Origin of the sequence: Psychrobacter piscatorii (genome assembly GCF_904846415.1) — a bacterium.
Lineage (GTDB): Bacteria > Pseudomonadota > Gammaproteobacteria > Pseudomonadales > Moraxellaceae > Psychrobacter > Psychrobacter piscatorii.
This window is the reverse complement of sequence record NZ_CAJHAR010000007.1, coordinates 1-57,671: the sequence shown is the minus strand read 5'-3', so window position 1 is coordinate 57,671 and position 57,671 is coordinate 1. Positions and strand designations below refer to the sequence as shown.

Below are 57,671 nucleotides of genomic sequence, written 5' to 3'. Positions count from 1 at the left end.
TCGGCACGGATTTTATTCAGTGCCTTTTGCGACAAGCTTAATAACTCATTACCTTGAAAGCGTACTGAGCCTTTGGCATGACCATTTTTTGCCAATAGTCCCATAATGGCAAAGGCAGTCTGCGACTTGCCAGAGCCTGATTCGCCAACAATACCTAAAGTTTCACCCTCATGCAGATCAAAATTTAACCCATTGACCGCTGTCACCAAACCATCTTCAGTCTTAAACTGAACGGACAAATCCTTCACTTCCAATAAGGTATTGGGAGGCGTAATGAGACTGTTATTAGAACCATCATTAAGATTGTTATTAATGGTGTTACTGAAATCTTTAGTTACCACGATGTTACTCTCCTAGCGGTCTTTAGGGTCAAACGCATCGCGTAGACCATCGCCAATAAAGTTAAAGCAAAATAGCGTAATGACCAAAAAAGCCGACGGAATCAAAATCTGCCAAGGCGCTACTTGCATAGTGCGAGAGCCTTCTTGCAGTAGTGCGCCCCAGCTGGTCATCGGCTCTTGCACACCCAATCCCAAAAAGCTCAAAAATGATTCAAACAAAATCATAGTCGGTACCAGTAGTGAGGCATAGATAACGACCACGCCAAGCACATTGGGCACGATATGACGCAGGATAATATTAAAGCCTGAGACACCGCCAACGTGCGCCGCTTCAATGAACTCTTTGCTCTTGAGGCTGAGCGTCTGACCACGAACAATCCGAGCCACATCCAACCAAGACACCAGTCCAATAGCGACAAAGATTAAGATTAGGTTACGCCCAAAGATCGTGACCAATAAAATCACAAAAAACATAAACGGAAAGGCGCTTAGAATCTCTAAAAACCGCATCATAATCATATCGACTTTGCCACCAAGATAGCCTGACGTCGCGCCATAAACGGTACCGAAAAGCACGGCAACCGTCGCGCCAGCAATGCCAACCATCAAGGAGATACGACCACCGACGGCAGTACGCACCAGTAAGTCTCGGCCGAGAGAGTCCGTACCAAAGTAATGCTTATTTTCGATAGACGGCGCGGCTTGCATGAAGTTCCAGTCGGTTTCGGCATAACCAAAAGGGGCAAACAAAGGGACAAATAGGACAAAAGCGCCAATCAGTAATAGAATAAAAAAGCTGGCAACGGCTGCCTTGTTTTGATAAAAACGTCGCCACGCATCTTGCCAAAGACTGCGACCTTTAATCTCTTTCGCTGGCGACAGGATAATGTCGGTGGGCTGGTCTACAATAAGGCTCATAGTTGTCCTTGTAATAATCTACTTAAATAATAATTCACCACATTTAATACTGAATCTTTGGGTCAATCATGGCGTATAAAATATCAACAATGGCATTGAACGTGATGGTCAGCACACCCACCAAAATCGTCAAACTCAGCACCACACCATAATCACGGTTGAGTGCGCCATTCACAAATAACTGACCAATACCCGGCAAACCAAAAATGGTCTCAATCACAATAGAACCGGTAATAATGCCGACAAAGGCAGGACCCAAATACGAAATCACAGGCAGCATCGCCGGTCTAAGCGCGTGCTTCATGACAATTTGGCGCATCGGTAAGCCTTTGGCTCTCGCCGTACGAATATATTGACTGTTCATCACCTCAATCATCGACCCGCGCATAATCCGCGCGATACTGGCGGTATAGGCCAGCGCCAAGGCAGTAACGGGTAATATAAGGTTTTGCAGTGCGCCATCGTTCCACCCACCTGCTGGTAGCCAATGCAAAATAATCGCAAAGATAAGTACCAGTAATGGCGCTTTAACAAAGCTTGGAATCACAACCCCAGTCATCGCAAACGCCATCAGCACATAATCGAGCCATGAGTTTTGCTTCAGCGCTGCCAATACCCCAAATATCAGCCCCAAAACCAATGCGAGGATAAACGCATAAATCCCAAGCTCCATAGACACTGGAAATGACTGCGACAATAGCTCATTGACCGTATAGTCTTTATATTTAAAAGAAGGACCGAAATCGCCGACAGCAAGCTGCCCCAAATAATGGACATACTGTAACCATAAAGGATCATTGAGATTGTATTTGGCTTCGATATTGGCCAGTACGGCTGGTGATAAGGTACGCTCGCCTGAGAAAGGATTGCCTGGCGCTAAGCGCATCATAAAAAAGGAGACAGTGATCAAAACAAATAAGGTCGGGATGGCCTCTAAAATACGCCGAAAAATCAGTTTTAACATAAGACCTCTTTATGGAAGTGCCCCTTCATAAGCTTGATTAAAGCCGGAAGGATACAACAGATATAACATGCAGTAATTGCTTACTAACAGTAGCAGCGCGTGCGATAAGCCCGCCGAAGCGGTCTACATCGCACTCACCTATTAAAATCCTGATTTATCAGTGTTTGGCGATGGACAAGTCTTTTGCCTGCCAGTTGTCTAAGGCATCTTTTGTAGAAAAGCCAATGACATAAGGCTTAATGAGACGAGGGCTGACATAGTGATAGACATTTAATAAAGGCATGTCTTTATCTAGCTCAGCCTCAGCTTTGTTGTATAAATCAACACGCTGCTCGGGCGTCACACCTGGTTTTAGCGTTTGTGCCATGAGACTGTCAAAGTTGGCATTGGAGTATTTGCCGTGGTTATTACTATTACCTGTTTTTACGATATTTAAGAAGGTTGAGGCTTCGTTGTAATCACCACACCAGCCCGCACGAGCGATTTGATAGTTACCATTACGGCGCGTATCGAGGTAAGTTTTCCATTCTTTATTGATCAAACTGACATCGACAAAGCCAAGCGATTGTTTCCATAGCGAGGCGACGGCGAGCGCCGTTTTCTTATGCAGGTCATTGGTGTTGTATAGCAGCTCAAATTTTAGTGGATTGCTCTCGCTATAGCCTGCTTCATTCAGCAGTTTTTTGGCTTCTGCAAGACGCTTCTCTTTATCCCACGTTGACCACTCTGGCGTATTTTTTACATCACCATTGGTCGCAGTTGGTGTCAGCTGATAGGCTGCTGTCTGTCCTTGACCGATGACTTTATCGACCACCGTGTCACGATCTAATGCCAAGGCGAGCGCACGGCGCACTTTGACATCATCAAATGGTGGTTTGACGTTATTAAACTCGTAATAGTAGGTACATAGATAAGGAGAGACAGTGAGCTCATCACCGAGCTGCTCTTTGAGAGACGCAAACTGCTCAGTCGGAATTTCATTGTAGGTCATGTCAATCTCACCTGCCTGATAGCGCGCCACATCAGTGGTACTAGAAGGAATCGCGAGCATCGTGACAGTATCAATTTTGGTATTGGCGTCATCGTAATAAGCAAGGTTACGCGTTAGGACGATTTGATCGTTGACTTGCCATTTGCTGACTTTGTATGGACCGTTGACCACGATGTTGGCAGGGTCAGTCCATTTATCCCCAAACGCTTCGACATTCTTTTGGTTGACGGGCTTGACTGAGTTATGGATCATCATATCTGGAAAATAAGGGACAGGCTCTGATAAAGTCACCTGTAAGGTCTTGTCATCTATGGCTTTGACACCAAGCGTGTCTATGCCCGCTTTGCCCTCAACGATTTGCTCAGCGCCCACGATTTTGGCATCGACTAAATAGCTCGAATAAGGGGAGGCAGTGTTTGGATCGACCAGACGACGCAGGCTATAAACGAAGTCCTCTGCTGTTACAGGATCACCATTTGACCAATTGGCATCACGCAGTTTAAACGTCCATACTTTATTGTCAGGACTCTCCCAACTGGTCGCCATACCCGGAATGGTCTTACCATCTGCATCAGTATTGGTTAGACCTTCAAACATCTGTCGATCAATACCAGCTTCAGGAACCCCTGATACTTTGTGTGGATCCAGCGACTCTGGCTCGGCGGCATTATTGACAACCAATTCTTGCTTATCAGCCAATACATTCGGGTCAATATTTGAAGATTGAGTGGTTGTGCCATCGTTTGCAGACTTATCACTACAGCCAGTTACGAACATAGTCAGCGCTATACAAGTAGGCAAAAGTGCATATTTAAAAAGGTGGTTAGAGGCAGGTATCATATAACATCCTAGCGAATAGGTGGCTGGGCAGATTTACTCAGTTTTAGTAAGTCCATTTAATTTATCCGTATACTGATACTATCCACTTCATCAATCGCTATCACAATAGTCACGGTAGGCAATGATTATCAAAGGTAAGAACTACCTTATCTCTCCTGAAACCATTGTTTTTCATAGGTTTAAAAGTTATCCCTTCCGTTCTGTTTTCACAGTCTACTTTTATACCGTTCATCGCTTGATTCAACCACTAAGATATAACCATTGAATCAAAATTGACACTTAACACTGCTAATATGCATAAATATGGATAATATTCGGTAATATATTGGATAACCATTAGTAATGAAAAACAATATAAATGTCAACAATTTTTGGTGCGCTCTAGTAGCATATTGACGTGACAGGAGCATGAAAAAATCATTTTTTCTAGACAAAAATCAAATAGAATCTCGATTGTATTATGCATTTTTTGGTCATAATTTTACCGTTCATCAGCAATATAATACCGCTTATAAACTTATCACTTAGACAATTTATTTGATATTTTTTCTCAGTATTTATTATTGTCAGTGCTGGTGTTCAAAGGCTGCTAGATAAAAATTCTAGAAAAATGTTGTAAATTTTACTTATAATATTGTTTTCAATAACTAATCATTGTCTATAAAATTGATGTAAAAATAACGGTATAGCGGCAATGCTAAGACAGTCTGGATATCCGAACTTATTTTCTATATTGCAGTCTTCTGATTATTTTATTTTCTCTCTATTTATTTTTGTAAGACTTAGACAAAATCATGCTGGAAATGCTAAATGGCAGAATATGTATATGCCAATATCTGTCAAGGTAATGACTGAGCATTCAATCTACCTGAAACAAAACCATACATAACGTCATCATCTATTTACTAGACGACCAGTCTATTGTTATCTATAGTATGATCCATACTGATTATATTTAAACCAGATCACACAGTACGATAGCTACACCATAATATGATGGTCTGGGTCCCACACACATAACAACAAATAATTAAGGATAATTTATGCGCGTTGCTACTTATGATCACTTTGGCAAACCCTCCACCGTACTGAGCGTGGGCGAGCGTCCTATACCGCAGCCTGCTGCCAACGAAGTACGTATCAAAACCATCCTCTCCCCCATTCATAACCACGACATGCTGACTGTCAGTGGGCAATACGGCTACAAGCCAGAAATGCCAGCAGTTGGCGGTAGCGAAGCGTTAGGAATTGTTGATGCGGTCGGTGATGAGGTCACAGACTTAAGCGTCGGTCAGCGCGTGGCCTGTGCCAGTGTGCACGAAACATGGGCAGAGTATTTCGTCGCCCCTGCCAACATGGTATTTGTCATCCCTGACAGCATCGAAGACGAACTGGCCGCGCAGCTGATCGCTATGCCGTTGTCTGCGTTAATGCTGCTAGAGTTCTTAGAAGTGGATAGCGGACAATGGATCATCCATAACGCGGCTAATGGCGCAGTCGGTAAAACGCTAGCCATGCTAGCAGCGGCACGTGGTGTGAATACGATTAATCTCGTGCGTAGCAAAGACTCGCTAGAAGAGCTGACCGCGCTAGATATCAAAAACAATGTCGTGACTGCTGATGATGACTGGCAGGACCAAGTCCGCGCTATCATTGGTGAGGACAAGATCACCGCTGCTGTGGACTCCGTCGGTGGTGAATCAAGCAACGAGCTGCTATCGCTATTGGGTAGTAATGGCACGTTGGTCTCGTTTGGTATTATGTCAGGCAAACCAATGCAGCTAGACGCTGGCAGCCTGATCTTTAAGCAAGCGATTGTCAAAGGATTCTGGGGCAGCAAGACTAGCCAAGAAATGGATCTAGACAACAAACAACGTCTGATTGATGAGCTGCTAGAGCGCGCGACCAACGGCAATCTGAAATTACCGATTGAAGCTGTTTATGGGCTTGATGAGATTACCAAAGCCGTCTCAGGTGATGTGCAATCTGGCAAAAAAGGTAAGGTACTATTAAAACCTTAGTACCTTTAAAGTACCGTTAAAATTTAGTTCACACACTTATCTTTTAATGATTATTATCATTAGAGGTATGACAAAATAAGAAGAAGCCCATTTGTATTTATCCTAAAGTACAGTGGGCTTTTTTTGCTTTAGTGGCTTTGCAGTCATCAGATAATTAAGCATGCGATAGTTAAGCCATGACTTATGAACATAAACAATAAAACGTAATAGGGATATCACCATGTCAAACGAGAAAACGTTCAGAGCCTTAGTCGTCGAAGAAACCAGCGACGGCGAATTCAAAAAAAGCATTCAAGAACGCAATGTCAGTGACTTACCAGAGAACGACTTGCTCATCGAAGTGCATTATTCATCATTGAACTTCAAAGATGCCATGTCAGCCACAGGTAATAAAAGAATCACCAAACAATACCCACACACTCCCGGTATCGATGCAGCAGGCGTCGTCGTCAGTGACAAATCAGGAACATTTAGCGTAGGACAAGAAGTGTTGGTATTCGGCTATGATCTCGGTATGAATACGGATGGCGGTCTGGGTCAAATGATCTCTATACCAGCAGATTGGGCGCTGGCCTGTCCAGAAACACTAACGCTAAAAGAAGCGATGACCTATGGTACTGGCGGCTTGACCGCAGCGCTCAGTGTGCAAAAATTAGAGAAAATGGGCGCAAAACCAAGTGATGGTCCAGTCGCTGTGACTGGTGCAACGGGCGGCGTGGGTAGCATCAGTATCGCTATCCTCGCACAGCTCGGCTATGAAGTGATTGCCTTCTCAGGTAAACCAGAACAGAGTGAGCATTTAAAAGAGCTGGGCGCGAGTGAAGTACGTCATCGCGATACGATCAATGAAATCGGTAGCAAACCTATCGGCCGTGAGCTATGGGCCAATGCCATTGATACCATCGGCGGCGAGTATTTATCTAACTTACTCAAACAAACCAAAGCAGGCGGCGCAGTGACCAGTTGCGGCCTAGCGGGCGGTGCTGAGTTTTCGATGACGGTCATGCCGTTTATCACCAGAGCGGTATCACTACTGGGTATCGACTCGGTCTATATTCCGCTGGCAGATAAAGAAGCCATTTGGAAACGTGTTGCCACTGATATGAAACTGCCTAATCTTGAGAGCTATGGCGAAGAGATTACGCTTGAGCAAACGCCAGAATACCTAGATCGCTTCATGTCGAGCAAAGTGGTTGGGCGCTATGTGGTGAATGTGAAGGGCTAACTCTTTAGCTTAGCAGTCAAATATTATAAAAAAGCAGCATCTCTTTTGAGGTGCTGCTTTTCTTCGGGAAAAAGTAGGTAGTTAAAAATTATATTCGCCTGCTATTACAAGCTTTCAAAGATGCTCATGTAGTAAGAATCAATAAGGTGGAAATAAGTTTAGTTCACATCTGCTGGACCAAAAAAGTAATCATACACTACTCTATTTAGAAACAACTTATTTATGCTTAGTACTTCAACCAGTTTATCTTCTATAGGTTGGCCAAAAATAGCAATGTTCGGGATCTTACCAGATTCTTCAATTTCTTTAAAATCATCTATATTATTATTTAAACTCTGATATGTAGAAGGTGATGGGAGCGCTCCTAGTCTGGCCTGTGTAAAGAAAGATGGAAAGATAATACCGTCAAACCCTTTCTTGTAAGCTTCCAGGCTTAGAAGTCTCAAAATTTCGTAAGAATGCTTGCCAGCATAGAACAACATTATAAGAGAAATATTTAAGCTCTCAAACTCAGTAACGTTTTCTAAAATTTCTGTGCTTAAATCTAACATCTTTAAATTTTTCAAAGGTCTAATTGTAGCGACGTACAATTCATCAGTTACGCTTACTCTACACTCATGAATACAAACCTCCAAATCTTGTGAAGCATAGAATATCTTGAAGCCTTCTGAATCCAGTCTACCTTTTCCTGGAAAGGGTGAGCTATCATACTCACCTATATTACTAGGTTCACTTGGTGCAACTCTCAATCTGTAGAATATTTTTGAAGTATCAAGTTCAAGAATAGGGTATTCGTTGATTATTCTCTTTATTACCTCCATTCTCTTATCTTTATTTTGAAAGTCTTCCAAGGGCGTGATATAGCCAAGAGTCCATAACCTAGGTCCATAATGAAAAAAACCCACCTTTAGATATTTTTCAAATAACCTTATATCTTGATTAATGTCGTCTGTACAAACGATGCTTGTTTCTTGATACTCATTGAACTTGATGCGGGGTGCACTTCCATAATCACCTTTAACACCACTTCCCATTACAAAAAATTGATGAGCTAAATCCTCTAAAATGCTTTTTGTCAGTTTGTAACCTTTAGTATCTTCACAATTTGTACATCTCATATCTTTTTTAATACCAAGTTTTTGTGCCGAGATTTTTAAACCTTGATTAGAAAAACAACTTGAACATAGAATAAAGGACTCTTTCATGTTTACACCAATAGTATCGATTATTTTTTAATTCTACCCTATATATGATTTGAAAAAATCGAGTTAATTATATCCATTAGCAAAAAAAGCACCCAACTAAGTTGAGTGCTTTTTTATTACTATACAAATCTAATCAGATTTTTAGTTTGCTCTGATTAAAAGTTATTCCCACTCAATCGTCGCAGGTGGCTTGCTAGACACATCATAGGTCACACGTGAGACGTCAGCGATTTCATTCATGATGCGGTTTGATACCGTTTCAATCAAATCATACGGCAGATGCGCAAAGCGAGCCGTCATAAAGTCCACGGTCTCAACCGCACGTAGCGCGATTACCCACGCATAGCGGCGGCCATCGCCGACCACGCCGACTGATTTGATTGGCTGGAATACCGCAAAGGCTTGCGCCGTTTTGTCATACCAGCCTGAACGCTCAAGCTCTTGCATAAAGATAGCATCTGCCAAACGCAAGACATCGGCGTATTCTTTTTTCACTTCGCCCAAGATACGCACGCCAAGACCTGGACCTGGGAACGGATGACGATAGATCATTTTGGCTGGTAAGCCTAAAGTAATACCAAGCTTGCGTACTTCATCTTTGAACAAATCACGTAACGGCTCGATCAGTTTGAATGCCAAGTCATCTGGCAAGCCGCCGACGTTATGATGGCTCTTAATGACGTGTGCTTTACCTTGATGTGATTTGGCAGACTCGATCACGTCTGGGTAAATCGTACCCTGTGCTAAGAACTCAACGACTTTACCATCGCTTTGCTCGCTCACTTGACGCGCACTATCAGCGAATACGTCAATGAAAGTTTTGCCAATGATTTTGCGTTTTTTCTCTGGATCAGACTCGCCTGCTAGCGCATCCAAGAATAAATCTTCAGCATCAACACGGATAACTTTCACACCCATGTTTTCGGCAAAAACTTGCATGACCTGATCGCCTTCATGCAGACGCAAAAGACCATTATCCACGAACACACAGGTCAGCTGATCGCCAATGGCTTTGTGCAATAACGCTGCAACGACTGAGCTGTCCACGCCGCCTGACAGACCGAGCAATACTTGCTTGTCACCGATTTGCTCTTTGAGCTGCGCGATACGCATATCAGCGATATTATCTGGCGTCCACTCACCAGCACAATCGCAAATCTGATGAACGAAACGACCTAGCAGCGCTTGACCTTGTAGGGTGTGCGTCACTTCTGGGTGGAACTGTAGACCGTAGTATTGCTTATCATCATTGGCCATAATCGCAATCGGGCAGCTTGGCGTACTAGCAACGATGTCAAAACCTTCAGGTGCTTCGATGACTTTGTCACCATGACTCATCCAAACGTTTAGCTTGGCAGCCGCGCCGTCAGTCTTGCTGTCTTCGATACCGTCAGTCAGCTGCGAGTGACCATTTACTTCGATGGTCGCTGCACCAAACTCATGAATATCACTGGCATGAACCTGCCCACCAAAACGATCTGCCATCGCTTGCATACCGTAGCAAATACCCAATACTGGCACGCCTAGGTCAAACACTGCGTCGTTAATACGTGGGCTGTTGTCTGCGTGAACGCTCTCAGGGCCACCCGATAAGATGACGCCTTTTGCGCCAAAATCGATGATGCGCTGAGTGTCGATGTCATAAGGGAACATCTCACAAAACACCCCAGAATCGCGCACACGGCGGGCGATTAACTGACTGTATTGCGAGCCAAAATCGAGGATTAAAATGCGGTCTTGCTTGATAGTTGGCGTCGATGATGCGGTCGTCATAAGGTGAGTATCCATCAATAAAAAATTGGTGCCCTATTTTAACAAGTTTCGGGGCAATGATGGCGATTGACGTGCGGTTTATTCGCAACTATTTTATTGGTGACTTACATTTAGAATGGGTAATCGTACTGCTGCATACCAAATATGGCATCTCATGATCGTTATATGGTATAAAAAGTATAGTACGGTGACATGGACGTTGATATCGTGCAAGTGTACGATATGCGTGCAATATGGAAGGGACTTTACATTATGTTCGCGTTTGATCTAAACCTCAAACTGCTGGCCTATCACGCCATGCAGCTGAGTATCGCCTTTATACTGTCGCTGCCCATTGCGCTCAATCGTGAGTTTCAAGACAATGGCGCAGGCCTGCGTACTTTTCCTTTGGTTACCATTGCCTCATGCGCCTTTATGCTGGTAGGGATGGATATCTATGACAGCCCCGACGCCCAAGCGCGCATTATGTATGGCATCATCACTGGCATGGGCTTTATTGGCGGCGGCGCGATTGTCAAAAACAAAGATGGCGCAGAAGGCACCGCGACGGCCGCAGGACTTTGGAATACTGGCGCTATTGGTATCTCAGTAGCTTACGCTCGCTACGAAATTGCCATCATTTTATCCGTGGTGGGATTTTTAATATTGCAATTTTCCACACCATTTAAAACCAAAGCCAAGCATAAGGACAAATCTTAATTCTTTCTACTCTTCGATTTGCATCCATCTACTTTAGCTTCAGACAGGCTATCATCTGCTAACCACCCTTTTTTCAGTAATCTTGACTTCAATTTACCACGCTGCTCTCTTTTGATTGCTTTCCTGCACGCATTTTAGTGCTATTAAATATCATTTATTTTATACCCCTTACTGTTAAGTATTTTTACACAGCTCAGTATCCATAAGGTCTGAAATCCCTTACGAAAACTACGTTTTTTTTGTTGAATAATTCGACTGTAACTTTTTGAAAGCAGACGTTAATTATCAGTCGAACTTTGTTACGTAATCATGTAGATTATAAATGTGGATGCCGAAAACACTAGTAAAACAGATGGACGGGTTTCTCGTTTTTACACGAAAAATCGCAATTATTTTGGGTGCTTATAGGTTTATCGTTCATCTTGGATTGGCGTAATAACATCAGGACAGCAAGAGCGCCAATCCAGTCATGTTTATTTGATTACTGAGTCACGTATTACCGTTGTTCATTCAGCATAAATTCAGACATAGGCGGTCAATTGTTAGGTTTTTCGGTTAAAAACGACTCGATTTCAATAGAACTACTGTCTTTATAAATAGCCAATCGAATCCACTGTAAAGCCCCTAGGGCGTTTTTTAAAAAAGGATAAAAAATTATGAAAATGGAATTCTCATCACGTTCAGCGCTAAAGATCAGTACTCTCGCTCTAGCAGTCGCCGCAGCGTCTTTTAGCACTACCGCCGTGATGGCAGCTGATGGCAGCACAATGGCTCTGGCCTATGGCAATCAAGCTATGGCAGGTGGAACCAATGATACGGTTGCACTTGGTAGTCAAGCGAATGCCGGTATGAACTCTGCAACTGCGGTCGGTGGTCAAGCCAATGCAGCAGGTCTAGGCTCCACCTCGATTGGTTGGCAATCAAAAGCCACCGCTGAACGTGCTCAAGCATTCGGTCATTTAGCCAATGCTAGCGGTGTGCGTGCAACCGCCGTTGGTGAAGCGGCAATGGCAGGCGGAACGAATGATACCGTCGCTGTCGGTAACCAAGCAAACGCAGGTATGAACTCTGCTACCGCTGTCGGTGGTCAAGCCAATGCCGCAGGTCTGGGCTCCACCTCGATTGGTTGGCAATCAAAAGCCACTGCTGAGCGTGCTCAAGCATTCGGTCATCTAGCCAATGCTAGCGGCGTACGTGCAACCGCTGTCGGTGAAGCGGCAATGGCGGGTGGCACCAATGATACTGTTGCTGTCGGTAATCAAGCAAACGCAGGTATGAACTCTGCGACTGCTGTCGGTGGTCAAGCCAATTCGGCAGGTCTGGGTTCAACCTCTATCGGTTGGCAGTCAAAAGCCACGGGGGAACGCGCGCAAGCGTTTGGTCACCTAGCCAATGCCAGTGGTATGCGTGCAACGGCTGTTGGTGAAGCGGCAGCTGCACAGGGCGAAGCTTCTATTGCGATTGGTAATATTTCAATGGCTAGTGGCTTAAATAGTATCGCTATCGGTAACGGCGTAAAAGCGACTAATAAGCATCAGGTCGTCTTAGGTAACGCAGGCCAAGTGAAATCCAGTACCGCCTCACAGACAGGTCAAGTCAGTATTGTGACGATTGATGAAAATGGTACGCTAGGTACCATGCTCGTTGACTATTATAAGTCTGCTCAATAATACGAGAAAAACTACCGCTCATTCCATAAACAATAAAAACTCCGCCATCGCGGGGTTTTTGCTATCTATCTATAATAAAACTTACAAGTGAAGCATGGAGTAAATCTCTAAACGCGCACATCAGCCATTAACCAAAACTTCATATCTGCTTTATAACCGCTTTTATAGTGTGCTAAAGGCGCTTTGAATACGATGTAACCCTTCAGTCAACACTGATCTAGGACAAGCTACATTCAAACGCATTTTAAGATGCCCTTCCTCACCATATTTGATCCCAGCGTTTAGCTCTACCCTCGCCGCACGCAGCGCCTCATAGAGCACTTGGTCGTCTTGACTGTACGCTGAGCAATCCAGCCAAATCAGATAGGACGCTTCTGGACGCATGACCTTAATGTTTGGCAGATGCTCAGCGAAAAACTGCATGGTTAAATCAATATTAGCCTCAATATATGTCAGCGCCTGTGCCAACCATTCATCGCCTTGCTCATAGGCATTACGCATCGCTGTATACGCAAATAAATTCAGCTCATACTCGTCATTTAACTGCTGCTGTTGACTGATTTTTTGGAGTAAACCTTCATCTTTAGCAAAGATCATCGAGCCTTTGATACCGGCGATGTTAAAGGTTTTGGTCATCGAGGTCAGGCTGACTACGTTGTGCTCGTAACCTGTTGCTAGCGTCAAAAACGGCGTGAACGTGTGATCGCTCAAGGTTAAATCTTGATGAATCTCATCACTGACAATTGCCACATTATGCTTTTTGCAAATCGTCAGTAGCGCCTCGAGCTCTTCTCTCGTCCACACGCGCCCGCCCGGATTGTGCGGATTGCAGAGTAAATACAGCTTAATATCATGCTTTATTATTTTGGCTTCGATATCAGCCAAATCTAAATGATATTTACCCTTGCTCTCTTGTAATAAGGAGGTGATGAGCGTGCGCCCATTTTGCGTCACTTTACTCATAAATGGCGCATAGATAGGATCATTGACCAGTACCGCATCCCCGACCTCGGTAAAGACGTTCATCATCAGCGCTAGGCTTGGGACGACACCTGGGGAGAATAAGATATTTGATTGCTTAAGCGCCAACTCATAGCGACTGCCATGCCAGTCAATAATCGCGTCATACAGTACCTCGGTAGGCTTGGTATAGCCCAATATGCCATGCTGCACGGCTTGCTCAATCGCGTTTAAGATCGGCGGTGCAGCCTTAAAATCCATATCCGCCACCCACAGCGGAATCGTATCATCGCTATAGTGCCATTTGAGTGACCCCGTATTCTGTCTATCGATGACCTCATCAAAGTTATACAACACCCGCATTCCCCTTCATTTAAAATAATGGTTCAGGGTACAACAGGAATGGCGTCATCAACAATCGCTTTATGTAGGATATATAAAGCCGCTATCTGATTATCAACATCACGCCTATTTCGTCCCTTTTCAAACCTGATACTATGGGCTAATAGTGGTATACACTCAAAGCATCAATCAAGGAGACCGATGATGACGACACCAGACCAACAGCCCCGTAAGGATACGCAAGCATACGTCTTGACCAAATCCGATATCGATAACACGCCTGAGACTAAGCATGTCCACCAGTTCAATGAGCACGCCATTCGCCATACGGTGTCGCTCAGTGATATTGTCGGTCTGACCAAATTTGGCTTGCATCTGGTGCGGGTCGCGGCAGGCGATGAGACGACGACCCATCACTATCATGAAGAGTCCGATGAGTTCATTTATGTGCTGTCAGGCGAGCTATCGCTGCGCTACGGTGATGAGCATTATCAGCTGAGTGCTGGAGATTTCGTCGGCTTCCCTGCTCATGGCGCGGCGCACTCGATGCGCAATGATAGCGATGCCGATGCCACTTACCTAATGGGCGGCAGCCGACCACCGATTGACATTACCCTGTATCCAGAGATCAAGCGTAAGATGTATACGATCCATGGTAAAAAAGAGTATGTGGATATGGAAGATTTGGGTGAGATATAGTTCGCAACCTCTTAATAGAGCCTGAGATATCAGTAATTGCTACAAACAACACTGTTAAGGTAGGTTTTAATAATCATTAAGAGGCGAACTACTTTTCAATATATGATCAAAAACTATTTACCAGTAAACTCAGCCTCCCGTCTCTCAACCATCGCCATCACGCCCTCTTTGGCATCTTCTGAATGAAAGAGTGGCGGCAGATAGCTATGGATATTGGCCAGTGCCGTCGCTGCCCCATTGCGGCTCGCATCTTGTGCTGAGGACAGCGCGCCTCTAACGCCCAGCGGTGCAGCTTTACAGATCTCTTGTGCCAGTGTTAATGCACGCTCGTATTCAGTGCCATTTGCCACCACTTCACTGACCAAGTTCAGCCGATCAGCCGTTTGCGCATCGAATGCTTTGCCCGTCAGCAGATACGGCATGGCTTTTTGCCAGCCTGCCGCCGCGACAAACCGTACCGTCGCTCCGCCAAATGGCATGATGCCGCGCTGGACTTCCATTTGTGCAAAGTTGCAGTTATCACTGGCAATAACCACGTCACAATTGAGCATCAGCTCGATAGCCACGGTAAAGCAAGTCCCTTTTACCGCCACCACCACAGGTTTGGTACGTAAGCGTCCACTAATACCCCACGGATCAATTTGGTTGTCATCAAACTCAAACACACCGTCGTTTAGCTTGTCTTGTAGCTCGACCAGATCGAGCCCAGCGGTGAAGTGATCACCATACGCAAAGATAAGCGCACAGCGTAGATGCTCATCGTCTTCATACCGGGTCAATGCGTCAGATAGCTGGGTGATCATATGGCTGTCAAAGGCATTGCGTTTATTGGCGCGGTTTAGCCCAATCAGGCAAATAGTGCCGTCTGTGTCATAAGTAATGTGATTGTCTTGCGTAGTACTGTCCGTAGTCATGATGCCATCCTTGTTGGAGTCATTTTTTATCTATTGAGTGATTATATCGTCGAATCTTGATGGTTTATTTATAGCAGTTTGTCGATAAACCTGCTTTTAATCCACCTTCAATATAGACACCATATAGCGATAACACAAGCGATAGCAATGACTCGAATGGCGCGATAATAGATAAAAGTTGACCTCATTTACGATAAGTGCAACTATGATTCAGATTGGGTCAGGTATCATGGTATAGAGGACTTTATGGAGTTTTGGCACGGATTTTTGCTCATCACGAGCGTTCACTTGCTGGCCGCCGCCTCACCAGGCCCTGATTTTGTCTTGGTTTCACAGCAGACGTTAGCTAAGGGTCGACGTACTGGTTTGATTTGTAGTTTGGGGATTACTTTAGGGTTGTCAGTGCATATTATCTATTCGGTACTGGGACTAGCGACGGTCATTGCCCACTCACAGCCGCTATTGACCGCGATTAAATGGCTAGGTGGTGGCTATCTGATCTATCTAGGGTGGCAGGGCATTCAGGCAAAACCAAAAAAGCCAGTAGAAATAGCAGCATCCGTAACGCAAGAGAACACTTCTACTGATCATTTACAAGCAAAGCAAGACGCCTCTACTCATACTAAATCTATGAATACCGAATCTACCGTTGCCACATTGCGCCGTGGATTTTTCTGTAACGTCTTTAACCCAAAAGCGCCTGTCTATTTTGTGGCGATTTTTACCCTCGTCCTGTCGCCAAACATCCCACTTTGGCAATTGGCGATATACGGTGTCTGGATGATGGTGCTACAGATGGCATGGTTTAGCACCGTGGTGATGCTACTCTCTATCCCTGCAATTCACCGCCGCTTTCAGCGTTTTGAGCATTGGATTGACCGTGTATTGGGGTCGGCGATGATCGTATTGGGACTCAACCTAATCTTTCGTCACCGATAAGCGACCGATAAAGCACGGATAAACCATTAGAAACCTGCGAAATCTGCTACACTGTTTGCTTATATTCACCTATCGTAGCCCTACCTTATGACCCGTATCCCTGCAAACAGCAAACACAGAAACCGATCTCCTGCGACCGCCAAAAAACTCGGTCAGCTGCATCCGCGCAATCCGCACCAAGGTCGTTACGACTTTGCCGTATTGACTCGCGCCTTGCCTGAGCTTGCTGAGCACACCATCACCAATCCCAAAGGCGAGCCGACGATCAATTTCTCGGATCATCAAGCAGTTCGTGTGCTAAATAAAGCACTACTGGCAAACTATTACGGCGTTAAATTTTGGGATATTCCTGAAGGCTATCTGTGTCCGCCTATCCCTGGGCGTGCCGATTATATTCACTATATTGCGGACTTACTCGCGCAAACCACGCATGTGAATACCGACAACACACCGCCGACGGGTAAAGAGATTCACGCCCTAGATATCGGTACGGGTGCCAGTGCGATCTATCCGATCGTCGGTAGCCAAAGCTACGGCTGGCGATTTACCGCGAGCGACATTGATCCGATTTCGGTCAATACTGCTGCACTGATTTGTGACGCCAATCCAAAACTGAAAAGCGCGGTCAAAGTTAAACTGCAACCTGAGCCTAAATTTATCTTTAAAAATATCATTGGTCGTCAAGACTACTTCGACGTGGTGGTGTGTAACCCGCCGTTTCATGCGTCATTAGAAGAAGCGATGGAAGCCAACAGCCGCAAGCAGCACAACCTGCAACGTCATCGCGGTAAAAATGAAAGCGAGCAAATCAGCCGTCATTCAACCAAGTCAGGTAATGCCGCGCAAAACCTAAATTTTGGTGGTCAGCATAAAGAATTATGGAGTGAAGGTGGCGAGATTGCGTTCTTGACCAAGATGGCAAAAGAGAGCCAAAGCTTTGCCGAGCACGTTGGCTGGTTCACGACGTTGGTGTCAAAATCTGAAAACGTGAAACCTTTACAACTACTATTAAAGCAGTTAGATGTCGCGCAAATGCGCATTATCGAGATGAGCCAAGGTCAAAAAAGCACTCGTGTACTCGCTTGGCGCTTTGATACCGACGAAGAATAGTCGTTGAATACGTAACACGGTTAAGTTTCACGTGAAACAAAAAAGCACCGCTTTGATAGTCAAGGCGGTGCTTTTTGCATAAAGATTAAGTGAAACTCTAAATAGATTAGCTAAAAAACATGACTTTTATACCAATCGCAATCAGTACCACACCGCCCAATACTTCTGCTTTTTCTTCTAGCCATGTGCCTGATCGACGTCCCAAATAGACCCCAATCCAGCCAAACACAGCCGTTACTACCGCGATAATCAAGCAGGCTAGCCATGCATTCAAGGCCAATAAATTTAGCGTAAATCCGGCTGCCATCGCATCGATACTGGTGGCAATCGCTAGCGTAAACATCGTGCGATGATTGATGTGTCCATGATTAGTATGTGCATGATTGTTACTAGCGACTACTCCTGTTTTACCATCAGTGCTAATTGCATCATCGTTGACATCTAACTCATCACTATCTGCATCTGATTCGTCAGCAGCAAACACTTCGTAAAGCATTTTTCCACCTAGAGCAATTAATATAATACCACCAATCCAAGGCGCGGCCGCCGTCAACCAACCCAGCAGCGCGGCACCCAATAAATAACCAATGAGCGGCATTACGCCCTGAGCAATACCAAAGTACAGCGCAGCATAGATAGCCAAGTGCCGTACATACTGATTGCTGTATTTTTGAGCCTTAGCACCCAGTCCTATCGATACCGCAAACGCATCCATCGCTAGGGCGATAGCGAGTAATATCACTTCGATCATTTTATTTCCACAAATTATGATTGCTAGTCAATAGCAATTTATCTAAATAAGTTTCACGTGAAACAAAAATACCGCCTCGATGATCGAAACGGTATTTCATATGCTATGAATAGAACACTCAAATTTAGATGTCTAGATTTGACACCGTTAGGGCATTTTCTTCGATGAAGATACGGCGTGGTTCGACGTGATCACCCATCAAGCAGGTAAACATATGATCAGCGGCAATCGCATCTTCGATAGTGACACGTAGCATGCGGCGGTTTTCTGGATCCATCGTTGTATCCCACAGCTGATCGGCGTTCATCTCACCTAGACCTTTGTAGCGCTGGATAGCCAGACCACGACGTGCGTCGAGCATCATTTGTTGCCAGAGATAATCGAAGTCACGTACTGGGATATCTTTCGTTGTTCCTGCAGACGCTTCGCGGCGAATAAAGGCATCACTCTCAAGTAGTGTGTTCCACTCGCTTGATAGACGTAACAGCTTGCCATACTCACCTGAGTTGATAAAGCTAGCATCTAGCAAATAATGGTGCGCCAGTTGATGCACATATACCGTGACGCGTGGTAGCCATTGCGCCTTAGTAGATAGAGCCTCATTATCTGACGCTTCGCCTTCTGCAGTGCTTGCGGCTTCAGTACCGATGACAGGCGTCATACCCAATAGATCGGCAGCCGCTGCATCCATATTTTTTGGCTGCGGCGCATGGATATTGACCAATTCAATCTCAGGACTTAGATCACTACCGAAATGATCAAGCTTAGTCTGCATTGCTGCTTTCCAGTCCTGCATAGCAGACTCATCATAAGTCATATCAACGGATAGCTTTGGCGTATGCGTCAACGCATCCAAAATGACCGCTGGAAAGCGGATCTGCAAACGAGCTTTGATCAATTGCGTTTGGTTATAATCATTCAGCAGTGTCTCAAGCGCTTGCCCAGTAATGGCAGGCGCATCAGCACTGATATGTAGCTTAGTATTGTCAATCGTTGACGACAATAGATATGCTTTAAGCGCTTCGTCATCCTTTAGATATAGCTCTTGACGACCCTTTTTCACTTTGTATAGCGGTGGCTGTGCGATATAAATATAACCACGCTCAATCAATTCAGGCGTTTGACGGAAGAAGAAAGTCAGCAATAAAGTACGAATATGTGACCCATCAACATCGGCATCGGTCATGATGATGATTTTGTGATAGCGTACTTTATCTGGATTATACTCATCAGGGCCAATGCCACAGCCAAGTGCAGTAATCAGGTTACCCACTTCAGCAGAGGATAGCATCTTGTCAAAGCGCGCACGCTCAACGTTTAGAATTTTACCTTTTAGCGGCAAAATTGCTTGAGTCTTACGGCTACGACCTTGTTTAGCTGAGCCACCTGCAGAATCACCCTCCACGATATATAGCTCTGATAGTACTGGATCTTTTTCTTGGCAGTCAGCAAGTTTACCGGGCAGACCTGCAATATCCAGAGTCGTCTTGCGACGGGTCATTTCACGCGCTTTACGAGCGGCGTCACGCGCCCGGGCTGCTTCCATAATTTTATTAGCAATGGCTTTACCCGCCGTTGGATTCTCTAGCAGATAGTCATTGAATTTATCGTGCATCGCTGATTCGACAGCAGACTTGACTTCACTTGAGACTAGCTTGTCTTTGGTCTGGCTTGAGAATTTTGGATCAGGCACTTTCACCGAGACAATAGCCGTTAGACCTTCACGAGCGTCATCACCAGTCGCAGCGACCTTTTCTTTTTTGAATAAATTCTCGCGATCCATATAGCTATTTAGGCCACGTGTGAGTGCTGAGCGGAAACCTGATAGATGCGTACCGCCATCTTTTTGCGGAATATTATTGGTAAAGCACAGCACTTTTTCGTTGTAAGTATCGGTCCATTGCAGCGCAACCTCGACACTGATACCGTCGTCTTGTTGACTGGTAAAATGGAAGACTTCATTGATACCGTCTTTGCCTGCATTGATATAGCTGACAAATTCTAATAGGCCACCTTTGTGCTCAAACTCATGACGCTTATCAATGCGCTCATCGGTCAGAACGATACGCACACCAGAGTTCAAAAATGACAGCTCGCGTAGGCGTTTTGCCAAGATATCATATTCAAAAACCGTACCGGTGAATACGTCGCTACTTGGATAAAAGCGGATTTGCGTACCGGTTTGATCGGTCGCTTCCATCTGCTGAATATCAGCGTCAGGTACGCCATCAGTATAGGTCTGATGGTAATGATAGCCTTCACGCCAGATATTCATCTCAAGCTTTTTAGACAATGCGTTGACGACCGATACCCCAACACCATGCAGGCCACCTGATACTTTATAGCTATTATCATCGAACTTACCGCCTGCATGCAAGACAGTCATAATGACCTGAGCAGCAGATACACCCTCTTCTGGATGAATATCGACTGGCACGCCGCGACCATTATCCATCACACTGACAGACTCATCTTCGTGAATGATGATATCGATCTGATCACAGTGACCGGCCAGCGCCTCATCGATAGAGTTATCCACGACCTCAAAGACCATGTGATGCAAGCCTGTGCCATCGTCAGTGTCACCGATATACATACCAGGGCGCACGCGTACAGCCTCTAACCCACGCAGTACACGGATATCCTTAGAACTATAATCAGAGGGTAACCCTTCTGGCGCTACGACAGGTGCAATCGTTTCGGCAGCACTGTCTGACGTCAGTTGCTCGTGGTCAATAGGTAATGAATCACTCATGTACATTCCTTAATCTAGCCATTATCAGCCGTTTTTATCAGCGCACCCAGATGGTTACGCCTCATGATGGCATCTTAAAATTAACGTTTATTATTCATAATCTAGAGTGCATGTGAGCAGCTAAACCACTAACCACCGTTAGCCTCAAAAAAGGCCGCACAGAGATAAAATTGGCAAATTACTTATTAGTAATAGTCTTTGTTTTTCTAGCCATTGTTAAAACTATTGAAATAAATAAAATATTTAATTATCAACTACTTATAAAGAAACAAAAAATAGAAATCTTTTATATGATGCTATCAGATAAATTGCTGAGAACAGGACAAAAATAAAGGGTTATTTTAGCATTTTTTTGTCTGTAAGTCACTGTTTACTGGGAGTTTTACGACTTATGAGTCAATGTCTTAGCCTAATAGCTAGTATGAGTGATAGTCGCGACTGTGATGCTCAATAAAGGACGTATAAAAGGAGTTACAAGTAGGCAGGAAAATGCTTAAAGCGATGATAAGCGACTAAGAATTAATCAACAGGAATTAATCAACAGACAATATCTGGCCTTGTTTCACGTGAAACAACTTAGGTTTTGACCACAGCTCATCAACCAAAGGTACGATATCATCCGTCAAACTGGTCATGAACACCTGACAAGGTAGCAGCGATAACGTTGATAAAAGAATGCTTATTGCCCTGTCGTCTAGCTCTGCGGTAATGTCATCTAGTAGCACGACAGGGGTCGCTCTCGATGTTGGACCACTATCAAATGAAACGCTATCTTTATTATCATTGAGCAGTAATGGTAGTTGCGATAAGCGTAGCGCAGTTATGAGCAGCTTTTTTTCACCGCGAGACAATACATTTGCTGCCTGTTCTTTTAAAGTTGGTAATTTAGCATTTACCTCATGGTCTGAGGACGCTGTATTTGTATTTGTCGCCTGACTATCTACAACATCATCAGACCGTACAGCATTATCAGAGCGCCAATGTACGTGGATATCAGCGCGATGATTGCCTATGCGGGTATATCCTAACTGTAAATCCTGCTCTAATCGCTCATTAAGCTGTACATCAAGCGCGACATTAGTGTCATAGCCAGCGTTATAACTTAGGCTCAATTGCTCAGCATAAGATGGCAACAACTGCAGAACACTTTTGGCAAAATAAGGCTGCCACTCAGTAAATACTTGCTCACGATAATGATGTATCAATGCCGCATGATTACTCAGTCCTTTATCCCAAGACTTTAGCTCAGCTAACTGGACTTGAGTCAGATGACGAGTCTTTTTTAGTAAACTATTGCGCTGTTTTAGTAGGCGTTGATAGGCGACCCATTGTGGGTGAAAACCTTGTTTCATGTGAAACACTAACCAATCCAATAGCTGGCGACGACTGGCACTACCCTGCTCTAACATATCCATGGTTGAGGGATCTATCAGTAGCGTGGGTAGCTGCTCGGTCAATATACTTTGGTTGTAGACAGTAGCTTGATTAAGACGCAGAATGGTTGTCGCATCTGCTTGTTTTTGAATGGCTAGCGTACGACTGTCGTTGAGTCTAGCATATACGGTAGTGTTGTTTTGATGATGTTGAATATAACGTTTTGGCTGGTGATGGCGAAAGCTCTTGCCTCTCGATAATAAAAATATCGCTTCAAGCAAAGAGGTTTTGCCGCTACCATTTGCACCGATGATAACGTTGCAAACGGTAGACTGCAGATTAACTTGTGTGAGGTTGCGCAGATTTGATATTTGTAGACGTTCAATCATGATATCGATAGCCGCCCATTATTTTCAGCTTTCAAAGCAAGCAAAAGTTTATTAAAATTCAAGCTGTCCGAGTATATCCTTAAAAGATGCTAGCGCGGTTCAATGCTGTATGATGTGCAAAAAATCAGACTATATACGCATCGGCATGATGACATATTGATGAAACTCATCATTGAGTTGATTGACAAGTACAGATGCATTCGATTGGCTCATATGCATCTGCAAATCACCTTGTATCACCCCTAGCACGTCTTGTAGATACGCAGCATTGAACGATAACTCCATTGGCTCACCCTGATATCTGGCTTGTATCATCTCCACGGCTTCATCTTGCTCAGCATTGTTGGCACGCACCTCTACCATACCATCACTGGCAAAATTAAAGACCACACCGCGAGACTTCTCATTACTCAAAATCGCAACCCGGCGTAATACGTCAGTCATTTTTTCTTGACTAAATAACGCAAGCTTATCTGTATTGCTTGGCATGACGCGGCGATAATCAGGGAATTTGCCATCAATCAAACGGGCAGTAAACGTTACCATTAGGTTTTGACTGACTTGCCCTGCACTATCAACATCGCCAAATGGTAAGCTCACTTGCAAAAACTCACGACCAAAGCTCAGAGTAACTGCATTGTCTTGGTCGCCTAGCACCTTGCCAAGCTCAGTCGCCAAACGTTCAAGCTCAATTACTGCCTTACGTGGCAAGATAGCCTGCATGCTCAGATCAGCACTCACATCTATAACACTACGTGCCAAGGCCAGTCTATGTCCGTCAGTCGCAACGGTCGTCAGCTGCTGCTGTGAAACATCAAACAGCATACCCGTCAAATAATAACGTACATCCTGAATCGCCATCGCAAACTGAGTCTTGTGAATCAAATCTGTCAAGCGACTACGGCTGATGTTCAACGGCGTAATATTTTCAGGATTGCCCAAGCTCGGATAATCTTCACTTGGTAAGGTACCTAGCGTGAAACGGCTCTTGCCACTGGTAAGCAGACAACGCTCATTCGCTTGAGTCGCCAGATTGACTTGAGCTTGTGCAGGTAAAGACTTACAAATATCTTTTAGTTTTGTTGCAGGTAGCGTCGTTGTTCCTGCTTCAACACAAGCACCAGCAGGCAATTTCAAGGTCGATGTCAGCTCCACTTCTAAATCTGAGGCTGTCAAGATAAGCTCGGACTCTGATAACTGCAGCTTAATATTGCCCAATATCACCATATTATGGCGTTTATCAGCGGCTTTGGCGATCAAGTTGATAGCTTTTAGTAACGATTCTCGATTGATCGATAATTGCATGCTTAGTTACTCTTATTTGAATGATTTTTTTATAAAAACTTGACGTAATCGTCTAATAATACCCTGTCTACTGACTATAATCTACAGAGCATCTATCTGCTTATATTTTCAATATTATAAACGATATTTTCTCGCTAAAATACAGTGAAGACTTACTCTACTAACCTGCCTGTAACATCAACGCCAGCGTCTTATAATCCTTGTCAAACGCTGGATCTGCTGCTCGTAATTCATTTACTTTATCGCAAGCGTGCATCACTGTAGTGTGGTCTCGTCCGCCGAATGATTGACCAATCTCAGGGAAACTGTCACCTGTTAACTCGCGCGATAGAGCCATCGCTATTTGGCGAGGTCTGGCGATGCTTCGCGTACGTTTACGTCCCATAATATCCTTGACCGTTACATCATAGTATTCGGCGACTATTTTGCGGATATTATCCATATTTACGGCTTGTACACGCATGGCGACGATGTCTTTTAGCGCGTATTGCACCATCTCAAGAGTAATCTGTGCGCCTGTCAGATTAGCATTTGCAAAAACTTGATTGAGAGCACCTTCTAAGCGTCTGACATTGGATACCACGTTTTGAGCGATAAACAATGCACACTCTTTAGGCAGCACCATGCCATAAGAGGCGGCTTTTTTCTGCAAAATTTGCACACGGGTATCAATCTCAGGAGGATCAACTGCGACCGTCAATCCCCAAGAAAATCGCGACCTAAAGCGCTCATCAAATTCCGTCATTTGCGATGGATGACGATCAGAAGCCAAAATCAGCTGTTTGTCACCACTGGTAAAATCTGCAAACAACGTTAAAAACTCATTACTACTTTTGGTCTTTCCTGCTAAGACATGAATATCATCTACAATTAACAAATCTACTTTTTTTATTTTCTTTTTAAAATCTTCTATTTTATTATTTCTTAATGAATAAACTAATTGATTTATAAATTTTTCAGAAGTGAAATAATAAAAACTTTGATTATTTTTTAAATAGCGATGTGCTACAGAATGCATTAAATGTGTTTTTCCCAATCCAGAAGGTCCGTATATAAATAAAGGATTGTGCCGATTTTTTGATTGTTTTTTACCAAGCTCGTAACAAGCTTTGTAGGCCAGATTGTTCGACTTACCGGTGACAAATGTCTCGAAAGTAAAGTCAGGATTGAGATAGCTTAGTGATTTAGCATCAGCTGAATCGTTTAGTTCTTCCTGACGCATATTAGCGTCGATATCTGCTTTCGAATTATTATGATGGATAGATTCAAATTTATGCTCAGATGGGGTAGGGGAGGGCTTATCCTCCAAAAATAATGAGCCTGATTGTGACTGCTGACTATCGTCTACCTCACGTCCAGCATTATCAACACGGACAACAACCTCCTCAATGCTACCTTGACTGTGCTTAGCAACCAATTGCTGAATATCTTGAAGATGGTTCTTTTTGATATACGTGACAAAATAATCATTAGGCGCAAGAATAATTAGAGTTTGTGCTTCTTGGTGAGCTGACAAAGGTCGCAGCCACATGGTGAAAACGTTGTCTTTAACGTTATAGCGCAAATCGTTCAGACATTTATCCCAAATATTTGCTGTGTCTATCATGAAAAATACTAACCCTATAATTTGAAATAATAGTTAATTTTAATAGCCTGACCTTCTACATAAATGCTTAGTATCAACCGCAATTAACTGTCTTAAAAGTCACACTGAAAAGCTATGAGAAGCCACACACGAAGTAGGGGCTAATCTAACATAGATACCCTGTGGATAAAACCTTGTTTTTTGGGGATAAGACTGTGGATAGTTTTGTGGATAACTCGATAAGATGAGTTATCCATATTTAACCCACAGGTTATCCACAGCCTTACCCATAGTCTAGTATTTTGATAAATAAGGAGAAAAAGGAGTTAACCACAGATAAACAAGGTCCCAATAACAACAATACTTATATATATTAATTAATTATTATTATAGACGTCACACAAAACTGTGGATAACTTCAAAAATTATTCACTGTCAACTAAAAGAACTGGTTAAACAAAACTGGAGTCTTGAACAAATAATATCTAGTAATCTGATAGTAGAAACTAAATCTTCAAAGATAGGCTAAATTAGTTTATTGACCGAATCTATACTGGATGGTATAATCCTCCGTTATTACGAATTTAGTCCATTATTTTGATAGGTGAGTTATGAAACGTACATTCCAACCAAGCGTGATCAAGCGTAAACGTACTCACGGTTTCCGTGCTCGTATGGCAACTAAAAAAGGCCGTCAGGTCTTAGCTCGTCGCCGCGCTAAAGGACGTCATCGTCTAACTGTATAATCAGTAGATAGCGATAAGCATGGCTAATAGTGCTTGTTGTGCTCTTATTGTTTATAGATTGCAATAGTCAATCATCACAACTGACACTTAGCCATATATCAAAAGCGCCCGCATAGGCGCTTTTTTTGTTTCTATATTTTGCTATTATCTCTAATATCGCCATTCCCTATCATATTAGGTCATACCATGCCCAAATCTCTTTCAGCTACACCTACAGCCAATTTTACTAAAGAGCAGCGCCTACTGACACCAGCAGCTTTCCGTGAAGTGTTTGACGCACCCGAGCGTAAGATACATCAGGGTCACTTGATGGCGTTTGTGAGAGCCAGTGCCTATGACAAGCCACGTATCGGTATGGCAATTACTAAGCGTAAAGTACCTACTGCTGTCGCTCGAAATTTGATTAAACGACATATCCGTGAGCAGTTCCGTACAAAAGCTTTTAAATTAGAAAATAAAGATATTGTTTTTATAGTAAAAAAATCAATAAAGGGTATCGATAATAAAGAATTAAAAAATGAAATAAATAATATATTTAAAAAAATAGAAAAAAAATAAAATGAAAAATTTATTAAAATTAATAAATAAAATAATTTATGAATTTTTATTAAATGTAATAAAGTTTTATCAAAAAATAATTAGCCCTATAATACCTGCTCGCTGCCGTTACTATCCCACCTGTTCAAACTATGGTAAACAAGCTTTGGCGTGGCATGGTACTCGTGCAGGTAGTTGGTTGCTTTTAAAACGTCTTAGTAGATGTCATCCGCTTGGTGGACACGGCATTGACTTTGTTCCGCTCCCTTTGTCCTCTTATCATTATCAATATCTACCTTCTACAGCGAGTAGCGATAGTGGAGGATGGGGCATTTACCGAGATAGTCAGGGGTATGTGCCACGTCTTAACTACTTAATGAAGACAACATGAAAATCACAACTTCGGGCTTTAGACATCATCTTCAATGACTTACCCACAAGTTATCCACACTCTTGGTATCATTTGAAGCAGATTTTTAGTAAAATGATGCACATTTTATGTAAATGACTCTCAACGCGGTTATCGATCATGATGATAACTATGCAGTACAGTCATGACACATGCCCTAATTTTTCATTCCCTAATTTTTAATCTAGGAAAGGTTTATGCAAAAGATATTTCGGGTGATGATCATCATTGCGATGCTAATTACCGCTTATCTGCTGATTTTGGCATGGCGAGATGATTATGCCGATGCACCAGCTGTAGAAGCGGTGCCAGAAACTACAAGTTCAGTAGGTGCTGACATTCCTTCTACCACTGGTGCCGCAGGTGATATTCCGGTTCAGACACTACCTGTGGATAACACAGCTGTGACAGCTACGCCTGCAAAGGACACAGGATTAATCACGGTAACAACCGATCGCTATGACATCAAAATCAATCCAGAAGGCGGTGATATTGTCTATGCTGCGCTCAAGCAGTATGACGCGACGCTCGATAGCGATAAGCCTTTCGTATTGCTAGAAAATAATAGCAATCGTGTATACGTGGCTCAGTCTGGACTTATCGGCCAAAATGGTATTGATACGGCAGAAGGTCGAGCGACTTACAGTCACACCGCCAACAATTATGTGATGGAAGCAGGGCAACAAACATTGTCAGTACCGCTTACTTACAAAAAAGATGGCGTGACAATTACCAAGACATTTACCTTTACTGAAAACAAATATCCGATCGATATTAGTTACAAAATTCAAAATGCCTCTACCAACGCGTGGCAAGGCCAGATGTTTGCGCAGCTAAAACGTGACGATAGTAAAGATCCTGGTATGTCTGATAAAGGCGCGCTGAGCATGGCGACTTATCTTGGTGGTGCCTGGGGTACGCCAGATGATCCTTACAATAAACTAAAATTTAAAGACTTCAGCGATGGCGAGCTGACGACGACCAGTGATAAAGGCTGGGTTGGCATTGTGCAGCATTATTTTGTCTCTGCATGGACGCCTGAAAACTTTACAGGTAAGTTCTTCACCCGCGAGACTGGCAACGACTACTTTATTGGCTTTAACAGTCAGCCAGTCAATGTCGCACCAAACAAGCAAGTCACATTGGATGCCACACTGTATGCAGGTCCAAAAGTACAGTCTGAGCTAAAAGATGTGGCAGTTGGTCTGAATAAGACGGTTGATTACGGTTTACTGTGGCCAATATCGAAGGTCTTATTTGCTATCTTGGAAGGTGTGCATAAAGTTGTGGGTAACTGGGGTTGGTCAATCATCCTACTAACGATTTTAGTCAAAATTGCTTTGATGTGGTTCTCTAATAAGAGCTACTACTCAATGGCTAAGATGCGCGCTATTGCACCGAGACTAAAAACGCTAAAAGAAGAGCATGGCGACGACCGTATGAAAATGTCGCAAGAAATGATGGCCATCTACAAAGAAGAGAAAGTCAATCCGATGGCGGGTTGTTTGCCAATCTTGATGCAGATGCCAATTTTCTTAGCCTTATATTGGGTGCTCGTAGAGAGTGTCGAGCTGCGTCATGCGCCATGGATTCTGTGGATTCGCGATCTTTCAGCCATGGACCCATGGTTTATCTTGCCGTTGCTAATGGGTGCGTCAATGTTCATACAGCAGCAGTTGAATCCGCAGCCAGCAGATCCAATGCAAGCAAAAGTGATGAAGTTCTTGCCGATTATCTTTACCGCATTCATGCTATTCTTCCCAGCAGGTTTGGTATTGTATTGGACAGTAAACAACTTGTTCAGTATGACTCAGCAATATATTGTGAATAAGAAAGTCGAAGAAGAGCAGAAGCGCCGCACGGTAAAAATAGTTGACTAACTGACGCTCTATCAGCAGGACAATAATAAAAACCATCGCGCAAGCGGTGGTTTTTTTATGGACAATGGCTTTTGTTATCCACAGCTTATCAACATTAAAAATAAAACATCAATGATTAAGGGAGCTTTCAAAGTTTGTTTTGTCAGTGTGGGCGCAGACGTCTATAATGGGGTTTTTAGCTACTGAGAGTCATTGTGGATTCCTTAGAGATGGCCTTGGCCACACCTAATCATTCTGAAAAATCTAATACCTCTGGACTCGCCACTATTGCTGCGATTGCAACACCACTTGGACGCGGCGGTGTGGGCGTTATACGTCTATCAGGTAGCCGTGCTTATGCCATGGCTTGCGCGATCACGGGCAAATCAGCTTTTACGCCACGTATGGCCAGTTTTTGCCGTTTTTATCAGGCGGATGGTACTGTTATCGACGAAGGGCTAGTATTGTTCTTTAAAGGCCCGCATTCATTCACGGGTGAAGATGTGATTGAGCTGCAAGGGCACGGCGGCGTTATTCTACAGAACCAGTTGCTCGCGCGCGTGTTTGAGTTAGGCGCCAAACAAGCGAGTGCCGGAGAGTTTTCTTATCGTGCTTTTGATAACGATAAATTGGATTTGGTGCAGGCAGAGGCAATCGCTGATGCGATTGATGCGACCAGTGCGGCGGCGGCGAGTAGTGCCATCCGCTCTCTAAGTGGTGAGTTTTCCCAAAAGATTAATCAGCTATTAGAACAGTTGATTCATTTGCGCTTGCATGTTGAAGCTGCCATTGATTTCCCTGATGAAGAAGATGTCGATTTTTTATCTGACGGCGTGATACAGAGCAAACTTGAGCAAACGCAAGATAAAATACAGCAAGTATTAGCCACTGCAAAACAAGGTCAGCTCTTACGAGATGGTATCCATGTTGTGCTAGCAGGTAGGCCAAATGCCGGTAAATCAAGCCTGCTAAATCGTCTAGCGGGGCAAGAACGTGCTATCGTGACTGATGTAGCAGGCACCACGCGTGATACGCTGCAAGAGACGGTCGTGCTCAATGGTTTGACGCTACATCTTACCGATACGGCAGGCCTGCGTGATACAGAAGACACGGTAGAGCGTATCGGCATTGAACGTGCTCGCACCGCCATTACCCAAGCTGATATGCTGCTGATGGTTTACGATGTGACTCGCGATGTTGAAGAAGAAAGCACACCGTTGCAATTGGCTGAGCAGTTATTTGGCGAGCTGCCAGATGCCAAACGATTACTAATAATTGCCAATAAAAGTGATCTATTAAGCGATGATAGTAGTGAAAAATCGGCCTTTATGACACAAGCTGAAATCAAAGATAGAGGCTACGAACAAGTCAATGTTTCATGTGAAACAGGTGCTGGTATCGATAATTTAGTCGAAGCGTTATGTGCAAAGGTAGGTTTTCATCCGCCAGAAAATAGCCTCATCGCTCGTACGCGTCATATAGATGCCCTCAGACGGACTGCCAACTATTTAACAGAGGCGCATGAGCAGTTAACGGTGTTTCAAGCAGGTGAATTAGTCGCTGAAAGCTTGCGTCAAGCGCAGCAGAGCTTGGGTGAAATCACGGGCGAGTTTAGTGCTGATGATTTGCTCGGCAAGATATTTGGTAGTTTTTGTATTGGTAAATAACGGTTGAATAACCTTATCTATTACTCAATAAATTTGTTTATCTTATAAGTTTTGCTTTTATTCTTAGTCGTAAAATAAGGAATTGCTATGCACTGCCCGTATTGTAATGCATCAGAGACAAAAGTGATCGACTCACGTCTTGCTGCAGAAGGTGCGCAAGTGCGTCGCCGCCGTTCGTGCAATAGTTGCCAAGAGCGTTTTACAACGTTTGAGATGGTAGAAGTGGTGATGCCAAGGATTATCAAATCCAGCAACAAGATTGAGCCTTACGACAATGAAAAACTGCGCCGTTCTATCTTGTTGCCTTTGCAAAAGCGCCCCATCACTATCGATGAGCAAGAGGCAATGATTAGTCGAGTTGAAAAACGCGTCAGACAAATGGGTGAGCGTGAAATCAGTAGCAAAGTCTTGGGTGAAATCATCATGAGTGAACTAAAGGCGTTAGATGATGTCGCTTATGTGCGTTTTGCTAGTGTTTATCGTGATTTTCAAGACATCGATGCCTTTCATCAAGAGATTGCTAATATTCGTCCAAATGACAAATAAGCTGATACATCAATAAATATGTCTAACCATTGAACTGATTTGAGTTCAAAGCGCTTAGATTATTAAATAAAACTCTCCGTAATTATGACCAATCATTTATTAAGCCTACTGTTATGCCAACTATAAATCACTCTCAAGATGCGCAAGATCGCTACTTTATGATGCTTGCTATCGAACAAGCTAAGCTCGGTTTGTATACCACTAGGCCAAATCCAGTAGTAGGTTGTGTCATCGTCCAAGCTGAAAAAGTGGTCGGTCAAGGGTTTCATCCGAAAGCTGGTGAGCCACATGCAGAGGTATTTGCACTAAAACAAGCAGGCGATCGAGCAGTGGGCGCAACGGCTTATGTGACTCTAGAGCCCTGCAGCCATACAGGGCGCACACCGCCATGTGCGTTGGCACTCGTTGAAGCTAATGTGAAGCGTGTTGTGATTGCAGATCTAGACCCCAATCCGCAGGTCGCAGGTCGCGGGGTAAAGCTACTTAAGCAAGCTGGTATTGAAGTGACGGTTGGCATACTGACAGAGCAGGCAGAAGCATTAAATCGCGGATTTTTAAAAGCAATGCGGACTCAGATGCCCTATGTCAGACTAAAAATAGCGACTAGTCTAGATGGTCGCACCGCGATGGCATCTGGTGAGTCAAAATGGATTACATCAAATGCGGCTCGCGAAGATGTGCAAAAAATACGAGCACAAAGTGGGGCAATCATAACTGGTAGCGAGACAGTGATAACTGATAATCCGCAACTTAACGTGCGTTCAAATCAACTAGGTATACCACCTGAAAAAATACCAGCACCTCGGATTGTGGTGCTCGATAGACGTCAGCGTTTGGAGCACAGTGCTCAGTCTGATTATCAATTGTGCCGGCGCACAGATACGATTTATTGGCGCACAGACGATCTCACTGATTTACTAGCAACATTGGTGAGAGATCATCAGTGTTATGACGTCTTGGTGGAGGCAGGTGCTGGCGTTGCTGGAAGCTTTTTGAGTCAACAGCTGGTCGATGAATTGATTGTTTATCAGGCGCCTTGTCTACTTGGTGATCAAGCGCGACCAATGGTCAATTTCAATCCCATCTCACTGGCTCAACAGTTGCGCTTCGATATTTATAATTATGAGCAACTTGGTTCTGACCTTAAATTAACGCTATTGCCTTTGTAGGTTTCTTATTTGTGACTTTGTTATCCACAAAATGCTTATAATGTGCACTATATGTGGATAAGTACGTTGCCATTTTAAATGTTCCACATGAAACTGTGTATAACTTTGTTTCACATGAAACATGAAAAGCTGACTCTTTTTGGGATTTTGTAATAAATTATATAATAATCAGTTACTTACGTCTTTAACTCTTACGTTGTAAGCGCCAAAATAAATTTAGCACCGTTGTGGATAACTATATAGTTATTAAAGATTTTAAGAGTATCCTATTGACTTACGCTTACTTATCCACAATCTATCCAATGACAGCCTGCATTTACCGCGTGTTTCACTGCAAAATGTACTCAGAAAGGCAGCATTAAGAAATTTGGTTAAGTATTTGATAAATAAAGTGATGTGTTTATAGCCGCATTATAATAATGAGATGAGGATGATATGTTTACTGGAATTATAGAAAGCGTTGGAAAAGTTAAATCTATGCAACCAACGGGCGGTGATATACGCTTGACCATAGAGTCTAATGATTTGGATTTTAGCGATGTAAAGCTGGGTGACTCTATTGCATCGAACGGTATCTGTTTGACGGTTGTAGAGCTCGGTAATAACCATTACTCTGTCGATGTTTCACGTGAAACAATTGCTAGAACCGCACTAGAGTCTTTAAAAACAGGCGATAAGGTCAATCTAGAAAAAGCGATGCTACCGACGACGCGTTTTGGTGGCCATATTGTTGCTGGCCATGTGGATGGGGTAGGCGTCGTCAGTAAGCTGCAGCAAGACGCACGTTCTATTTATATTGAGATTGAGATACCGGAAGAGTTGGCACACTATACGGCGACCAAAGGTTCTATCACGGTGGACGGGATTAGTCTGACTACCAATCTGGTACGTGACAATATCGTTTCTTTAAATATTATCCCGCATACTGCTCAAGTGACTAATATCGCTAAGCATTGGTTGGTGGGTAATAAGGTCAATATCGAAGTGGATATCGTTGCACGCTACTTGGAGCGTTTGCTAAATAAATCACAATCTGGTGGTATGAATGCTGCAAATCCTCAAAGCCAAATTACAGAAGCTTTTTTAGCAGATAATGGCTTTATGAAATAACGTTCGAGGTTTTACTTACCTGTCTAGACCTTTCACCCTGTCAGTATTACGAAATCAAAGTAATATCGACAGGGTGATTTTTTATTCTTTTATTGACGCTGTATAAAGCTTTGTAAAACGGTTTCTAGATCCTTTTTACTGATAGGTTTGGATAAAAACTCGTTCATACCTACTTGCATGCATGCCTTGCGATCCTCTTCTGTATTATTCGCCGTTAGCGCGACAATAGGTATGTCGTCGCCTTGTGCGCGGATTGCCTGAGTAGCTTGTAGACCGTCCATGACTGGCATCCGGCAATCCATCAAAATCAGGGAAATCTCCTCACGCTTGCTGGCTAATATATCAAGCGCTTGCTGACCATCTTCTGCAACGATACTGCGATAGCCAAGTTTGCTCAACATTTTGCAGGCTATTTTTTGATTGGTTGGGCTATCTTCCACTACTAAGATAAGGGGTGATAATGGCTGTGAACTTTCTTCTTGAACAGTTGTCTCGCTAATGTTCTCTTTAATATCTTGTGTTTGTGTTAGCTTTTTTCTAGCTGGCATTGTCAAGCGCAGGATTTCAGACAGTAATAGCGCACTATCTAAAGGCTTTGCCAAAAAGCCATCACACTGATCGAGTAACATAGAGGGTATGCGACGCTCAGATTTCATACTAAACAGTATTTTAGGTAAGGATGTATTAGCGAGCAGGCTGTTTAATGCCTGTCTTCTATCGATGCTCGTGACTATATGATTGCTGTGCGTTAAATGGGGTTTTGTGAGGTCAGACTGCCCTTGTGGTAATGAGTTTTGATATTTCGCTGAGCTGTCAGCGTTGGTCTTGCTGCCAACTAAGATCGCGCTGGTATCATAGTATTCATAATCTAGTAGGAGTATGGGTGCTGAGCTTTGCTGAGCTCGACTTAGGCGTTCTGTTAATCGCTCTATAGTCGCTAGGTCTACAGAAGTATAAATAGTGCTAGATATTGCTAAGTGCTCACAAAGCCGCTGTAAATGTTGCGCGACAAGCGGCTGATGGACGACCGCGATTAGGCAAGTATGATTTAGGTGCTGACTAGGATGATATACCGGCTGATAGTTTGGACGTCGACAAGGCAAATAAAGGTTGAACACACTACCTTCATTAACGGTACTGGTTAGTTCTATAAATCCACCTAGTAATCGCGCAAAGCTATTGACGTTTTTTAGTCCCAACCCTGTATCGATAGTATTCTGCGCTACTGGGTTGATATCTGGGCTATGGGGTTTATTTAAGTACGACAAAAGCTGATGCTGTTTGGCAGATGTGATACCGATACCAGTGTCCTGAACACTAAAGCGCACCCAGCAACTCACTGCATCTGTGGTAAGGTTTGTATTGATAGACTGTAAGGTCTCTTTGCTAGCCTCTGACATTTGCTCATGGTCGGTTTGTTCAATGATAAGTGCAACATGACCGGAGGGGGTAAATTTTACGGCATTATGCAGTAGATTCAGCAAAATTTGCCGAAGACGCACATCATCGGTATCAATAGAGCGTGGACAGTCTGGGGCAAAAAAGTAAATCAGCTCAAGCCCTCTTTGCCTTATATCATTTATGATTAGCTCATTAACTTCCTGACCAAGCTTATAAATATCGACGGGCTCAATATTAAGGCGGGCTTTTCTAACCTCGATATTTCCTATATGTAGCGTCTCATTGAGTGCGGTCAGCATGTTCTGACTGGTGGTAATCAAAGTATCTAGCGTTTTGTTTTGTCTTGCATTCAATGTGTTCGGATCAATTGGCTCAAGGATATCGATCATAGCTTCTAGCGGTATGCGCAACTTATGACCGATGACAAACCTGAGTTTATTGAACTCATCAACCTTTCGCTGTAGCTGTTTATTTTGCTGTTGCAACTGCTCGTTCTGATTAACCAGCTCACTGACATCATTAAGCAATACCGTAAAACCATGAACTTGTCCATGCTCACCAAACCATGGAGTGGCATGCAACTGGTAGGCTTGTTTGTTGTCTATTCCATAGACGGTTAATGTACGCGAGACTTGTAAACCAGCTAGCGTTTGAAGTATTTGCTGAGTCGCCTCATCTTTGCCCATGACAAAGTCAGTGAGTGTATAACTGTGTCCGTTTTTGGCAGAGGGTGTAAATATTTTTTCAAAGCGTTGATTATAGAAGCTAATCTGACCGTGACGTAAGCTCATCAGCATTGGTAGCGGTGATTGATCAACCAAGCGCTCCAAACGATGATTTAATGTTTTGATACGTCGATAGTCGTTGTGTAGCTGATAGCTGACACGGCTCAGTGCATGACCTAGCAGCAAAAACTCAGTGGTGGATTTTTCTTGTAAAAAGGGTGGCGGCGTATAAGATTCTTTTGCATGAACACTCAAATTATCAGTGTAAGCTATTAGCTGCTCCCAGTTGGTTCGACGGTGGAGCGTATAAAACAAAGCGATAAAAAACAGTATCAGAGCCACCATCAATGGTAGCCAATAACGGTACGAGGTCCAGTCGATAGTCAAAGGCTCATAGCGCAACACAACATAAACCTGATGACCACTTTCGAGCTTTATCGTTCCTGTTAAAGCACTACTACTGACCGTATACGCACTTTGGTTATCCTTAGAAAAAGTGGCTGAATTGACTGTGGGAAACGTTACTGTCGTAAAAGCTGATTCGTTAGGCTGAGTCTTGCGATGGATATAAGTTTGCCCAGATGGCATCATCAAAATAAGCTGATAACTGATATGATCAAAAGCAGGCTGTTTTAGGATTTTTTCTATTTCTACATCGATAGGCGCGGCATGCTCAGTAATACTGTGCTGTAACGCGTGAAAAGTATCTATACTGTGTTGTTCGCTATGATGTCTCAACCCATCAAACAACGTGACATAGTACAGCAGTAGCATGACCAGTAAGGTCGATGCATAGAAGATCAATAATCGCTGTAAGGACTGAAACTGTTGCATGAGAGCATGGCCCTATATCGACACAAGAATATATAGTGAAATCATCATCGTTTCTTATAGTAATCGATTTATTCAAAACCTTGGTACGGATACCTTCTTATTATCTATAGCAGAATAATAGTGTGCTATTTATAGAGTATTGCTGACGAAGTATTTTTATTCTATAAGAAGGTCGATAACTAGAGCAATGACACTTTTTATATTATAAAGGCAAAAAGCGTCATTAGTCATACTGGATTGAGACTACCACACTTATGGCACAACGTCGTAAACTCACCTATAATGGACAAATTAACCTTATATAATGCAAGACTATGACTACTGCCACTTTTGATCTGTCTAATACATCTATAAACAATAATAAACTATCTACCGAGCGACTGAGAGTCGTATTTGCAGGCACCCCTGAGTTTGCTGCCATTAGTCTAGAAGCGCTCATTCGCCAGCAAGACGCACTTAATATCGATATTGTCGCGGTATATACCCAGCCCGATCGCAAAGCAGGACGCGGCCAAAAACTATCAGCCTCTGCTGTCAAAGAAGTGGCATTAGCGAACGATATCGCGGTAGAGCAGCCAGTCACCTTCAAAAAATCCAGCACAGAAGGCATGGCAGCACGACAGACGTTGCGTACGTATCAGCCAGATCTCATGATTGTCGCCGCTTACGGTTTGATTTTGCCTATTGGGGTATTGACCACACCCACGCATGGTTGTCTAAATATTCATGCCTCATTGTTGCCACGTTGGCGCGGTGCGGCGCCTATTCATCGCGCCTTATTAGCGGGCGATGATGAGACAGGTATTACCATCATGCAAATGGATAAAGGGCTTGATACCGGTGATATGCTCTATAAGGTGAGCGCTAGTATAGAGCCTGATGAGACTGCTGCTAGCCTGCATGATAAGATGGCAGCGCTTGGTGCGACGGCTATCGCTACAGTATTAAAAGAGTTATCACATTATCAAGCACAGGCAGTCACTCAAGATGACAGTCAGGCAAATTATGCCGAAAAGCTCGTAAAAACTGAAGGTGAGATTGACTGGACACAACCTGCTGCTACCATCGAGCGTCAAATTCGTGGATTGACGCCATGGCCAGGCGCTTATACTTTTCTAGAAGGGCAGCGTGTCAAAATACTCGCTGCACTACCCATCAATACCACGCAAAAAACAGATAAGCCTGCTGGTACGGTTGTGAGTGTCGGGCGCAAGGCAATTTTGGTGGCTTGCGGTCAAGAGGTTGAACAACCAAATGATAAAGACGCTCATGACGTACAACTCAGCAATACATTGGCGATAACCAAATTACAGTTTGCTGGCGGTAAGCCAATGACGGCGGAACAGCTTTGTCATGGCAATCAGCTAAACGACGGTGATCAATTCACAGCAGAATCAAAATAGCTTTATCTAAATAGCTTTAACGACATCTAACCCTACTAGCACAAGACGCGATCGATCATACGTCAAGGAAATACAACTTCATGAGACAAACCAACAGCGCGTCTAAAAACAATGCACCTATAAACAACAAACTCAAGCCATCAAGCAACCTGATTATGAATGGCAGCGTGCGCGTGCGTGTGATTCGCACCTTGCTTGCTATTCAAAATGGTCAGTCGCTCTCAAGCGTGCTTGACCCGTTATTAAACAGCTTGCACGATGGTGATAAAGGTTTTGCACATGCATTATTACTGACCACGTTACGCCAATGGCATGCCCTTGCGCGATTGCTCGACACGCTCGCGGACAACCCTATTGACGAGGTCGAAGTTCGTACCACGATTCAAGTGGGTTTGGTGCAATTGCTGTATTTAGAAGTGGCAGACCATGCCGCGATTCATGAAACCGTTGAAGCCGCAAAAGAAATTGAGTTTGCGCATGCAACAGGCTTAATCAATGCTATCTTGCGTAAAGTCGCCAAAAACCCGAGTAAATTCCGTAAGAAGTGCGATAAAAAGCATAGCTTGCCAAATTGGCTTGCCTATCAGCTTAAGCAAGATTGGAGTGAGCAGTATGATGAGCTGACCCAAGGCTTGCGCCAAGCGGCACCGATGTTTTTGCGAGTCAACTCGGCAGTTACTCCAGTAGAAGATTATCAACAGTCATTGTACGGCGCAGAAATTGATGCAGATGTCGTTGAGCTAACGACTGGTTTTAGCGTAGCGAACTTGTCAAATACTGCTACAACACTATCGACCAAAGGCTTAAGACTGCATCAGACTACCGCTGTCAATGCTTTGCCTCATTTTGCTGAAGGCACTGCTAGCGTACAAGATATGCATGCTCAGCTTGCAGCCCCCATTATCAATAAAGCGTTAATGGCGAAGCTCAGCGCTGAAAAGTCTGATACGGAAAATACAAATAACGAGATACATATTCTAGATGCTTGTGCTGCGCCTGGTGGCAAGCTTGCTCACTGGTTAGAGCTCATAAGCGCTAATGACGAATCATCGTTGTTTCACGTGAAACAAGATGATGCAGAAGCGAAATCTCTAGCTTCCAAAATCAAGCTAACGGCTATTGATAACGAAGCACCACGTATCGAGCGTATTTATGACAACTTGCAGCGTCTAAACTTAAAGCAGCAAGATTTAGAGCAAGCTGAGAAAAATATCGCTCTTAACGTTATCTGCGCTGATGCAACCAGATGGCAGCATGGAAAAAATAAAAAAGCCGCGACCAATGAGCCAGTATTTGATGCGATATTATTGGATTCTCCTTGTACCGCGACTGGCGTGATTCGCCGTCATCCAGATATCAGTATCCTGCGTACCGAAGAAGACATCGAGCAAACGGCACTGTTGCAAGCAGATATCTTGCATAACTTGTGGCCACAACTCAAAGCCGGTGGTTATTTGCTTTATGTCACATGCTCTATCTTAAAGCAAGAAAACGTCGAGCAAATGCAGGACTTTATCACTCATCATAATGACGCAGTAGTGATTGAGTTTACCGAGGATTGTAATTGGGGCATCGCGCAAACCATCGGTCGTCAGTGCTTACCGATTGATAGCGAGAGCGGTGATGGTTTTTATTATGCGCTGTTGCAAAAGACTGCTGAATAAACCATTTTTAACTATTGAATAACATTATTGTAGACAGGACAATCTAATGAAATATATCAGTACTCGTGGTCAGACAGCACCGATGGACTTTAGTGATGTGCTATTGATGGGCCTTGCACCAGATGGCGGCTTGATGTTGCCTGAGCATTATCCAACGATTGATAGCGCTGTACTCGATGAGTGGCGTACGCTTAGCTATCCACAGCTCGCGATGGCGATTATGCAGCGCTTTGCCACTGATATTCCTGCAGTTGATTTGCAGGATATTATCGAGCGTACTTATACGGCTGATATATTTGGCTCTGATGATATTGTCCCTGTTCGCAAGCTCGAAGACAATTTATACATTTTAGGGTTATCAAACGGCCCCACATTGGCATTTAAAGACGTTGCTATGCAGTTCCTAGGCAATGCCTTCGAATATGTCCTCAAAAGAAAAGAGGCACGTATCACTATTATTGGCGCAACTAGCGGCGATACGGGAAGTGCAGCGGAATACGCGTTGCGTGGCAAAGAAAATGTCGAAGTCTTTATGCTGTCACCGCATGGCAAAATGAGTGAGTTTCAGCGTGCGCAGATGTATAGCTTGACCGACGATAATATTCATAATATCGCCATCGATGGCATGTTTGATGACTGTCAGGATATTGTAAAAGCCTTACAGCAAGACGCTGATTTCAAAGCCCAGTATGACTTGGGTACGGTTAACTCTATCAACTGGGGACGCATCCTAGCGCAGATCGTTTATTACTTTAAGGCCTATTTTGCGGTGACGGCAAGCAACGATGAAAAAGTTAGTTTTAGCGTCCCATCAGGCAACTTCGGTAACATTTGCGCCGGTCACATCGCTCGTGAAATGGGTCTGCCCGTTGAGCGTTTGATTGTTGCCACCAATGAAAACGACGTACTCAATGACTTCTTTAACCAAGGTGCTTATCAGCCGCGCCCCACCGACAAAACCTATGTAACCTCAAGTCCATCGATGGATATCTCTAAAGCTTCGAACTTTGAACGCTTTGTTTACTTGTTGCTGGATAAAGACAGCGCACGCGTCCATGAGTTGTTTGACGGCGTAAAATCAGGACAAGGGTTTGATTTGTCTGATTTGATGGAAGCGGTCAATACGCGTTATGGCTTTGCTGCTGGCAAATCAACCCATAGCGATCGTTTAAATACGATCAAAGCGTTGTATGAAACGCATGGCGAACTTGTCGATCCGCATACGGCTGACGGTATCAAGGTTGCCAAAGAGCTACAGCGTGAGGGTGAAATCATTATCTGTGCAGAGACCGCGTTGCCTGTTAAATTTGCTGACACTATTGTCGAAGCAGTGGGGCAAATCGACATCGAGCGTCCGGCTCATACAGAAGGTTTAGAGAGCCTACCGCAACATGTTGTGGTATTAGAAAATAGTGCTGAACTGGTCGCTGAGCAAATTCGTCAACATGTTGCACCAAATCCCGCATAAGCGATAAACGTTTTAAGCTCGTCTTCTATAGATAGAAGCGTTTGTATAAAAGTTACACCATTGTAATAAAGTGTTTATGATTGTGTTATGGTAGATATAATTGTAGTATTAGAAACAGCGTCAGCGAGTCATTATTTTGCTAGACGTTTTTTTAGGAATGAATCTAGCCAATTATACTGAACAGCTGCCCTATAGTTGCCACAAGAGTGATACTTATAAATCGCTGATAATATTGATTTTTTAATAAAGTAAAATTTCTTTAAAGTGATGAATTAAGTTTGATTTATTGTGACCAAAACAGTGGTACATATTGTGGATATAACCATGAAGATGAGCTTAAAAAAGACAGCAAAAGCACTGGTAAAAGGATTATTAGTTACGACATTTAGCAGTGCCATGTTGATGACCACAGCCCACGCCAATAATCCACCACCTACCATAAAAGCAGATGCCCCCAATCGCTATATCGTCAAAAAAGGCGATACCCTATGGGATATCTCAGGCCGCTACCTCGACAGTCCATGGCGCTGGAAAGAGATTTGGGCAACCAACAAGCAAATCAAAAACCCAAACCTTATTTATCCAGATGACATTCTTATCCTTTGTGTGATTCAAGGTAAGACGCTGATAGGAGTCGATACAGGAGAAGGCTGTGCTGGTATCGAAAAGCAGCTAACGGGTAATGTCGTTGCCAGTACTATCGCCGTGACCTCAACGGCCAATAGTATTCCGCCTATTCCATGGTCTGCTATTCAGCATTGGCTTGATAAAACGCTCATTGTGAATCCAGAAGATTTCAATACCACACCGTATATTTTGGCGTCCAAAAACCGTAACCTAATCACGGCCAGCGGTGATAAAGTCTATGCCAAAGGGGTGCCGCTGATCGTTGGTCAGCGCTATGGCGTATACCGCGAAGGTGACCTGTACGTTGATCCTAAAACTCAAGAAGTTATCGGTCTGGAAGTCACGCAAGTAGCGACTGGCCTTGTTACTTCGACAGAAAGTAATGGCGTCACCAGTTTGCAGCTTACTGACAGTTATGACAAAGAAGTGCGTGAAGGTGATCGCGTGTTTGTCGAGTTGGACAACGCTATTCCGCCTGTCTTTTATCCAACGCCTGCCAGCGTCAGTCGTGGTGGTATGATTGTGCGAGTAATGGATTCAATCAGCTCTGCCGCTAAAGGCAGCGTGGTAGCGATCAATTTAGGCAGCTTGCATGGTGCCAAACCAGGTGACGTACTGACCGTGTATCAAAAAGGCCCGTTGGTGCGAGACGTTAAGGATAATGATATGCCGGTACGCTTGCCAAATGAGCCAAGCGGTATGGTGATGGTATTTAATACCTTTGATAATATCAGCTATGCTTACGTACTTGACTCTGAGCTACCACTCAATGTCGGCGACCAACTATTGCCACCCCCTTATCTATAAGCACATAAGGCTTTGTGAAGCGATTTTACTAAGTTTGCCCAAACGAGACAGATGACAATGACCGCAGTCACCTCTTCTTTATCCGACGATCAGCGTGCCATATTGGCGCTGTGGTATGAGGTGAATGCGTCCTTATCTGCTTATCACAAGCTTGTTACCACTTATGGTGACGCGCAGCTCGCGTGGCAAGCCAAGGTAGAGGCATGGAAGCAGTTAGGCATTCATCACACGCATCTCAAACGTCATGAACAGCCAGAGCAAACACATGCTGCTATTGATAAGATACAGCAAGCGCTTCTAGATGGTCGCTATGGTTTATTGTTTGCCGGTCAGCCTGACTATCCTGCTCAGCTTCTTCATATTTATGATCCGCCGCCATTATTATTCTTTCGAGGAAATAGCGCGCGCCTGCATCAAGCTCAAATTGCTATCGTAGGCAGTCGAAAACCAACAGCTCATGCTCAAAAAATCACGTTTGATATGGCGCAATATCTGGCACAGGCAGGGTATATCATCACCAGTGGTCTGGCGATAGGCATGGACAAACGGGCTCATCTAGGCGCTTTGGCGCAGACTGATCTTGACTATCAAGGTCGTACTATCGGCGTGATGGGGACAGGGATTGATGTGAATTATCCCAATCATCGTGACCAGTTATTTGCTCAAATCATCGATCAAGGTGGCTGCATTATTAGTGAGCTACTACCTCATACTCAGCCGCACAAGCATACCTTCCCGCGCCGTAACCGTCTGGTAGCTGGGCTGAGTCTAGCCACGATTGTGACCGAAGCAAAGATCAAAAGTGGTTCGCTCATTACTGCCCGTTTAACTTCTGAGCAGGGCAAACAAGTCTTTGCCATTCCAAGTCATATTGATAATAGCAATGCTGAGGGCTGCCATCACTTAATACGTGAAGGGGCGACGTTGATTTACCATCCTCAGCAGGTGTTAGAAGACGTCAATGGTCAGCTTGATTATGGCAAGCGCTCGTATAGACCAACAGATACTACTACAAGCGCTAATAGCCAACAATCGCAGGTAACTCAGTCCTCTGACGCTTTAAATGTAGAGACGGGCTCTGTCACAACGGTCAGTCAGCCAGAACCTTCTCATATCAAAACCCCTCGTAGCGCGATCGTTGTCCCTGAGCATTTAACACAAATCTATGAGCAGCTCGATTGGCATGGACAGGATTTAGATGCGCTTATTATTGCCACTAATCTTGCGCCGCCACAACTGATTGGACAGCTGATGGAACTTGAGCTAATGGGCGTCATCAGTGTGCAAGGCGGACGCTATTTACGTGTATAGCGAATCGTCACTCCTAACTACCACATAAGAATAAGTAGGATGGATTCTAAATATCGCTACCTTAGTCAGCCTGTCTCTTGTGCTATTATTAGTGTCTCTATTCCAGCATGAAACATGTAAGCTATGAGCCAATCTATACCTCTTATCACTGACTCTGCCACACAAGCTGCAAACTGGCTTAAAGAAGGAAAGCTGCTTGCATACCCAACAGAAAGCGTTTGGGGTATCGGTTGCGACCCTTATAATAAAGCCGCTGTGCAGCGTATCTTGGATATTAAACAACGTCCGCAAGCCAAAGGCATGATCGTCATTACCGATAGCGTAGAGCGTTTGTCACCTCTACTAACCTCTTTAAATAATGCCCAGCGCCAGCAAATTATCGATAGCTGGCAGCCAGATGTTAATGACGGCGAGTTAAAAAATCGCCAAGCGCATACTTGGTTATTACCCATTCCTCAGACACTTTCGACCACGATGCCCTCATGGATAATGGGTGAGCATCAGACTATTGCGGTCAGGGTCATCGCCCATCCTATCATACGAGAAATATGCCAACAGATGGTCAGCGCAAATAACCCATTTGGCTTCATTGTTTCGACTAGTTGCAACCCGTCAGGTCAATCGCCTGCCAGCACCTTTGATACCGCCCATGGTTACTTTGGTGAGCAGATTGGCTATTTTCAGGCTGATACTCTAGGTTATATCTTACCCAGCCAAATCTGTGATGCAACGACAGGAGCTATTGTTCGATAAAAAAGCCAGCAATAGCGGTATCGTTTCAATAATAGATACAATTAAAATTTCACTGTTGACAGAAACAAAAGAATGGCGCAAGATAAGCCAAAGTATTTACTATATTTTATCAAAAACCAGCGACTTCTATTATGAAATTAAATCCTGTGACGGAAAAATTTGTCTTACATTGGGGTGAGATGGGCACGCAGTGGGGCGTTAACCGCACCATGTCACAGATCCATGCCTTGCTTTATATTATTGGTAAGCCGCTCAATGCAGAAGAGATTACCGAAACGCTAGGTGTTGCACGCTCTAACGTTTCGAATAGTATTAAGGAATTACAAAACTGGGGGCTAGTGGAAAAGGTCTCTATATTGGGTGATCGCCGTGACCACTTCACGACTAATACTGATGTATGGGAGCTGGCGCGTATTATCGTCATTGAGCGACAAAAACGGGAACTTGACCCAACCGTACAGTTTTTACAAGCATTAATGGACAGTCCTGAGTTTGAACATGAGAATAGCGAGGTAAAAACCCGCATTCAAGAAACGCAGCAATTCGTTAAGACCGTGACGACGTGGTCGTCTGAGATGCTTAAACTACCGACTAGCGCGCTCAAAAAGATCTTAAAACTGGGCGCTAGTATCAAGAAAGTACTGCGCTAACCTATTTTAAAATAAAAAATTTGACCTTTTATTTCTTTTTTAACAGAAATAAAAGAAATAATATAAGTAATCAGAAATGCTGCTGCTAAGGATATCGTCATGGGTTCAGATACTGATAAAAATGATAATGAGCGCTCTTTGGATAATGACAATGAGATTGCACCTGCGACTCGTTTGCCAGAAGATGAACTGGCTATAACAACACGAATCGCAGATCAAAGTGACGCTGAGCAGGCAGAAGAAGCGGTCGAGCAAATTTATGTCCCACGTTCAACCGTACGCAAATTGTTGCCGATAACGATCATGCTTGGACTGATGTTATTAGAGTTCATCTTTTGTTATAAAGTCGCTGAAGATGGAGAGAATTTACTCAGTATGCAGTTTTTATTGGGTGTCCCTCTATTTATTAGCGCAACCATGGTATACCTAGCCAGCTACCATAAACCTATTGCTACTGGTCGGGTCTTCTTACTCACGTTTTGGTTAGTATTGGGTATTTTAGTGATTTCGGTACCCATACTAAAAGAAGGCACCATTTGTATTGTTATAGCATCGCCTATCATCTATGTGGCTTTACTGCTCGGCGGACTGGGTATGCGACTAGTCTGTCTGACAGTATGGAAAACTAAAGCGTTGTATAGTGTCGCGTTCTTGCCATTATTGGTATTGTTTGCACCTTTGGAGCCTATGCCTGAGACTTATCAAGTGACTGACAGCATCTTGATTAAAGCCGCCCCTGAACAAGTTTGGCAGACTATCAATCACATTGACAATATTGACCCTGAAGGCTTTTATCAAGAAAGCCAGCTCTTACCCTTTATGCAAGTGCCTACGCCCAAGTCGGCTATTACTGTTTGGGAAAATAGTCAATGGGTTCGTAAGTGTGAATGGCACGGCAATATCAAGTTTGATGAACCTTTAATTTCACAAATTCCAAACCGTCAATTGCGTTGGCAGTTCGTATTTGGTCCTGATTCTGTACCGCCAAAGACGCTTGATGATCATGTCACTATTAATGGTGAGCATTTTAAGCTATTACATGGGCAGTATGACCTCGAACCAGTCAATGACAATACGACCAAACTCACCTTTAATGTGACGTATCGCATCAGTACCAATATGAATTTTTATGCAGGATTTTGGGGGAAGTGGGTGATGAATGAGTTTGTAGAGGATACGCTAGGCTTATACAAAAATCGGTTAGAAAATATTTAAGAAAATAAACAATCATGATTAATATAATTATAAAAGTCACTAACCATCAATTATCCATCGCAAATCCATCGCCGCTACCAGCACACTATTTATACTTAATTAACGATTAATATTAATAGGATAAATACTATGAAAATAGACAACGATTTGACAGGTTATCCTTATATACAGGTGATTATTTTGTTTGCAGGGATTGGTAGTGTGATTAGTGGTCTACTTGCCCAGCTGGGTCTATTGTTTATCTTTAGGAATGCTAATTTTGCTCAGATTGGTTATCAGCCATTATTATATGTGGGTTTACTTGGTTTTATTCCTGCGCTCTTAACGGGTATTGTTGTCGCTTATAAACATATATGGCGCGATGATCACAAAAGTATAAGTACGGTATTTTTAATTGGGTTTATAACATCAGCATGTTATATGGGTGTTATCGTCCTATATTTAGGTATAAATGCTTTGATAGAGATTGGCGTGCTACTAGCGTTTATGATTGCCATAGGATTGTTCGGCGCGATTAATGCAGCACTCGCGAGCTTTATTGCCTTACCAAAGTCATGTAAAAGCCGTTTTGACAACAGGGGTAAAAAAGAACACGATAATTATCAAGAGTTGTCTTCTTTTAAATAATGAAAAACACAACGTAAGGATGTGACTATGAATATTTTAATCAGTGGTGGCTCAGGGTTTTTGGGTAGTGCGTTTAGCCGAGAGTTAATCGAACGGTATCGCACGCAAGGTAAAGAGGTGATGATTACTTGGCTGACCAGAGATAGCAGTCAAGATCACCCTGATGACATCAGTATGATGACTTATGACGAGCTTGAAAAGTCTGATATGAGCTTTGATGTCATAATGAACTTAGCTGGCGCAGGTATTGCTGACGCGCGTTGGAGCGATGAGCGCAAAGAGCAATTAATAGCCAGTCGTATTAAGCCTACTCAATCGATATTAAGCTTCATCGAACGTACGGCAACAAAGCCAAAACTACTAGTAAGCGGCTCAGCAATCGGTTGGTACGGCACGCAAGGTGATAAGCCATTGACTGAACACAGCAGTTTTGAGACAGACTTTGCCCATCGCTTATGTGAGGAGTGGGAGAGCTTGGCGCTCAAAGCGACTAATTACGATGTCCCTGTCGCTATTGTACGAACAGGTGTTGTGATACATCCTGAAGGTGGTATGGTGGCCAAATTACTACTGCCATTTAAGTTTGGCGTTGGCGGGCAGTTGGGTGATGGTCAACAAATTATGAGCTGGATTAGCCGTGACGATTGGGTGGGGGCGGCGATTTTTATTATTGAGCAGCATCTTGTCAGTCAATTTGGCCATAAACAAAGAGTTTCACATAGTGATAATGTCATAGAGACAAGAAGTGATACGCCAGCCTTTGTCTATAATCTCACTGCGCCCAATCCCGTGAGTAACCATACTTTTACAAAAACGCTTGGCTCATGGTTACATCGGCCGACACTTTTTACCTTGCCAGAGTTTTTACTCAAGCTGATGTTTGGCGAGATGTCGACGCTACTGATTGATGGACAAAAGGTGCTGCCACAAGCGCTATTAGATGCAGGTTACACATTCAAGCACGTAACACTCAAACAAGCATTAGAGGATCAGAGATAGTTATGTCGTGACTGTTTCATGTGAAACATAAGAAGGTCAGCTTATATTAAATATTCACTAGATTGTATTTCTGTCTAAGGGCAATCCATGCGTTACGCATTTTTCATCACCATTTTTTTGCTCTTGCAGCTGTTTAGTGCGGGCGCTGCTCTAAGCTTACAGTGGTGGTTACAGCCTTGGATCACGCCAGCGCTCCGGATCGCTATATGGTCTGCTATATTTATCATTACTAATGGGTTGTTGATATTAAGTGTCAAAAGAGCGTTTGCCAATAGCTACCGCTGGGTTAGCGGTTGGATGTTGGTTATGCATTTTATGCTGCTCACGGCATTGCTGATAAGCCTACTCTATGGTGGATATTGGCTAATAGTCTTGCTGTCAGGTAATGCGAACAATGACCTGAGCAGTATCGCTATTGGATTACGCGCCCTAGCCTTGATTATATTTATAGGACTATTCTCTTATGCGCTGCATAGTGCTTATGTGCCAGTCGTACGCAAGCTGTCCATTAGTATCAACAAACCGCTCGCTAAACCATTGCGCATTGCGGTCGCGAGTGACCTACATTTAGGACGATTATTTGGCGTAGCAGCGATAGATAGGTTGAACCGTCTAATGATTGATTCGCAGGCTGATATGCTGCTTATGCCAGGCGATATCATGGATGACAATACAGACGCATTTAATAACTATAATATGGCAAAAAACTTAGCTGAGCTATGCAGCAGCCTGCCATACGGCGTCTATGCAACGCTAGGTAATCATGATTTGTATGGGCACGAACAGCCAATTAGCCAAGCGTTAGTCGATGCAGGCGTACATTTATTAAATGATGACGTGCTTGGTATCGAACATGAGGGGCAGCCTATATGGCTGGTTGGACGTTTTGATAATCATAAACGCCAGCGTGTCGCGACAACTGATCTGCTCGCGAAAGTTGATACTTCACAGCCAGTGATACTGCTGGATCATAGACCAAGCGATATTGATGAGCATAGTCAGTTACCAATAGATCTACAGGTATCAGGGCATACTCATAATGGGCAGGTTTTCCCCGCTAACTTTATCGTAAGTGCTATCAATAGAGTAGGTTACGGGTATGAAGCAGTCGGCAGAGGACACTTTGTGGTGTCCTCTGGTTATGGATTTTGGGGTATTCCATTCCGGTTAGGCTCACGCTCAGAGATTTGGTTAATTACCGTTTCTGGTCATACTAATAAATGAGTAGTATTAACTAGCCGCTACGCCACGAGCTGCGATTTTGTACTAATAACCTCACGGACGAAGCCGCCAAAACCATGAATAATATTTTTTGTTTCCTGCCCAAGTCCTTGATGCACGCTCATAAAATGAATAAATCCATGCGGTGCGCCCAACACAGTATGGGTCTCAACAGGGACTTTATAACTCTTTAGCTGCTTGGCATAAGCAAATGCCTCATCACGCAATACATCGAGTTCAGCGGCGACGATATAGGTTGGACATACTTTGCTGTTATCACCAAGCATTGGCGAATTTAGTATATGTATGCGTGGCAATGGACTATTTTCAAGACAAGCGGCGTCAAATACTGCCACATCAGCGTGATCCAATAACAGGCCTTCACCATACAGCTCCCAACTCGGATAATCTGTCTCAATATCAGTCACAGGATACAAAGGCATCTGTGCTAGCGGCGCAGGTAGCTTCTTTAATAGATCAAACATTTTCTGACCATCTGCGCCTAAATCTAACCAAGCGTTTTCGTTTGGTGCGGTGAGTTGCTGTGCAATCAAGGTAGAAAGGCCACCACCTGCGCTATCGCCTGCAAGAACGATACGTGACGGTAAGGCTCCTAAGGTATGGCAATGCTCAGCCAACCAAGCATAAGCGGTGATACAGTCTTTTAATGCTGCGGGTGCAGGACACTCAGGAGCCAAGCGATAATCCACACTGACCACGGGCCAACCAGTCTGCTCACAGACCGCGTGACAGAACTCATGATGTGTATCGACATCACCGATACAAAATCCACCACCATGAAAAAACAACATGGCAGTTTGGTCAGGGTTATGAGCACGTCTTTTTTTAGAGCCAACGCTCTTGGTACCTGCCTGATAGCAGCGAATGGTCATATCGCCATCATCCGCGTTGGCTATGGTTTTATCTTCCCAATTGACAGGTGTTTCACCTTTTTTGATAAAAGGTTTAATGTTACTTAGCATACTGCCACCCGCTTGGTGCCATACGCTCGGTGCTTGCATCGCTACCGCATCCGCAGCAAACCTTTCACGGAGCTCGTGCATGGGCGTCAGCTCTAATGGCGTCTTAAGATGACTATTCACCGCGAGGATCAGGCGCAAATGAGCATTGGCGTGCAGATATTGCTTTGAGTGAGGTCCTTTTAAGTAACCAATCAAACCTTCTAATACTGGCGTTGGTAGATAGCCAAGACCTTTCATCGCGTAGTGCAAAGTGTGTGGCTGGCAATGTGTCATTGGGTTATAACTGAGCATTTTTTCTTTCACACTCAAACGCTTTTTTTGCACACTATTGTCTTTCGCTTCACTAATCATCTCATCGTTCGACGCCAAATGCAGCGCCATCAATGTTTTGTTCAGTAAGGTATTGATTGATGATACTGTTGAATTAGACATAACATCTCTCATAACTGTTTTTGAGTGTTTACTGTTACATCAGCGTACACTTTAAGGTAAGGAATAATATTTGTAGCAATAATAAGGCAGTAGTGCGTAAAACAGGGTGTTATTTAGTAATGGCGTGGGTAGCAACGGTAACCTATTTAGAATAATTGACGGTTTTTTGTACGTTTTGTTAACGTATATTGAGACCAGTTGACACAGCGGAGAAATGCTGAGTACTTGGTTTAAAGAAAGATCTAACCATATTTGTCGTAAATGCGAAAAATTCCTTTGCTTTAGGCTTGAAATTTATACTTACTACCTTTATCAAGCAGCTATTAGAGCGTATTAATATAAAAAATGAGTGATAACCGTTAAGTATCTGATAAAGGCATAATACAGCCAGCGATTGGCTGATTTATTGTGTCTTATCTCAATTATTATTGACATTCCAAGGAGCTATCATGAGCGAGCAAAATACCAACCAAGAAAACTTTGACCAAACGGTCGTACATGACAATGTTGAGCATAAAGAAAGTATCTTAGAAGAAACCTTGGATGAGTTTGATCCAAAGAACAACTCAGGCGAAGAAGCCACGATTGAAAACGAGATCAACCTTGACACATTCAAAGCGCGCATTGCTGAATTAGAAGGTGAAGTGAAGCAGGCCAAAGAAAGCACTGCTCGCGCCAACGCTGAAGCTTACAATGCACAAAAGCGCGCCGAGCAAGAAGCGGACAAGAGCAAAAAATTCGCTCTTCAAAAATTTGCAAAAGAGCTACTCGATATCGTTGATAACTTAGAGCGTGCTATCGAAAACGCAGACGCAAATGATCCAGTCGCTGAAGGGGTTCAACTAACTCACAAAGCATTGGTCTCTGTACTCACACGTCATGGCGTAGAAGTGGTTGATCCAGAAGGTGAGAAATTCAACGCGAACTTCCATGAAGCAGTGGGTATCGATCCAGAAGCAGAAGCTGACACCGTCGGTACAGTCCTACAAAAAGGCTATAGCTTAAACGGTCGTCTACTACGTCCAGCCATGGTACGTGTTGGTCAATAATATTTTTGGGGGCTAAACCCTACTAATATAAAGGTTTTTCACAAAAAATCACATGAAAGACTGTTTTTGCTTGATTGCCGCCTTGAAAAATACAACAAGCAAACCGATATATAGCAACAAGTGACCGACTACGGTCTGGATAAATAAGTATTTATAGTTAAAAACAAATTAGGAGCAATTGATTATGGGTAAAGTAATTGGTATTGATTTAGGTACGACTAACTCGTGTGTAGCAGTAATGGAAGGTGACAAAGTTAAAGTCATCGAAAATGCTGAAGGTACGCGTACCACACCATCAATCGTCGCTTATAAAGATGACGAAACATTGGTTGGTCAGTCAGCGAAGCGTCAAGCGGTCACCAATCCAAGCAACACATTGTTTGCGATTAAGCGTTTGATCGGTCGTCGTTTTGATGACAAAGTCGTGCAAAAAGATATAGGTATGGTTCCTTACAAAATCGCTAAAGCAGACAACGGCGATGCGTGGGTAGAAATCAACGGTAAAAAGCTTGCGCCACCACAGGTTTCTGCTGAAATCTTGAAAAAAATGAAAAAAACAGCAGAAGATTATCTTGGTGAGAGCGTGACTGAGGCAGTTGTAACCGTACCTGCTTACTTCAATGACTCACAGCGTCAAGCAACCAAAGATGCGGGTAAAATTGCGGGCCTTGATGTAAAACGTATCATCAATGAGCCAACTGCTGCGGCACTTGCTTATGGTATGGATAAGAAGCAAGGCGATAGCACCGTTGCTGTATATGACTTGGGTGGTGGTACTTTCGATATCTCAATCATCGAAATTGCAGACGTTGACGGTGAGCAACAGTTTGAAGTACTAGCGACCAACGGTGATACGTTCCTTGGTGGTGAAGATTTCGACTCAGCATTGATCGATTTCTTAGTAGCTGAATTCAAAAAAGAACAAGACGTTAACCTAAAAGGTGACTCTCTTGCGATGCAGCGTCTAAAAGAAGCGGCAGAAAAAGCGAAGATTGAACTATCAAGTGCACAAAGCACTGAAGTGAACTTGCCATATATTACTGCTGATAGCAGCGGTCCTAAGCATTTGGTTGTGACCATCAGTCGCTCAAAACTAGAGAGCCTAACGGAAGAGTTAGTACAGCGCACCATGGGTCCTTGTAAGATTGCCCTTGAAGATGCTGGCCTAAAAATTGGCGATATCGATGACGTCATCCTCGTTGGTGGTCAGACGCGTATGCCGCTAGTACAACAAAAAGTACAAGAATTCTTCGGTCAAGAGCCACGCAAAGATGTGAACCCTGATGAAGCTGTGGCAGCTGGTGCGGCAATCCAAGGCGCAGTATTGTCTGGTGATAAAACTGACGTATTGCTACTTGATGTAACGCCATTGACGCTAGGTATCGAAACGATGGGCGGTGTGATGACGCCAGTTATCGAGAAAAACACTATGATTCCTACCAAGAAATCACAGGTATTCTCAACAGCTGAAGATAACCAGCCAGCAGTAACGATTCAGGTATATCAAGGTGAGCGTAAAATCGCTAACCAAAACAAACTGCTTGGTCGTTTTGACTTGACGGATATCCCACCAGCACCACGTGGCTTACCACAAATCGAAGTGTCGTTTGATATCAATGCTGATGGTATCATGAACATCTCAGCAACCGATAAAGGTACTGGTAAAGCGCAAAGCATCCAAATCAAAGCGGATTCTGGCTTGTCGGACGAAGAAGTCGAACAAATGGTTCGCGATGCAGAAGCTAATGCTGCTGAAGATGAGAAATTCGCTAATCTAGCGCAAGTTCGTAACGAAGCAGATGGTCGTATCCATGCGGTACAAAAAGCGCTGAAAGAAGCAGAAGATAAAGTCACTGATGAAGAAAAATCAACAGTAGAATCTGCCATCACTGAGCTTGAAGCGGCGGCAAAAGAAGATGACCATGACGAAATCAAAGCCAAGCTTGAAGCGTTAGACAATGCATTCTTGCCAGTTAGCCAGAAGATTTATGCTGACAGTGGCGCAGGTAGCGAGGGTATGGATCCAAGTCAGTTCCAACAAGGTGCTGACGCTGCTGGTAGCAACCAAGCAGATGACGATGTCGTTGATGCTGAGTTCACTGAAGTAGACGAAGACAAAAAGTAAGCAATTACTTAATTTTCAAGGCTGATTTAATCGCTAGTTAGACTAAATTAGCTAGATCAAAAAAACGCATCTTTTGAGATGCGTTTTTTTATGCCTGATATTCAAGTATATATTTTCAAGCGTGCCATTATGGCAAACGCGCATCAATCATTAGTACGTCGTAAGTCAGATACACGCAAGGTTGACCGTCCTCATCTATACCCGAAAACTGCTGCCAATAGTCGCGCTCGAATGCTTGCAAGCGGGTTTTGGTCCAGACAAAAGGCTGTGTGTTAGACGTTTTCTCACCAATCGTTTGCTTGCCACAGGTTTGATTGCTATGTATTTGATTGGTAGACACACCTGTCATCTTCATATGTTTAAGCACATCATAAGGCCGGGCAAATGGCACGTTAAAACGCTGCGTTGATAGCCTTATGTGTTGAAATCCTGCTTGATCCAGTGCTGATTGCCATTCACTAATATCTGGATAATGCAGTCCTTGCCGTGTCAGTGTCTTTATTTGCAAAAAATTATCTGGGGTAAAAGTACTGAGTAGTAACTGTCCATTAGGTTTTAGCCGTGAGGCTGACTGTGCGATAAAGCTGAGTGGATTATCAAACCATTGTATCGCATTGGCACTGATGACTAAGCTGTACTCACCGCCTAAATCCATCGTTTCAGCATCGCCAATTAATATCTTTGCTTGCGGCAACATTTTCTGCAAATAAGTGGCTTGCCGTTCTGACAATTCATTGATAACCCATCGCGCGCTTTTTACATATGCTGCTAGCAGCTGCGTCAACTGTCCTGTACCTGCACCGACCTCAAGCACACTATCGTGCTGTTTACGTGTGATACGGCTTATCAACTCAGCACAAACTTGCTGTTGAATATGAGCATGGTTGTCATACTGACTGGCTTGAGAAAAATGCCGTGCGATGGCTTGCTTGCGGGTACTGAGTTTGGATGCAGTGAAAGGATATTCCATAAAGGTTCTTCAGTATAAATAGATATCGTAATGCTCAAAAGGCAGCAGACATCATGTTGATAACTGCGTTATTAATCGCTCGCAATCGGCATGGGTGATAGCTGCATTAAGCACCAGACGAATACGTGATGTATTGGCAGGGACGGTCGGTGGCCTAATAGGTAAGGCATAAAATCCAGCGGCTTGGAGCTGTTTTGCCTTGGCCATGGTACGCGCATTGTCACCCAAAATATAAGGCACAATGGGTGACTCGTAAACAAGCTCTTGTCCTGCCGATGCCACACGATATTCAGGGCTAATGGCTTGGCTCAGTCGTAATGAAATCTGCGCCAAATGCTGTCGCCGCGTCTGTAGCTGTGGCATTTTTGCCAAAATAAATCGTGTCCAAGCATGGTTTATCGGTGGCAATGCGGTACTAAAAATCAGCGGACGCATCTGATTAATCAGCCATGATCTAACCACCTCATCACATAGAATATAAGCGCCAACGGAAGCAAATGCTTTACCAAACGTACCCACTAGGTAGTCAATCTCAGTTAGGGTATTTGTTTCTTCAGCCAGACCTAACCCTTGCTCTCCAAGGACACCGACGGCATGGGCTTCATCGATATATAGCTCGATACGACTGTCAGTGGCTTTTAGCTTAACTAAAGCGGGTAGATCAGCACGATCCCCGTCCATACTAAAAATACTTTCGGTGACGATGATGATGCGCTCCACATCCTCTTCAACCTGCATAAGCATAGCAGCCAAATGCGCATAATCATTGTGTCGATAGCGGCGATACAGGCAGCGCTTGCTTTCGCTTAGCCTGATACCATCAATCATACTGGCGTGTACCAACTTGTCTGCCAAAATAATCGTTTTCACTGATAGTGCAGTCAATGCAGGTAAAATCCCGATATTGGCATGGTAGCCACTATTTAATACTAGTGCAGATTTCGTCGCGGTTTGATTTATTCCAGCTGCGGTTTCATACCAAGCTTGTAGCTCATACTCTAATGCCTGTAGCTGTGTATCGTTACCAGTTAACAGGCGCGATGATGTTGCGCTCATTTTGGGCAAACAGTCCATTGATTGCTGAATAAACTCGAAAAACTCACGCTGCAACTCAGCATTACTGCCCAAACCTAGATAATCGTTGCTGGCAATATTTAATAAAGTATTGCCCTCATTGATTACGTATCTTCCTTGATGTTCGATATCTGGTAGCTTACGATACTGTTGTTTGTCTCTTAGCTGTAAGAGGGCGTTTTGCAGCTGTGCATTGAGTGAAGCTGACATACAGAGCCGTCCTTTTTCTTTATTCGTCAGTATACGCGGAACACAATGAGTAGGGATTATTGCACAAAAACGTGATGTGTAACAAAAAGTTTCATATATCAGCCTTTGTAACCCGAGCGCTGACAAATGCTTTCAAATCTTAACTCTCATACCATTAAACACTGACAGAGTGTCTGAAATAGTTTGTTACTATGTACTCATCGTTAGCAAACAAGGCGATAGGGCCAAATGGTCAATACAACTAAATAACTTGTTTGTCCAAATTTACTTGAAGGAGCTAATAATGAAAACTCTACAAAAAACTATACTTGCACTAGCAACTGGTTCTTTACTTACTGTAGGTGCACAAGCTGCCGTTAACTATGGTAACGGTTACACAGGTCAACCGTATGTTGGTGCTAAAATTGGTCAATTTGACAATGATGTAAGTGGCGACGATCCAACTGCTTATGGTGTGTATGCTGGTTATAACTTCGATCCTAACTTTGGTATGGAAGTTGAATATGTTGGTTCAGATGATGCTGACCTAGATAACAATGCTGGCGACTATGATACCAAAACTTATGGCGCGTACGGTACTTACCGTTATATGTTCCCAAATACTGCACTATATGCCAAAGGTAAACTTGGTATCGCTAAAACAGAGCTAGAAGCTGATTTTGATAACGGTAGCAGCGATTCAGTGAGTGATACTGGTATTGCTGGTGGTATCGGTCTTGGTTATGCGGTGAATCCTAACTTCAATGTCGAAACAGAATATGCCATGATGGATAGTGATGCAGACACTAAGCTGCTTACTGTAGGCGCTAACTTAAAGTTCTAAGATAATATAGCGTACTCATACCTATAGTCAAAAACGAAAAAACGACCATTTCATATGGTCGTTTTTTTATGCCTGTAAAATATTTTTGCAACACATGTTTACTTTGGTAAATAATTTGGTATGATACCGCCACTACTAATAACAAGTAGAAAATAGTTGAGTAGTATTTGATATTCAACAAATTATTTGTTTATTGAATCCAAGGTTGAGAATAGTTTATGAAAAATCTACAAAAAGCGTTACTTGCAGTAATCGCAGGCTCAGTAATGACCATGAGCGCACAAGCAGCCATTTCTTATGGTGCTGGCCAATCATACGTTGGTATTAAAGCTGGTCAATTCATGGTAGATGCTGATGATTTAGGGCGTGTCATCAATTAAGCCAAACGACACAAGAAACTAAGTGAATGGCACTAAGGAAATGACTGGCTAACTTATCATAGCGAGTGGCAATCGCACGATACTGCTTAATCTTGGCAAAGAAGTTC

Annotated in this window: 48 protein-coding genes (1 of these 48 running past the window's edge); 30 read left to right on the top strand and 18 right to left on the bottom strand. The window is 43.6% G+C overall.

Annotation, left to right across the window (positions count from 1 at the left end; all coding sequences use genetic code 11):
• The 4 genes from oppD to JMX83_RS04845 form a co-directional block, all read right to left on the bottom strand.
• Window positions 1-341, bottom strand: the start of a protein-coding gene (gene oppD, locus JMX83_RS04860; protein ID WP_320157661.1) for an oligopeptide ABC transporter ATP-binding protein OppD. It extends 754 nt beyond the left edge of the window; the window shows 341 of its 1,095 coding nt (coding positions 1-341); it begins with the start codon at window positions 339-341; its stop codon lies beyond the left edge, outside the window.
• A gap of 12 nt (window positions 342-353) precedes the next feature.
• Window positions 354-1,259: an oligopeptide ABC transporter permease OppC gene (gene oppC / locus JMX83_RS04855; protein WP_087041773.1), complete on the bottom strand. Its 906-nt coding sequence runs from the start codon at window positions 1,257-1,259 to the stop codon at window positions 354-356.
• Window positions 1,260-1,302: 43 nt separating this feature from the next.
• Window positions 1,303-2,223: an oligopeptide ABC transporter permease OppB gene (gene oppB, locus JMX83_RS04850; protein ID WP_201508330.1), complete on the bottom strand. Its 921-nt coding sequence runs from the start codon at window positions 2,221-2,223 to the stop codon at window positions 1,303-1,305.
• A 157-nt stretch (window positions 2,224-2,380) separates the two neighbouring features.
• Entirely contained in the window at window positions 2,381-3,991 is a 1,611-nt protein-coding gene (locus tag JMX83_RS04845) for an ABC transporter substrate-binding protein (protein ID WP_227675740.1), read from the bottom strand.
• A gap of 1,106 nt (window positions 3,992-5,097) precedes the next feature.
• Here JMX83_RS04845 and JMX83_RS04840 point away from each other — a divergent pair.
• Complete coding sequence (locus tag JMX83_RS04840; protein WP_201599424.1) at window positions 5,098-6,075, top strand: zinc-binding dehydrogenase; 978 nt, start codon at window positions 5,098-5,100, stop codon at window positions 6,073-6,075.
• A gap of 220 nt (window positions 6,076-6,295) precedes the next feature.
• Window positions 6,296-7,300 (top strand): YhdH/YhfP family quinone oxidoreductase, encoded by a 1,005-nt coding sequence (locus tag JMX83_RS04835; protein ID WP_201599423.1) that lies wholly within the window; start codon window positions 6,296-6,298, stop codon window positions 7,298-7,300.
• Between the two features lie 158 nt (window positions 7,301-7,458).
• On the opposite strand, the gene JMX83_RS04830 is transcribed toward JMX83_RS04835, so the two are convergent.
• Together JMX83_RS04830 and guaA are read right to left on the bottom strand one after the other, a co-directional pair.
• A complete protein-coding gene (locus JMX83_RS04830; RefSeq protein WP_201599422.1) occupies window positions 7,459-8,505 on the bottom strand; it encodes an RES family NAD+ phosphorylase in 1,047 nt (348 codons plus the stop codon).
• 162 nt (window positions 8,506-8,667) lie between these two features.
• Window positions 8,668-10,278, bottom strand: coding sequence for a glutamine-hydrolyzing GMP synthase (gene guaA / locus JMX83_RS04825; protein WP_201599421.1), 1,611 nt, complete (start codon window positions 10,276-10,278; stop codon window positions 8,668-8,670).
• Between the two features lie 252 nt (window positions 10,279-10,530).
• Between guaA and JMX83_RS04820 the strand changes: the two genes are divergently transcribed.
• Entirely contained in the window at window positions 10,531-10,977 is a 447-nt protein-coding gene (locus JMX83_RS04820) for an MgtC/SapB family protein (RefSeq protein WP_201599420.1), read from the top strand.
• A gap of 656 nt (window positions 10,978-11,633) precedes the next feature.
• Entirely contained in the window at window positions 11,634-12,647 is a 1,014-nt protein-coding gene (locus JMX83_RS04815; RefSeq protein ID WP_227675739.1) for a hypothetical protein, read from the top strand.
• 162 nt (window positions 12,648-12,809) lie between these two features.
• Here JMX83_RS04815 and JMX83_RS04810 read toward each other — a convergent pair whose 3' ends face one another.
• Window positions 12,810-13,970, bottom strand: coding sequence for a MalY/PatB family protein (locus JMX83_RS04810; RefSeq protein ID WP_201599419.1), 1,161 nt, complete (start codon window positions 13,968-13,970; stop codon window positions 12,810-12,812).
• Between the two features lie 183 nt (window positions 13,971-14,153).
• On the opposite strand from JMX83_RS04810, the gene JMX83_RS04805 reads away from it, so the two are divergent.
• Complete coding sequence (locus JMX83_RS04805) at window positions 14,154-14,648, top strand: cupin domain-containing protein (RefSeq protein ID WP_201599418.1); 495 nt, start codon at window positions 14,154-14,156, stop codon at window positions 14,646-14,648.
• Window positions 14,649-14,761: 113 nt separating this feature from the next.
• Here JMX83_RS04805 and JMX83_RS04800 read toward each other — a convergent pair whose 3' ends face one another.
• Window positions 14,762-15,562, bottom strand: a complete 801-nt coding sequence (locus JMX83_RS04800) for a crotonase/enoyl-CoA hydratase family protein (RefSeq protein WP_201599417.1) — start codon at window positions 15,560-15,562, stop codon at window positions 14,762-14,764.
• Window positions 15,563-15,808: 246 nt separating this feature from the next.
• Between JMX83_RS04800 and JMX83_RS04795 the strand changes: the two genes are divergently transcribed.
• Both JMX83_RS04795 and rlmF read left to right on the top strand, forming a co-directional pair.
• On the top strand, window positions 15,809-16,501 hold the full coding sequence (locus JMX83_RS04795) for a LysE family translocator (protein ID WP_201599416.1): 693 nt from the start codon (window positions 15,809-15,811) through the stop codon (window positions 16,499-16,501).
• An 87-nt stretch (window positions 16,502-16,588) separates the two neighbouring features.
• Window positions 16,589-17,611 (top strand): 23S rRNA (adenine(1618)-N(6))-methyltransferase RlmF, encoded by a 1,023-nt coding sequence (rlmF, locus tag JMX83_RS04790; protein ID WP_201599415.1) that lies wholly within the window; start codon window positions 16,589-16,591, stop codon window positions 17,609-17,611.
• Window positions 17,612-17,717: 106 nt separating this feature from the next.
• Here the strand turns inward: rlmF and JMX83_RS04785 are convergent, their stop codons facing one another.
• The 5 genes from JMX83_RS04785 to dnaA form a co-directional block, all read right to left on the bottom strand.
• On the bottom strand, window positions 17,718-18,362 hold the full coding sequence (locus JMX83_RS04785; protein ID WP_201599414.1) for a manganese efflux pump MntP: 645 nt from the start codon (window positions 18,360-18,362) through the stop codon (window positions 17,718-17,720).
• Window positions 18,363-18,486: 124 nt separating this feature from the next.
• Window positions 18,487-21,117, bottom strand: coding sequence for a DNA topoisomerase (ATP-hydrolyzing) subunit B (gyrB, locus tag JMX83_RS04780; RefSeq protein WP_201599413.1), 2,631 nt, complete (start codon window positions 21,115-21,117; stop codon window positions 18,487-18,489).
• 533 nt (window positions 21,118-21,650) lie between these two features.
• Window positions 21,651-22,880 (bottom strand): DNA replication/repair protein RecF, encoded by a 1,230-nt coding sequence (recF, locus tag JMX83_RS04775; protein WP_201599412.1) that lies wholly within the window; start codon window positions 22,878-22,880, stop codon window positions 21,651-21,653.
• Window positions 22,881-23,009: 129 nt separating this feature from the next.
• Window positions 23,010-24,185, bottom strand: coding sequence for a DNA polymerase III subunit beta (gene dnaN, locus JMX83_RS04770; protein WP_201599411.1), 1,176 nt, complete (start codon window positions 24,183-24,185; stop codon window positions 23,010-23,012).
• A 160-nt stretch (window positions 24,186-24,345) separates the two neighbouring features.
• Window positions 24,346-25,791, bottom strand: a complete 1,446-nt coding sequence (gene dnaA / locus JMX83_RS04765) for a chromosomal replication initiator protein DnaA (RefSeq protein ID WP_201599410.1) — start codon at window positions 25,789-25,791, stop codon at window positions 24,346-24,348.
• A 590-nt stretch (window positions 25,792-26,381) separates the two neighbouring features.
• Between dnaA and rpmH the strand changes: the two genes are divergently transcribed.
• From rpmH to JMX83_RS04725, 8 genes are all read left to right on the top strand, one after another.
• Entirely contained in the window at window positions 26,382-26,516 is a 135-nt protein-coding gene (rpmH, locus tag JMX83_RS04760) for a 50S ribosomal protein L34 (protein WP_007394757.1), read from the top strand.
• Window positions 26,517-26,702: 186 nt separating this feature from the next.
• Window positions 26,703-27,074 (top strand): ribonuclease P protein component, encoded by a 372-nt coding sequence (gene rnpA / locus JMX83_RS04755; protein ID WP_201599409.1) that lies wholly within the window; start codon window positions 26,703-26,705, stop codon window positions 27,072-27,074.
• Between the two features lies 1 nt (window position 27,075).
• A complete protein-coding gene (gene yidD / locus JMX83_RS04750; protein WP_201599408.1) occupies window positions 27,076-27,444 on the top strand; it encodes a membrane protein insertion efficiency factor YidD in 369 nt (122 codons plus the stop codon).
• Window positions 27,445-27,659: 215 nt separating this feature from the next.
• Entirely contained in the window at window positions 27,660-29,342 is a 1,683-nt protein-coding gene (gene yidC, locus JMX83_RS04745) for a membrane protein insertase YidC (protein WP_201599407.1), read from the top strand.
• A 209-nt stretch (window positions 29,343-29,551) separates the two neighbouring features.
• On the top strand, window positions 29,552-30,988 hold the full coding sequence (mnmE, locus tag JMX83_RS04740; protein ID WP_201599487.1) for a tRNA uridine-5-carboxymethylaminomethyl(34) synthesis GTPase MnmE: 1,437 nt from the start codon (window positions 29,552-29,554) through the stop codon (window positions 30,986-30,988).
• Between the two features lie 87 nt (window positions 30,989-31,075).
• On the top strand, window positions 31,076-31,534 hold the full coding sequence (nrdR, locus tag JMX83_RS04735; protein WP_201599406.1) for a transcriptional regulator NrdR: 459 nt from the start codon (window positions 31,076-31,078) through the stop codon (window positions 31,532-31,534).
• Between the two features lie 113 nt (window positions 31,535-31,647).
• Window positions 31,648-32,703, top strand: coding sequence for a bifunctional diaminohydroxyphosphoribosylaminopyrimidine deaminase/5-amino-6-(5-phosphoribosylamino)uracil reductase RibD (gene ribD, locus JMX83_RS04730; RefSeq protein WP_201599405.1), 1,056 nt, complete (start codon window positions 31,648-31,650; stop codon window positions 32,701-32,703).
• A 435-nt stretch (window positions 32,704-33,138) separates the two neighbouring features.
• Complete coding sequence (locus JMX83_RS04725) at window positions 33,139-33,813, top strand: riboflavin synthase (RefSeq protein ID WP_201599404.1); 675 nt, start codon at window positions 33,139-33,141, stop codon at window positions 33,811-33,813.
• An 89-nt stretch (window positions 33,814-33,902) separates the two neighbouring features.
• Here the strand turns inward: JMX83_RS04725 and JMX83_RS04720 are convergent, their stop codons facing one another.
• On the bottom strand, window positions 33,903-36,773 hold the full coding sequence (locus JMX83_RS04720; protein ID WP_201599403.1) for a response regulator: 2,871 nt from the start codon (window positions 36,771-36,773) through the stop codon (window positions 33,903-33,905).
• 314 nt (window positions 36,774-37,087) lie between these two features.
• Here JMX83_RS04720 and fmt point away from each other — a divergent pair, with 314 nt between their 5' ends.
• The 11 genes from fmt to JMX83_RS04665 all read left to right on the top strand — a co-directional run bounded on the left by fmt (window position 37,088) and on the right by JMX83_RS04665 (window position 49,521).
• The gene (fmt, locus tag JMX83_RS04715; RefSeq protein WP_201599402.1) at window positions 37,088-38,176 is read left to right on the top strand and encodes a methionyl-tRNA formyltransferase; all 1,089 of its coding nucleotides are present in this window, start codon (window positions 37,088-37,090) and stop codon (window positions 38,174-38,176) included.
• Window positions 38,177-38,256: 80 nt separating this feature from the next.
• Window positions 38,257-39,840 carry a transcription antitermination factor NusB gene (locus JMX83_RS04710; RefSeq protein WP_201599401.1) on the top strand — a complete coding sequence of 528 codons (1,584 nt, stop codon included), beginning with the start codon at window positions 38,257-38,259 and terminating at the stop codon, window positions 39,838-39,840.
• Window positions 39,841-39,886: 46 nt separating this feature from the next.
• Window positions 39,887-41,308, top strand: coding sequence for a threonine synthase (gene thrC / locus JMX83_RS04705; RefSeq protein WP_201599400.1), 1,422 nt, complete (start codon window positions 39,887-39,889; stop codon window positions 41,306-41,308).
• A gap of 324 nt (window positions 41,309-41,632) precedes the next feature.
• Window positions 41,633-42,742, top strand: a complete 1,110-nt coding sequence (locus tag JMX83_RS04700; protein ID WP_227675738.1) for a LysM peptidoglycan-binding domain-containing protein — start codon at window positions 41,633-41,635, stop codon at window positions 42,740-42,742.
• A gap of 57 nt (window positions 42,743-42,799) precedes the next feature.
• Window positions 42,800-44,053, top strand: coding sequence for a DNA-processing protein DprA (dprA, locus tag JMX83_RS04695; RefSeq protein ID WP_201599486.1), 1,254 nt, complete (start codon window positions 42,800-42,802; stop codon window positions 44,051-44,053).
• 123 nt (window positions 44,054-44,176) lie between these two features.
• The gene (locus JMX83_RS04690) at window positions 44,177-44,806 is read left to right on the top strand and encodes an L-threonylcarbamoyladenylate synthase (protein ID WP_201599398.1); all 630 of its coding nucleotides are present in this window, start codon (window positions 44,177-44,179) and stop codon (window positions 44,804-44,806) included.
• 131 nt (window positions 44,807-44,937) lie between these two features.
• Window positions 44,938-45,456, top strand: a complete 519-nt coding sequence (locus tag JMX83_RS04685) for a GbsR/MarR family transcriptional regulator (RefSeq protein ID WP_201599397.1) — start codon at window positions 44,938-44,940, stop codon at window positions 45,454-45,456.
• A gap of 99 nt (window positions 45,457-45,555) precedes the next feature.
• The gene (locus JMX83_RS04680) at window positions 45,556-46,671 is read left to right on the top strand and encodes an SRPBCC family protein (RefSeq protein WP_201599396.1); all 1,116 of its coding nucleotides are present in this window, start codon (window positions 45,556-45,558) and stop codon (window positions 46,669-46,671) included.
• A 129-nt stretch (window positions 46,672-46,800) separates the two neighbouring features.
• Complete coding sequence (locus JMX83_RS04675; RefSeq protein ID WP_201599395.1) at window positions 46,801-47,298, top strand: hypothetical protein; 498 nt, start codon at window positions 46,801-46,803, stop codon at window positions 47,296-47,298.
• 27 nt (window positions 47,299-47,325) lie between these two features.
• Window positions 47,326-48,297: an epimerase gene (locus JMX83_RS04670; protein ID WP_201599394.1), complete on the top strand. Its 972-nt coding sequence runs from the start codon at window positions 47,326-47,328 to the stop codon at window positions 48,295-48,297.
• 87 nt (window positions 48,298-48,384) lie between these two features.
• On the top strand, window positions 48,385-49,521 hold the full coding sequence (locus JMX83_RS04665) for a metallophosphoesterase (protein ID WP_201599393.1): 1,137 nt from the start codon (window positions 48,385-48,387) through the stop codon (window positions 49,519-49,521).
• A gap of 17 nt (window positions 49,522-49,538) precedes the next feature.
• Here the strand turns inward: JMX83_RS04665 and JMX83_RS04660 are convergent, their stop codons facing one another.
• On the bottom strand, window positions 49,539-50,933 hold the full coding sequence (locus JMX83_RS04660) for an alpha/beta hydrolase (protein ID WP_201599392.1): 1,395 nt from the start codon (window positions 50,931-50,933) through the stop codon (window positions 49,539-49,541).
• A gap of 449 nt (window positions 50,934-51,382) precedes the next feature.
• On the opposite strand from JMX83_RS04660, the gene grpE reads away from it, so the two are divergent.
• Together grpE and dnaK are read left to right on the top strand one after the other, a co-directional pair.
• Entirely contained in the window at window positions 51,383-51,982 is a 600-nt protein-coding gene (gene grpE / locus JMX83_RS04655; RefSeq protein WP_201599391.1) for a nucleotide exchange factor GrpE, read from the top strand.
• Window positions 51,983-52,166: 184 nt separating this feature from the next.
• The gene (gene dnaK, locus JMX83_RS04650; protein WP_201599390.1) at window positions 52,167-54,107 is read left to right on the top strand and encodes a molecular chaperone DnaK; all 1,941 of its coding nucleotides are present in this window, start codon (window positions 52,167-52,169) and stop codon (window positions 54,105-54,107) included.
• A 127-nt stretch (window positions 54,108-54,234) separates the two neighbouring features.
• On the opposite strand, the gene JMX83_RS04645 is transcribed toward dnaK, so the two are convergent.
• Complete coding sequence (locus JMX83_RS04645) at window positions 54,235-55,077, bottom strand: methyltransferase domain-containing protein (protein ID WP_201599389.1); 843 nt, start codon at window positions 55,075-55,077, stop codon at window positions 54,235-54,237.
• A 51-nt stretch (window positions 55,078-55,128) separates the two neighbouring features.
• On the bottom strand, window positions 55,129-56,361 hold the full coding sequence (locus JMX83_RS04640; protein ID WP_201599388.1) for an 8-amino-7-oxononanoate synthase: 1,233 nt from the start codon (window positions 56,359-56,361) through the stop codon (window positions 55,129-55,131).
• 283 nt (window positions 56,362-56,644) lie between these two features.
• Here JMX83_RS04640 and JMX83_RS04635 point away from each other — a divergent pair, with 283 nt between their 5' ends.
• The gene (locus tag JMX83_RS04635; RefSeq protein ID WP_201599387.1) at window positions 56,645-57,184 is read left to right on the top strand and encodes a porin family protein; all 540 of its coding nucleotides are present in this window, start codon (window positions 56,645-56,647) and stop codon (window positions 57,182-57,184) included.
• 218 nt (window positions 57,185-57,402) lie between these two features.
• Window positions 57,403-57,564, top strand: a complete 162-nt coding sequence (locus JMX83_RS04630) for a hypothetical protein (protein WP_201599386.1) — start codon at window positions 57,403-57,405, stop codon at window positions 57,562-57,564.
• On the opposite strand, the gene JMX83_RS04625 is transcribed toward JMX83_RS04630, so the two are convergent.
• Window positions 57,557-57,671 (bottom strand): transposase (locus JMX83_RS04625; protein ID WP_162628550.1); only part of this gene is annotated, 115 nt, incomplete at its 5' end. The genes JMX83_RS04630 and JMX83_RS04625 overlap by 8 nt on opposite strands.

Coding starts and splice junctions, on each gene's coding strand:
- JMX83_RS04800 (WP_201599417.1), bottom strand. CDS start 15,562: ATGACTACGGACAGTACTACGCAAGACAATCACATTACTTATGACACA.
- JMX83_RS04645 (WP_201599389.1), bottom strand. CDS start 55,077: ATGGAATATCCTTTCACTGCATCCAAACTCAGTACCCGCAAGCAAGCC.
- JMX83_RS04805 (WP_201599418.1), top strand. CDS start 14,154: ATGACGACACCAGACCAACAGCCCCGTAAGGATACGCAAGCATACGTC.
- JMX83_RS04795 (WP_201599416.1), top strand. CDS start 15,809: ATGGAGTTTTGGCACGGATTTTTGCTCATCACGAGCGTTCACTTGCTG.
- JMX83_RS04725 (WP_201599404.1), top strand. CDS start 33,139: ATGTTTACTGGAATTATAGAAAGCGTTGGAAAAGTTAAATCTATGCAA.
- JMX83_RS04830 (WP_201599422.1), bottom strand. CDS start 8,505: ATGAAAGAGTCCTTTATTCTATGTTCAAGTTGTTTTTCTAATCAAGGT.
- rlmF (WP_201599415.1), top strand. CDS start 16,589: ATGACCCGTATCCCTGCAAACAGCAAACACAGAAACCGATCTCCTGCG.
- gyrB (WP_201599413.1), bottom strand. CDS start 21,117: ATGAGTGATTCATTACCTATTGACCACGAGCAACTGACGTCAGACAGT.
- mnmE (WP_201599487.1), top strand. CDS start 29,552: ATGGCCTTGGCCACACCTAATCATTCTGAAAAATCTAATACCTCTGGA.
- fmt (WP_201599402.1), top strand. CDS start 37,088: ATGACTACTGCCACTTTTGATCTGTCTAATACATCTATAAACAATAAT.
- JMX83_RS04665 (WP_201599393.1), top strand. CDS start 48,385: ATGCGTTACGCATTTTTCATCACCATTTTTTTGCTCTTGCAGCTGTTT.
- JMX83_RS04640 (WP_201599388.1), bottom strand. CDS start 56,361: ATGTCAGCTTCACTCAATGCACAGCTGCAAAACGCCCTCTTACAGCTA.
- JMX83_RS04785 (WP_201599414.1), bottom strand. CDS start 18,362: ATGATCGAAGTGATATTACTCGCTATCGCCCTAGCGATGGATGCGTTT.
- oppB (WP_201508330.1), bottom strand. CDS start 2,223: ATGTTAAAACTGATTTTTCGGCGTATTTTAGAGGCCATCCCGACCTTA.
- JMX83_RS04680 (WP_201599396.1), top strand. CDS start 45,556: ATGGGTTCAGATACTGATAAAAATGATAATGAGCGCTCTTTGGATAAT.
- JMX83_RS04700 (WP_227675738.1), top strand. CDS start 41,633: ATGAAGATGAGCTTAAAAAAGACAGCAAAAGCACTGGTAAAAGGATTA.
- guaA (WP_201599421.1), bottom strand. CDS start 10,278: ATGACGACCGCATCATCGACGCCAACTATCAAGCAAGACCGCATTTTA.
- JMX83_RS04690 (WP_201599398.1), top strand. CDS start 44,177: ATGAGCCAATCTATACCTCTTATCACTGACTCTGCCACACAAGCTGCA.
- rpmH (WP_007394757.1), top strand. CDS start 26,382: ATGAAACGTACATTCCAACCAAGCGTGATCAAGCGTAAACGTACTCAC.
- JMX83_RS04815 (WP_227675739.1), top strand. CDS start 11,634: ATGAAAATGGAATTCTCATCACGTTCAGCGCTAAAGATCAGTACTCTC.
- JMX83_RS04675 (WP_201599395.1), top strand. CDS start 46,801: ATGAAAATAGACAACGATTTGACAGGTTATCCTTATATACAGGTGATT.
- JMX83_RS04660 (WP_201599392.1), bottom strand. CDS start 50,933: ATGTCTAATTCAACAGTATCATCAATCAATACCTTACTGAACAAAACA.
- JMX83_RS04840 (WP_201599424.1), top strand. CDS start 5,098: ATGCGCGTTGCTACTTATGATCACTTTGGCAAACCCTCCACCGTACTG.
- JMX83_RS04685 (WP_201599397.1), top strand. CDS start 44,938: ATGAAATTAAATCCTGTGACGGAAAAATTTGTCTTACATTGGGGTGAG.
- JMX83_RS04670 (WP_201599394.1), top strand. CDS start 47,326: ATGAATATTTTAATCAGTGGTGGCTCAGGGTTTTTGGGTAGTGCGTTT.
- dnaA (WP_201599410.1), bottom strand. CDS start 25,791: ATGATAGACACAGCAAATATTTGGGATAAATGTCTGAACGATTTGCGC.
- ribD (WP_201599405.1), top strand. CDS start 31,648: ATGCCAACTATAAATCACTCTCAAGATGCGCAAGATCGCTACTTTATG.
- dnaN (WP_201599411.1), bottom strand. CDS start 24,185: ATGCAATTATCGATCAATCGAGAATCGTTACTAAAAGCTATCAACTTG.
- JMX83_RS04835 (WP_201599423.1), top strand. CDS start 6,296: ATGTCAAACGAGAAAACGTTCAGAGCCTTAGTCGTCGAAGAAACCAGC.
- yidD (WP_201599408.1), top strand. CDS start 27,076: ATGAAAAATTTATTAAAATTAATAAATAAAATAATTTATGAATTTTTA.
- JMX83_RS04710 (WP_201599401.1), top strand. CDS start 38,257: ATGAGACAAACCAACAGCGCGTCTAAAAACAATGCACCTATAAACAAC.
- JMX83_RS04845 (WP_227675740.1), bottom strand. CDS start 3,991: ATGTTCGTAACTGGCTGTAGTGATAAGTCTGCAAACGATGGCACAACC.
- JMX83_RS04630 (WP_201599386.1), top strand. CDS start 57,403: ATGAAAAATCTACAAAAAGCGTTACTTGCAGTAATCGCAGGCTCAGTA.
- thrC (WP_201599400.1), top strand. CDS start 39,887: ATGAAATATATCAGTACTCGTGGTCAGACAGCACCGATGGACTTTAGT.
- nrdR (WP_201599406.1), top strand. CDS start 31,076: ATGCACTGCCCGTATTGTAATGCATCAGAGACAAAAGTGATCGACTCA.
- rnpA (WP_201599409.1), top strand. CDS start 26,703: ATGCCCAAATCTCTTTCAGCTACACCTACAGCCAATTTTACTAAAGAG.
- yidC (WP_201599407.1), top strand. CDS start 27,660: ATGCAAAAGATATTTCGGGTGATGATCATCATTGCGATGCTAATTACC.
- JMX83_RS04720 (WP_201599403.1), bottom strand. CDS start 36,773: ATGCAACAGTTTCAGTCCTTACAGCGATTATTGATCTTCTATGCATCG.
- recF (WP_201599412.1), bottom strand. CDS start 22,880: ATGATTGAACGTCTACAAATATCAAATCTGCGCAACCTCACACAAGTT.
- JMX83_RS04820 (WP_201599420.1), top strand. CDS start 10,531: ATGTTCGCGTTTGATCTAAACCTCAAACTGCTGGCCTATCACGCCATG.
- JMX83_RS04810 (WP_201599419.1), bottom strand. CDS start 13,970: ATGCGGGTGTTGTATAACTTTGATGAGGTCATCGATAGACAGAATACG.
- dprA (WP_201599486.1), top strand. CDS start 42,800: ATGACCGCAGTCACCTCTTCTTTATCCGACGATCAGCGTGCCATATTG.
- JMX83_RS04635 (WP_201599387.1), top strand. CDS start 56,645: ATGAAAACTCTACAAAAAACTATACTTGCACTAGCAACTGGTTCTTTA.
- oppC (WP_087041773.1), bottom strand. CDS start 1,259: ATGAGCCTTATTGTAGACCAGCCCACCGACATTATCCTGTCGCCAGCG.
- grpE (WP_201599391.1), top strand. CDS start 51,383: ATGAGCGAGCAAAATACCAACCAAGAAAACTTTGACCAAACGGTCGTA.
- dnaK (WP_201599390.1), top strand. CDS start 52,167: ATGGGTAAAGTAATTGGTATTGATTTAGGTACGACTAACTCGTGTGTA.